Here is a 55,255-nt window from a genome sequence, read left to right on the forward strand (position 1 = left end):
GAGAAGCGGCTCGCCGTCCTGCGGATCGCCCAGGATCGTGAGCACGTCGCCTGCCATGCGGCCGTTTCCGTCGTAGCGGCGGAACACCTGCTTTCTGCCCGGCCAGGTCGCCTTGCCGGTCGAGCGCTTGCGCTTTGGCGTGCCGGCGTACTCGGTGAGTTTGTAGGCGCAGTCGAGAGCGGCCCAGTCGGTCGAGGTGGTGAGGCTGGTGCCGATGCCGAAGCCGTCGATCGGGGCCGGAGCGAGCGCCGCGAGGCTCGTCTCGTCGAGGCCGCCGCTCGCGAAGATGCGGACCTCCTTCAGGCCTGCCGCGTCGAGCAGCCCGCGCACGAGCCGGGCCTGGGCCGCGAGATCGCCGCTGTCGAGGCGCACGCCGCGTAAATTTATCCCCTCGCCTGCCAGGACGGGCGCGATCTCGATCGCCGTGCGCACCGCCGCCTCGACGTCGTAGGTATCCAGCAGAAGCACCACCTGCGCCGGTCGGGCGCGGGCGAAGGCCAGAAACGCCTCGCGCTCGCTCTCGTGCGCCTGGACGAACGAGTGCGCCATGGTGCCGACTGCGGGTACGCCGAAGCGTGCCTCGGCGAGCACGGTGGCACTGCCGGAAAAACCCGCGAGATAGGCTGCACGCGCGGCAAGCAGCCCGGCCTCGGCCCCGTGCGCGCGCCTGAGGCCGAAATCGAGCAGGATCTTCTCGGGTGCGGTCAGCACCATGCGCGCCGCCTTGGACGCGATCAGAGTCTGGAAATGGAGGAGGTTGATGAGCCGGCTCTCGAGAAGCTGCGCCTGCGGCAAAGGAGCGGTGACGCGCAGGATCGGCTCGTCCGCGAAGAAGACCGTGCCTTCCGGCATGGCATCGAGATCGCCCTCGAACCGGAACCCGGCCAGTGCCTCGATCACCTGGTCGGAAAAGCGACCTGTCCCGCGCAGCCAGTCGAGCTCGGCCGCGGAGAAGCGGGCCTCTTCCAGGAACTCCACGACCTGCTCGAGGCCGGCAGCGAGAAGGAAGCCGCGGCACGGCGGCAGCTTGCGGACGAAGAAGTCGAACACGGCCGTGGCCGTCATGCCTTCGGCGAGATAGGCCGCGTACATGTTGAGCTCGTAGAGGTCGGTGAGCAGCAGGCTCGCTGCCGGATCGACCTGCCGCAGCGCCGGCGCTTCGCTCATGCGGACTCCGGTCCCTGGTGCCGCGCCGCCTCCTCGAGCATCGCCACCACCTCCTCGTCCTCGACCTGACGGAAGTCCCGGTAATACTGGCCCACCGCCATCAGATCGGGGTCCGGATGCAGGCAGACGATGCGGTCGGCGTCGGCAGCGAGCCGGTCCAGCACCTCGGGCGAGGCGACCGGCACCGCGAGCACGAGCTCTCTCGGACCCGCACGGCGGACGGCATGGAGCGCTGCCCGCACCGTAGCGCCGGTAGCGATGCCGTCGTCGACCACGATCGCGGTCCTGCCGGTGATCCTCGGCCGCTGGCGGCCGCCGAGATAGAGCCGGCGGCGGCGCTCGATCTCCTCGAGCTGACGCGCCATCTCGTCTTCGAGATAGCTCTCGTCGATGCCGTAGCCACGTACCACGTCGTTGTTCAGCACGAGCTCGGGCTGATCGCCGTCGACCACCGCCCCGGCCGCGAGTTCCTTGTGCCAGGGCGCCCCGATCTTGCGCACGAGCACGACGTCGAGTGGCGCTCCCAGCGCTTTTGCCACCTCCAGCCCGACCGCGACCCCGCCGCGGGGAAGCGCCAGGACCAGAGGATCGGCGAGACCGAGCTCCTGAAGATGCTGACCGAGCCGCTGGCCAGCATCGCGTCGGTCGGCGAACATCATGGCTGCTCTCCCTTCGGCCCTGGAGTGTAAGGCACGCCAGGGAGAGCGCCCCTGTCAAGCGTTCCGAAGCGCTCTCGGGTCTCAGCCGTGGCTGCGCAGGACGGTGCCGGCGAGGTAGAGCGAGCCGCAGATCAGGACGTCGTAGGGCGGGCGTTCCTCGGCGGCGATGGCCCGGACCGCATCCAGCGGCGAGGCCGCGACGCCGGCGCGAGCACCGAGCGCCTTCGCCGTCCCGGCCGAGGCCGAAGGATCGCGGCCGAGCGGTTCGTCCGGGATCGGCACGAAGCGCATGCTGGCCGCGATCGGCGCGAGCGGAGCCAGGAACTGCTCGAGATCCTTGGTCGAGAGCATGCCGACGACGAGATGGAGCGGCCGATGGCGCGCTTCTCCGCTCAGGGTCTCGGCCAGGACCCGGCCGGCCGCGGGGTTGTGTCCGCCGTCGAGCCAGAGCCGCGTGCCGGCGGGCAGGAGGTCCACCATCGGCCCGTGCTGGAGCCGCTGCAGCCGGGCCGGCCATTGCGCCCGGCGCAGACCCTCGGCGATCGCCGCCTCGTCGATCCCGGCTTCCGCGAGCTCGAGCGCCGCCACGGTGGCGAGCCCCGCGTTCTCGATCTGGTGCACGCCGGCGAGCGCCGGCCGGGGCAGGTCGAGCCGGCGGCCCCGGACCTCGACGACGAGGCGGCCATCCTCCTCGCGCGCGTTCCAGTCGCGGCCATGGACGAGAAGCGGTGCGCCGATCTCGGCCGCGCGCGCCGCGATCACCGCCATCGCCTCGGGCTGCTGCCGGCCGATCACGGCCATTACCCCCGGCTTCAGGATGCCCGCCTTCTCGAAGGCGATCTTCCCGAGTGTGTCGCCGAGATAGCTCTCGTGGTCCATCGAGACCGGCGAGATCAGCGTGAGCCGCGGCCGGGCCACGACGTTGGTGGCATCCAGCCGGCCGCCCAAGCCCGTCTCGAGCAGGACCCAGTCGGCCGGGTCCTCGACGAAGGCGAGGAACGCCGCCGCCGTCGTGATCTCGAAGAAGGTGATGGGCGCACCGGCGTTGGCGGCCTCGCAGCGCTCGAGGCAGGCGGCGAGCCGGGCTTCGTCGAGGGGCGCGCCGCGCTTCAGGATACGCTCGTTGAAGCGGACTAGATGCGGGGAGATGTAGCGGTCGACCCGCCACCCGGCCGCCTGCAGCATCGCCGCCAGCATGGCGAGCGTGCTGCCCTTGCCGTTGGTGCCGGCGATGTGCACCACGGGCGGCAGGCGCTGCTCCGGGTTGCCGAGCGCCTTCAGCAGCCGCTCGACCCGGCCGAGCGAGAGATCGATGCTCTTGGGGTGGAGCTGGTGCAGCCGGGCGAGGATCAGATCACTTGCGAAGCTGGTCATGCTCCGCGTCCGCCGCTGCCGCCGGCTTGCCGTCGACGGATAGGGTCGTAGGCGCCGCCACCCGCTCCGGGGGCACGTCCGTGATCACCCGCGCATCCGTCGCCCGGTCGGGCCGCAAGAGGAGGTCGAGGATGCGGGCCAGCGTGGCGCGGAGCTCGAAGCGGTGCACGACCTGATCGATCATGCCGTGCGCCAGGAGATACTCCGCCCGCTGGAAGCCTTCGGGCAGCTTCTCGCGGATGGTCTGCTCGATGACGCGCCGGCCGGCGAAGCCGATCATCGCACCGGGCTCGGCGAGATGGATGTCGCCCAGCATGGCGAAGGAGGCCGTGACCCCGCCCGTGGTCGGGTCGGTCAGGATCACGATGTAAGGCAGGCCCGCCTCCTTGACCTCCTCGACCGCGACCGTGGTGCGCGCCATCTGCATGAGCGAGAGCGCGCCCTCCTGCATCCGCGCCCCGCCCGAGGAGGTCACGGCGATGAAGGCGGCGTCGTTCTTGATGGCGCAGCGCGCGGCGGCGATGAAGCCTTCGCCGAGGCTGGTGCCCATCGAGCCGCCCATGAACTCGAAGTTCATGACGGCGATCACGGCGGGAAGGCCGTCGATCCGGCCGAGCGCGGCTTCGAGCGCGTCGTTCGCCTTGGTCTTGGCCTGCGCCTCCTTGAGCCGGTCGGCGTACTTCTTCTGGTCGCGGAACTTCAGGGGATCGGCTGGCGCCTTCGGCAGCTCGATCCGCTGCCAGCTTCCCTCGTCGAACAGGGAGCCGAAGCGGTAGTCGGGCCCGACCCGCATGTGGTGGTCGCAGTGCGGGCAGACGCGTTGGTTGGCATCGAGATCGCGGTGGAAGATCATCCGCTCGCACGACGGGCACTGATGCCAGAGATTCTCCGGCACCTCGGGCTTCTCGCGCGTGTAGAGCGCCCGGATCTTCGGGCGGACGTAATCGGTGAGCCAGCTCATCGCTTCACCCCGTGCACGGCCTCCGCCAGCGCTTTCACCTTGGCATGGACCGTCGGAACCAGCCCTCCCGTCGCCCGGCCGTCCGCATCCAGGTTCTTCGCCACGATGTCGACGAGCGCCGAGCCCACCACGGCGGCATCGGCGACGGCCGCGATCTCGGCCGCCTGCTGCGGCTCGCGGATGCCGAAGCCCACCGCTACCGGCAGGCTGGTATGGCGCTTGATCCGCGCCACCTCCGGCCCGACCCGGCTCGCCACCGCCGCCTTCTGCCCGGTGATGCCGGCGACCGAGACATAGTAGATGAAGCCTGAGGTGTTCCTCAGCACCGCGGGCAGCCGCCTGTCGTCGGTCGTAGGCGTGGCGAGGCGGATGAAGTCGATCCCGGCCGCCCGCGCCGGCAGGCACAGCTCCTCGTCCTCCTCGGGCGGAAGATCGACCACGATCAGCCCGTCCACGCCGGCCGCCTTGGCGTCCTTCAGGAAACGCTCGTTGCCGTAGGCGTAGATCGGGTTGTAGTAGCCCATGAGCACGACCGGCGTTTCCCGGTCGCGCTCCCGGAAGCGGCGCACGAGCTCGAGCACCTTGGTCGTCCGCATTCCCGCCGAGAGCGCTCTTAAGCCCGCCGCCTGGATCGAGGGGCCGTCGGCCATGGGGTCGGTGAACGGCATGCCGATCTCGATCACGTCCGCGCCCGCCGCCGGCAGGCCGGCGATCAGCTCGAACGAGGTTTCAAGGTCGGGATCGCCCGCGGTCAGGAAGGTGACGAGGCCGGCGCGACGCTCTTCCCTGAGCTGCGCGAAGCGTGCCGTGATGCGCCCGCTCACAGATTCACTCCCATGACCTTGCCGACCGTGAACACGTCCTTGTCGCCGCGCCCGGAGAGATTCATGACGACGATTCGGTCCTTCCCGAGCGTGGGCGCCAGCTTCATCACCTGGGCCAGCGCATGGCTCGGCTCGAGCGCAGGCAGGATGCCCTCGAGCCTGGCGCAGAGCTGGAAGGCTTCCAGCGCCTCGTCGTCGGTGATGCCCGCGACCTCGATCCGTCCCTGATCCTTGAGCCAGGACAGCTCGGGGCCGATGCCGGGATAGTCGAGCCCGGCCGAGATCGAGTGCGGCTCGATCACCTGCCCGTCCTCGTCCTGAAGGAGATAGGAGCGCTGGCCGTGCAACACGCCGGGCCTGCCGGCCAGCATCGCCGCCGCATGCGCACCGGTCTCGATCCCGTGGCCCGCCGCCTCGACGGCAACGATGCGCACGTCGCGGTCGTCGAGGAAGGGATGGAACAGGCCGATCGCGTTCGAGCCGCCACCCACGGCCGCGACCAGCGCATCGGGCAGCCGGCCCTCCTTCTCCAGGATCTGCTCCCTGGTCTCCCGGCCGATGACGCACTGGAAGTCGCGCACCATCGCCGGATAGGGATGCGGCCCCGCCACCGTGCCGATGACGTAGAACGTGTCGTGCGGGTTGCTGACCCAGTCGCGCAGGGCCTCGTTCAGAGCATCCTTCAGCGTCTTCGAGCCCGAGCTCACCGGCCGGACCTCGGCACCCAGAAGGCGCATCCGGAACACGTTGGGCTGCTGCCGCTCGATGTCGCGCTCGCCCATGTAGACGATGCACTCCAGCCCGAAGCGCGCCGCCACGGTCGCGGTCGCGACTCCGTGCTGGCCGGCGCCCGTCTCGGCGATGATCCGCTTCTTGCCCATGCGGCGGGCGAGCATCATCTGGCCGATGACGTTGTTGATCTTGTGGGCACCGGTGTGGTTGAGCTCCTCGCGCTTGAAGTAGACCCGAGCACCGCCGAGATGCTCGCTCAATCGCTCGGCGAGATAGAGCGGCGAGGGCCGGCCGACATAGTCCTTGAGCCAGAAGTCCATCTCGGCCTGGAAGGCCGGGTCGCGTTTCGCCGCCTCGTAGGCCTCCTCGAGCTCGAGGATCAGAGGCATCAGGGTCTCGGCGACGAAGCGGCCGCCATGGATCCCGAACCGGCCACGCTCGTCGGGCCCGGTGCGCAGGCTGTTCGGAAAGGTCATCGGCTCAGGTCCTCTAGGGGGCCGCGCGATCGGCGATGCGCCGGACGGCGGCGAAGAACGCTTCCAGCTTCTCCGGGTCCTTGACGCCGGGCTTCGCCTCGACCCCGGACGACACGTCGATGATGGGCGCACCCGTGAGAGTCACCGCCGTCTCGAGATTGCCGGCATGGAGCCCGCCCGCGAGCGCCCAGGGCTTCCCGAGGCCGAGGCCCCGGAGCAGCCGCCAGTCGAACGGCAGACCGTGCCCGCCCGGCCAGCCCGCATCCCGCGGTGGCTTCGCATCGAACAGAATCATGTCCGCGGCCTCGATATAGGCAGGAACCTGCTCGAGATCGGCGGCCTCCTCGACCCGGATCGCCTTCATCACCCGGCAGCCGGAGCGCAGGGCGATCGCCTCGACGCGCTCGGGCGTCTCGTAGCCGTGTAGCTGTAGGATGTCGAGCGGCACGGTCTGCAGGATGGCATCGATCTCGGCATCGGTCGCATCGACCAGCACACCCACCGTCTCGACCCCTGCCGGCACGTGCAGGACGAGCTCGCGGGCGCGCGCCGGGTCGACGTAGCGCGGAGACGGCGGGTAGAACACGAGGCCCACGTACGCCGCGCCCAGTGCTGCCGCCTGCTCGATCCGGGCCGGCTCCTTGAGCCCGCACACCTTCACCTTCAGCGCCATCTCAGGAAGCCTCCGCCGCCAGCTCGCGCGCGATCGCGGCTGCGGCCTCGGCCGGAGAGGAAGCTCCCGTGATCGGCCGGCCGATGACGAGAGCATCCGCACCGAGCGCGAGCGCTCGGGCCGGCCCCAGCGTGCGCTTCTGATCGTCGCCGGCACCCGCCGGCCGGATGCCGGGCACCACCAGCTTCGGCGCGCCGCCGAAGGCCGCACGCAGCGGCTCGATCTCCTGCGGCGAGCAGACCAGCCCGTCGAGCCCGGCCGCGAGCGCGAGCCGCCCGAGCCGGACCGCCTGCTCGGCGGGCGGGGCGGCGATGCCGGTCGCGGCGAGATCGTGCGCATCGAGGCTGGTCAGCACGGTGACGGCGAGAAGCTGCGGCCGCGCGCGCACGGCACCCGCCGCCTCGACGGCAGCCTCCAGCATCGCCCGGCCGCCCGCCGCGTGCAGCGTCAGCATGGCGACCCCCAGCCGCGCCGCCTCGCGCACCGCACCCGCCGCGGTGTTCGGGATGTCGTGGAACTTGAGGTCGAGGAAGATCGGCAGGCCCAGGCTCTGCATCGCCTCCACACCGCGAGGGCCTTGCGCGGTGAAGAACTCGAGCCCGAGCTTGATGCCGCCCACGTGAGGCGCCACGGTGCGCGCGAGCGACAACGCCCCTTCGAGATCGGGGCGGTCGACGGCGCAGAAGATGGGGTTCTTGAGCAAGGAAATCCGGCGCGATTGGAGGGCAGGGGGCGAATCGGGGGCGCTTATAGCAGAGCCGCGCCCGCTTGCCAAAGGCATGGCAAGGAGCCGCCCCTGTCCAGAGAATCGCGAGGCCGCTTCAGGTGGTGGCGCCGCCGAAGAAGTCGCGCGCCACGAGGACGGCCTGGGTGCGGCTGTAGACGCCGAGCTTCCTCAGGATCACCGTGATGTGCGCCTTCACCGTGGTCTCGGCGATGTCGAGCTCGTAGGCTATGATCTTGTTGGGCTTGCCCTGCGCCACGAGCTGCAGGACCTTGAGCTGCTGCGGCGTGAGCGAGCCGATCCGCTCGGCCCGGCTCCTGGCCTCGTCTTCGGGCGGCCCCGCCTCGTCCGCGAAGCCGGAAGGAAGATAGCTCTCGCCCCTGAGGATCCGCCCGAGCGCGTCCTCGATCTCGTCGCGCGGCAGAGTCTTCGGGATGAAGCCGGAAGCGCCCAGCGCCATCGCCTCGCGGATCACCTTCCGCTCGTCGCTCGCCGAGACGATCGCCACCGGCAGATGCGGGAACTCGCGGCGCAGTGCCAGCAGGCCGGCGAGGCCGTCCATGCCCGGCATGCGCAGGTCGAGCAGCACGAGGTCGATGTCGTGCTCGGCGCTGGCAAGGCGGCGCACCTCCTCGATCGAGCTCGCCTCGAGCACCACGGGCTCGTCGTGCGCGGAGCCCAGCCCGGCGATCGCAAGCTGCATGGCCTGACGGAACAGCGGATGATCGTCGGCCACCACGACCTTGCACATCCCAGGAAGCGCCTCCCTTCGTCGCCACCGTCTCGTTGCGACGAAACATAGCGGTGCTTCCTGCCGTGGCAACAAGCAGAAAGGGCCGGGGGCGACGTTCGGTCGCTCCCGGCCCGATGCCGCAGCGCCTGAAGGCCCTACTTGGCCAGCCTGAAGGCCCAGACCGAGCCGCCCTGGTTGAAGTTCTTCACGATCTGGGCGACGTCGCCGCCCCAGAGCGGCACCGCCCCGCCCCAGCCCGAGACCACGGCGACGTACTGCTCACCGTCCTGCTCCCAGGTGATCGGCGATCCGACCACGCCCGAGCCCGTGTTGTACTTCCACAGGATCTCGCCGGTCGTGTCGTCCACGGCCTGCAGATAGCCCTCGGGCGTGCCGTAGAACACGAGCCCGCCACCCGTGGTCATCACCCCGCCCCACAACGGCGCGCGGTTCTTGACCTCGAACTTGAGCTCGCCCGTGGCCGGGTCGATGGCGCGAAGCACGCCGATATGATCGTCGTAGAGCGGCTTGATGTTGAAGCCTGCACCCAGATAGGCCGCACCCTTCTTGTAGGTGATCGCCTCGTTCCAGATGTCCATGCCCCACTCGTTCGAGGGCACGTAGAACAGCCCGGTCTTCTGGCTGTAGGCCATCGGCATCCAGTTCTTGCCGCCGAGGAAGCTGGGGGCGGCGAACACCGGCTCGCGGTCCTTGCCCGACTTCGCGACCTCCTCGGGGTTGCGTGGCCGGTTCTCGGCCACGTACTGCGGCCGACCGTTCTCGTCGAAGCCTTTGGCCCAGGTGATCTTCGAGACGAAGGGTTTGGCGCTGATGAACTTGCCGTTGGTCCGATCCAGGACGAAGAAGAAGCCGTTGCGGTCGGCCTTGGCCCCGGCCTTGATCGTCCGGCCGTCCTTCTTCAGCTCGAACGGAACGAACTCGTTGACACCGTCATAGTCCCAGCCGTCGTGCGGCGTGGTCTGGAAGTGCCACTTGATCTCGCCGTTGTCGGGATCGATCGCGAGCGTGGAGGAGGTATAGAGATTGTCGCCCGGACGGAGCCAGCTGTTCCACGGCGCCGGGTTGCCGGTGCCGAAGAAGAGCAGGTTCAGCTCGGGGTCGTAGGTGCCGCCCAGCCAGGTGGCGCCGCCGCCGTTCTTCCACATGTCGCCGGGCCAGCTCGCGTTCTGCTTGCCGGTCACCGTGCTGTCCTTGCCGTTGAGGCGGCCCATGTTGCCTTCGATCGTGGGCCGGTACCAGACCTCCTCGCCGGTTTCGGCGTCGTAGGCCTTGACGGCGCCGACGATGCCGAACTCGCCGCCCGAGTTGCCGACGATCACCTTGCCCTTGACGACGATGGGGGCGGCCGTGTTCGAGTAGCCGGCTTGGAAGTCCTCCATCTTCTTGCGCCAGACGACCTTGCCCGTGTCCTTGTTGAGCGCCACGAGCTGCGCGTCGAGGGTCGTGAAGTAGACCTTGTCGCCGTAGATCGCGGCGCCGCGGTTGATCACGTCGCAGCAGGGCAGGATGCCCTCGGGCAGGCGCGCGTCGTACTGCCACTTCTCCTCGCCGGTGCGTGCGTCGACTGCCCAGATCCGGGAGTAGGAACCCGTCACGTACATGGTGCCGTCGACGACGATCGGCTGGCTCTCCTGGCCGCGCTGCTTCTCGCCGCCGAACGAGAGCGTCCAGGCCGGGACGAGCTTCTTGACGTTCTCCTTGTTGATCTTGTCGAGCGGGCTGTAGCGCTGGGCCTTGTAGCCCATGCCGTTCATCAGCACGTTGTCCGTGGTCTGGTCGTCCTTGACCAGATCGGCATCGGTGACCGCAAGGGCCGGCAAGGAAGCGGTGGCCAGCAGCACAAACATGCTGCCGGCGAGGCCGAGCCTCGTTTTCTGCGCCATGAAGGACCTCCCAGAGCGTCGCCGACGAAGCAGCCGACACGCGTGATCTAGCCCGGCGACGAAAGCCCGAGCGGACGGAAGCCGACAACTGGCCTTAGGTCGTAAGGAGGCGCGCGCAGGCGCGCCTTGCGGTGCTACTTTGGTCGCAGATCAGGCGTCTCCGGGAGACGGTGGGTTCAGCGCGGCCGCTCGGCGCGCATCACCGTGAGGATACGGGCGGCGAGCGGCGATCCCGTCACCGCATCGACCGCAAGCGGGCAGCGCCGGCGCCAGTTGGGATGCCCGGCGATGGTGCCGGGCAGGTTCGGCTGCTCGAGCTCGCCCGCGAGATCGTCGAGCTGCACGGCCGCGAGCTCCGATGCCGAGCGGCCGAGATGGCGATGCAGCGCCAGCGTGCGCGCCTCCTCGTCCGCCTCGTCGCCGAGAAGGCCGCTGGCACGCAGCCGTTCCAGAAGCAGCGCCGCCTCGTGGAGTCGCGCCCTCCGATCCGCCTCCGCCTGCTCCTGGTCCCGATAAAGGCCCAGGCGCTCGCGCCAGAGAACGTCCTGGGCCAGAAACCAGCCGCGCACGGTCGGGAGGTCGTGGGTCGAGACGGTCGCCATGGCCTGGGCCGGAAACCGTTCGGGCGGCAGAAAGCTCTGGTCGCCGTGCCAGTCGCGCTCGAACCAGACTACCCGGTATCCGAGAAGCCCGGCCCCGAGCATGGGTTCGCGGAACCCTTCGGGGACCGTGCCCAGATCCTCGCCGATCACGATGCAGCCCGAAGCCCGCGCCTCCTCGGCCACCGCACGGAGCAGCCGGGCATAAGGATAGCGCACGTAGGCCCCATCCGCGGCCGTGCCGCCGGGCGGGATCAGGAACAGCCGCATCAGCCCCAGCGCATGGTCGATCCTGAGCGCGCCCGCATGGCGCATCGTCGCCCGCAGCGTGGCGCGCAACGAGGCGGCATCGGTGGATGCCAGCACCAGCGGCGAGGGTGCGACCACGTTCCAGTTCTGGCCGAACGGCCCGAGCGGATCGGGCGGTGCCCCCATGGTGGCGCCTGTGACGAGGGCTTCCGGATCGGCCCAGGCTTCCGCACCGTCCGGGACGACTCCGGTCGCGAGATCGGCATAGAGCCCGATGCGCATGCCGGCAGCACGCGCCCGCGCCTGCGCACCCGCGAGCTGCCGGTCGGCCAGCCACTGGAGGAAGGCACGGCCGTCGACGGCCACCCGCTCCCGGACGGCCACGGCCTCCACCTCGGGATGATCGGGCCGGCGCCACACCGCCGGCCAGTCCTGGAACGGCACCGGCCTGCCCCGCTCCCGCGCCACGAGCCCGGCCAGCACCTGGAACCGGCAGAACCGCTCGAGATCCTCGCCCTGTGCCGCCTGCCAGGCCCTGAAGTCGCGGCCGAGCGCCGTCTTCGCGCCTTCGGCCAGATGTGTCGCCCGGAACGCCCGCCACAGCCGCTCGAGCGCCGCCCCTTTGGCTGTGGCGACCGCCCCGTAGTCGATCAGCGCGGCCGCCCGCAGCTCCGCCGCACCCTCGACCTCGATCGGGGTCAGGCCCAGATCGCGGCAGGCCGCGTCCACGGCGATGAGCAGCTCGTTCAGCCAGCGGCGGCTCGATGGCGCATAGGGGCTGTAGCGCGCCGGATCCTCGGGGAAGAGCGCGTGCAGAGGACTCAGGCCGAGAAAATCCGCCCCCTCGGCCGCGAGCTGCTCGGCCAGGACCGCCACGTCCTCGAAATCGCCGATGCCGGCGTTGCGGTCCGAGCGCAGCCCGTAAGCCTGGCAGGTGACGCCCCAGCTACGCCCGATGCCGAGATCGCCAGGACGCGGGCAGCTCGGGAGCGCCGATCCGGCCGGCGGCTCGGACCCGTGCTCGCGCAGGCGCCGCGCGGCTGCGGCATCCTCGGGGTCGAGGCGCAGCGCTCGGAGCAGGGCGCGCTTGGTCTCCGCCGGGGTGGTGTGCCAATGGCCGGCAATGTCCCAATAGCCGGGCTCGATGCCGACGAGGCTGGCGAGCTCTTCCAGGATGTCGCTCATGCCGCAGGACCGGTCGCCTCGTGAGAGTCCACGCTTCTTAGCCGCGAAGGCTCTCGCGGGTAAACGCGACAACGGAAGAGATGCGACGACGGGGCGGCCGGACGAAAGGGCACGCGGGCGCCACGGGCGAGCCCGTCATGTGTGCGGGCACGTTCTAGGATAATATTCCAGATCGGATCCGGAACGACCCGCAGGCGGGAAACGGCGATCCCGTGTGGCAAATTGCACGAACGAATTCGAGAAAGCCATCTCTTTCAAGAGGTAAGCCATCAAGTATCGGTTCGAGGTCAGGCCCGCGCCTGCTTCCGCCGCAGCCTCGAAACCCGGTTCGGAGCTTGCGTGGTCGGCTCGGTGCTATAAGATATATAGCTAATACACCTTTATGGAGCCGTTCATGTCCACACCCGAGCAGCAGGAGCGGCGGGCCGCGTTGGCGCCCGGCGCGGCCGTGGCGATCGACGAGGTGCTGATCGGGCGCGTGGTTCGCGAGTTCTATCGCCGGGTGCGGCGGGACCCGGTGCTCGGGCCGATCTTCGAGGATGCCATCGGCGACGGCTGGGACGCGCATCTCGCGAAGCTCGTCGATTTCTGGTCGTCCGTCCTCCTCATGACCGGGCGCTACAGCGGCCGGCCGATGCAGGTCCATGCCCGGATCGATGCCATCGAGGATGATCTGTTCCGGAGCTGGCTCGGCCTGTTCGAGGCGACCGTGGTCGATCTGTGCACGCCAGCACAAGCGGCGCTCTTCAGGGAGAAGGCGCAGCGCATCGCCGAGAGCCTGCGCCTCGGCATCGCCTTCCACCGCAAGTTGATGCTGCCGCGGACACCGCTCGCCGCCGGCTGAGCCTCAGCGCCGGCCGAGGAGGGCCGCAGCGATCGCCTGGCCCTCGGCCGTGGTGTCGCCATGGCCCATGGACCTGCCGGCCCGGCGATACCAGTAGCCGGCATTGCCGGGATCGCCCTCGATCCGGTGCAGCCAGCCGTGCACCCAGGCCGCATCGGCGCCCTCGAGCTCCTGCACGATCGCGTGCGCTCTCTCCCACTCGCCACGCAGCCCGTGCCAGACCGCATGCAGCAGCGGTGCCGCATCTATGGGCGGGGAGGGGGTGCTCAGCGAGCCGAGAAACGTCTCGATGGGGCTCTTCGCGTCGGACATGGCTCCGGATCTCTTGCGGGCAGCGGCCGGTCGATCACCATATGAAATCGGAGTTGACGTGGAAGTGGTGGGTCTCGGACTCCCAAGCGGCCTCGCCCGCGCCGCTGCCCGGCGGGTCACCGTCGACGAACCTGGCGGAGGCGGTGGTCTGGCGGAGCTCGAAGGAGCCGATGTCGGGGTCGGAACCGGCGGGCGCCGGACGGATGAAACCACGCTGATCGATGGTAGCCGAGCCTGCCGGGTCGGCGCCGCCGAGCGCCGGATTGTCCGGCGCGTCGCGCAGGGCCACGGTGGGCGTCGGGCCGCCGTTCGCAGCCAGCCGGCCACCGCCGGTTCCGGGATCGATGGCGGCGAACAGGAGGGACGCGGCGACGCCCTCGCGGTCGCCCGCCACGTTGCCGCTCACCGCGGTGCCGAAGATGTTGTGGCCGTTGCTCGACGCGATCGTGCCGGCGATGTCGTTCGCGACCCGCTCCCCCTCGTAGCCGCCGAAATTGCCCGCGACGATGCTGTTGACGAGGCTGAGCCGGCCCGAGGCCCGGATGCCGCCGCCGTCGGCGCCGTAGGCGTTGGCAGCGTAGTTGCCGGTGATGGTGGAGCTCATGATCGTCGTCGATCCGCCGTCGGCGAAGATGCCGCCGCCCGCGTGGCTGACGAACTCCTGGGCCGCGTTGCCGGCCACCGTGCTGTTCCGCAGCACGAGCGTGCTGTCGCTCGCCCAGATCCCGCCGCCGTCGTGGCCGGAATGATTGCCGGCGATCGTGCTCCGCGCCATCGTCAGCATGGCGCCGGCGAGATAGATGCCGCCACCTTTGCTGGCGTCGCCCGAGAAATTGTCGGGCTCGTTGGCGGCGTTGCCCCGGATGATGCTGTCGGTGATGGCGGTACGGCTGCCTGCCAGCAGCGCCAGGCCGCCACCGGCGCCGTAGCCGAAGCAGTCGCTCACCGTGCACCGGTTCATGGCCAGAGACTGACCGTGATCGAGCAGGATGCCGCCGCCCGGTCCGCCCGTCTCCGAATCGTGGCTGCCGCCGCGGGTGAGCGTGAGATCCGTCAGGGCGACGGCGTTGTCGTCTCCGCCGCCGGTGATCGCCAGGATGCGCGAATGATGGTTGGCGTCGATCGTCACCCGCGAGCCGTTGTTGTCCCGGTCGCCGTCGACCGACACGTCGTCGCTGACCGTGAGCTGACCGTGGGTGAGAGCCAGCCTGCCGCCCTCGAGGCGGGCGGCGAACAGGATCCTGTCCGCACCGGCCGAGGCATTGGCGCTCGCGACCGCCTCGCGCAGGCTGAGCCTGCCGTCACGCGCGTCGACCACGTCGGCCAGCGTCGTCACCGTGAACGTCGTCATCGCCGTTCCCTCCCGGGCGCTCGATTGCCGGACCAGGCGGAAGGGACGATCATACCCCCAAGACGCCGCGCCGGCGAAGGGCCGAACGAGGCTACCTGCGGTCCACGGGAAGAAACCTGAAGGACGGGCGGAGACGGACCCGCCCCCGCCCGCGGCGGTAGCCTACATGACGGCGCCGATCTGCCAGGGCACGAACTCGTTGTCGCCCATGCCGAGCTCCTCCGATTTCGACTTCTCGCCGCTCGCGACCCTGACCACGAGATCGAAGATCCTCTTTCCCACCTCCTCGATCGTTTCCTCGCCGTCGAGGATCGTGCCGGCGTTGAGGTCCATGTCGTCCTCCATGCGCCGGTACATGGCGGTGTTGGTGGCGATCTTGATCGACGGCGTGGGCTTGAAGCCGAAGCACGAGCCGCGGCCGGTCGTGAACGCGATCATGTTGGCCCCCGAGGCGACCTGGCCCGTGGCCGAAGCCGGATCGTAGCCGGGGCTGTCCATGTAGACGAAGCCCTTCTCGGTGATCGGTTCCGCGTACTTGTAGACGCCCATCAGGTTGGTGGTGCCGCCCTTGGCCGCAGCACCCAGGGACTTCTCGAGGATGGTGGTGAGCCCGCCCGCCTTGTTGCCCGGCGAGGGATTGTTGTTCATCTCGCCACCGTTGATCGCGGTGTACTCCTCCCACCACTTGATCCGCTCGATCAGCTTCGCGGCCACCTCCTCGCTCACCGCGCGCCGGGTGAGGAGGTGCTCTGCGCCGTAGATCTCGGGCGTCTCCGAGAGGATCGCCGTGCCGCCGTTCCGGACCAGAAGATCGGCGCAGTATCCCAGCGCCGGGTTGGCGGTGATGCCGGAATAGCCGTCCGAGCCGCCGCACTGGAGTGCTAGGCTGATCTCGCTCACCGAGACCGGCTGCCGCCGCGCCCGGCCGGCATCGGGCAGCATCTCCTTGATCATGGCGTGCGCACGCTCGATGGTCTTCCGGGTGCCGCCCTCGCCCTGCATGGTCATGGTGCGAAACCGCGGTCCCGGCTGGATGCCGTAGATCTCCTGCAGGAAGCTGATCTGCGCCACCTCGCAGCCTAAGCCCACCATCAGGATCGAGGCGAAGTTGGGGTGGCTCGCGAAGCCCCAGAGCGTCCGCTGCAGGGTCGCGAAGCCCTCGCCGCGATCGGCCATGCCGCAGCCGGTGCCGTGCGTGATGGCGACGATGCCGTCCACCTCGGGATACTGCTCGAGGATCTCTCTCGGGAAGCGCTCGGCGATGAACTTCGACACCGAGGCCGAGCAGTTCACGGTGGAGAGGATGCCGATATAGTTCCGCGTCCCCACCTTGCCGTTGTCGCGCACGAAGCCCATGAACGAGGGCCGCTCGCTCTCCGGCACCATCCGGGTCGGCTTGACGTCCTGGCCGACGGCGTAATCGCGCGCGAAGTCGCGCATGACGCAGTTGTGGACGTGGACGTGCTCGCCGGGGGCAATGGGCCGGCTCGCGAAGCCGATGATCTGGTCGAACTTGCGGATCGGCTCGCCCTCGGCAATGGGGCGGGTCGCCACCTTGTGGCCGGCCGGAATGCGCTGCGTGACGCCGACGCCTTCGTTGCCGAGCTCGGTGCCGGGCAGGATGTCCACCCGCGCCACGACCACGTTGTCGTTCGGATTGAGACGGACGGTGAGCGGAGCCGTCGCCATGTCGATCTGTCTCCCTGGTGTGGCGTGCATCATAGTGGGATCGCAGGCCAATGCTACAGGCGCTTTATTAAGTTTTTGTGCTGGAAAAATGGATAAGCTTTGCGCTATGCAGCTATGACTGAATAGTGGGGAGCCTCAATGGCCCGGCAGGGGCAGTATCGTATCACGTCGGTAGCAGGGGAACCGGTCCGTGCCTTCGTGCCGCCACCTCTGCCGCCCGACCCGCCCGTCGATGCCCGCCGCTTCGGGCGCAAGCTCGACCGCGCCAACCAAGCGCTCGGCCGCCTCGACGGGCTCGCCACGATGCTTCCGGACCCGCACCTCTTTATCTACTTCTATATTCGCAAGGAGGCCGTGCTTTCCTCACAGATCGAGGGCACCCAGTCCTCGCTCTCCGATCTGCTGCTGTTCGAGATCGACGAGGCCCCGGGCGTGCCGACCGATGATGTTGTGGAGGTATCGAGTTACGTCGCAGCCATGGATCACGGCCTGAAGCGGCTGCGGGAGGGCCTGCCGCTATCCTTGCGGCTGATCCGCGAGATCCATGCCATCCTGCTGCAGCACGGGCGGGGCGCCGACAAGGCGCCCGGCGAGTTCCGCCGCTCGCAGAACTGGATCGGCGGGTCGCGACCCGGCAACGCGATCTTCGTCCCGCCGCCGCATGAGCTCGTCCTCGATCTCATGAGCCAGCTCGAGCTCTTCCTTCATGACGAGCGGCATGATCTGCCGATCCTCATCAAGGCGGGGCTCGCGCATGTGCAGTTCGAGACCATCCACCCGTTCCTGGACGGCAATGGCCGGCTCGGCCGGCTGCTCATCACCTTCCTGCTCTGTGCCGACGGCGTGCTCTCCGAGCCGCTGCTCTATCTGAGCCTGTATCTCAAAGCCCGCCGCAGTGACTACTATCGCCTGCTGCAGAGTGTTCGTGCCGAAGGCGCTTGGGAGGAATGGATCGATTTTTTCCTCGACGGCATCACGGAGACGGCGACCCAGGCTGCCCAGACCGCCACGAAGGCGCTGGCACTGTTCGAGCAGGACCGCCGCCGGCTGCAGGGCTTGGCGAAGTCCGCCGGCACCGCGTTGCGCGTGCATGACCATCTGCGCCGCCACCCACTCACGACGATACGCCGGGCGCAGGCTGATCTCGGCCTGTCCAATCCTGCGGTGACGAGCGCCATCGAGAACCTTATCGAGCTGGGGATGGTCCGTGAGGTGACCGGCAGGCGACGGGGACGCGTGTTCGCTTATGATCGCTATCTGACGCTTCTCAGCGCCGGGACCGAGCCTTATTCAGTTATGGGCGCCCAAGACTGAATAAGGTTCGGCCTTATCCAGCGATCGCTGGATAAGGCTGCATCCTCTCACGCCGCCCGGCGGCCCCGGCCGCCGCGGCCGCTCTTGGGCTCGAACAGGGCCGAGAGCTGGCCCAGCATGACGCCGCCGAGCTGCTCGGGGTCCGAGATCGTGACCGCGCGACGATAGTAGCGGGTCACGTCGTGGCCGATGCCGATCGCCAAGAGCTCGACGTCCGAGCGGGTCTCGACCCACTCGATCACCTCGCGCAGGTGCCGCTCGAGATAGTTGCCGGGATTGGCCGAGAGCGTGCTGTCGTCGACGGGGGCACCATCCGAGATCACCATGAGGATGCGCCGCTGCTCCGGCCGGCCGCAGAGGCGATGGTGCGCCCACAAGATCGCCTCGCCGTCGATGTTCTCTTTCAAGAGCCCTTCGCGCAGCATGAGGCCCAAGGAGCGCCGCGCCCGCCGCCAGGGCGCGTCGGCCGGCTTGTAGATGATATGCCTAAGATCGTTGAGGCGGCCCGGATTGGCGGGCTTGCCGGCACGCAACCAGGCCTCGCGCGACTGGCCGCCCTTCCAGGCGCGGGTGGTGAAGCCCAGGATCTCGACCTTGACCCCGCAGCGCTCGAGGGTGCGGGCGAGGATGTCCGCGCTCATCGCGGCGACCGCGATCGGTCGGCCGCGCATCGAGCCCGAATTGTCGATGAGCAGGGTCACCACCGTGTCGCGGAAGTCGGTCTCCTTCTCCTGCTTGAAGGAGAGGGGTGTGGTCGGGTTGACCACGACGCGCGGCAGGCGGGCGGTGTCGAGGATGCCCTCGTCGAGATCGAACGACCAGGAGCGCTGCTGCTGCGCCATCAGCTTGCGCTGCAGGCGGTTGGCCATCCGGCCGATCATGCCCTGGAAGCGGATCAGGGACTGGTCGAGCTGGGCGCGCAGGCGCGTGAGCTCGCCGGGGCCGCACAGCTCCTCGACCGTTACCACCTCGTCGTACTGGGTCGTGAAGACCTTGTAGGCCAGGGCCTCGCCGCCGGGCGGCAGGAAGTTCGGGCGGTTGTTGCGGTCGTCGGCGCTCTCGTCCTCGCCGCCCTCCTTGCTGTCGCTGGCCTCGGCGGTCTCGCTCTGCACCGCCTCGGCCTCGCTCATCTCCTCGCCGCTGCTGTCGCGCTCCGCGCGCGCGGCGCTCTGCTGCTGGTCCTGCTCGCCCTGGCCCTCGCCCTCGGCGTTCTCGTCGCTGCCCGCGGGCGGCTCCTCGCTGTCCTCGGAATGCTCGTCCTCGTCGCCTTCTTCGGGCGGCTCGACCAGATCCTCGGCGAGGCCGAGATGGGCCAGAAGCTCGCGCACCCGGCGCGCGAAGGCCTCCTGATCGCCGAGCGAGCGGGCGAGCGCCGGCAGGTCGGCGGCCACGCTCTTCTCGAGCCAGTCGCTCCAGCTCGCCATCAGCCGCTTCTGCGGCTCGGAAAGCTCGAAGCCCAGGAGCCGCTCGCGCGCGAACAGGTCGACGATCTCGGCGATGGTCGCGTCCTGGCTGCGTTCGCCCGGCACGGGCTGGCTGATCCGAGCCTTGAACGCGCTCTCGAGGTTCGCCTTCACACCGGGCATGTGCTCGGCACCGATGCCCTCGATCCTGAGCTCCTCGAGCCGGTCGTAGAGCAGGGTCGCGATCTCGCCCGTAGGGGCGAGGCGCCGGTGCAGGCTCGGGTCGTGATAGCGGATGCGGAGCGCTGCCCTGTCCGCCTCGCCACGCACCCGCCCCAGCTCGTGCTGGATCATGTCGGGGCGCGGCAGGGCCAGACGCACGGTCGACGCCGCGGCGGGCTGGCTCGCGCGCTCGCGAGCGCCGCCCCGGCCACCGTCGCGGCCGCGGAACGCCACCTCGACCGCGCCGCTGCCCGCCATGGCGCGGACCGTGGCAGCCAGGGCCCGCTGCAGCTCGTCGATGTTCTGCTTGATGTCGTCGGACAAGGTCGCTGGTCGCCTTCCGCTAGAACCGGTCCCTGCTCAGGCGTAGGCGAGGTTCGCCGCCGATTCCGGCAGCTCCGTGCCGAAGCAGCGCTGATAATACTCCGCCACGATGTGCCGCTCGGCCTCGTCGCACTTGTTGAGGAACGTCACCCGGAACGCGAAGCCGATATCGCCGAAGATCTCGGCATTCTCGGCCCAGGTGATCACGGTGCGCGGCGACATGACGGTCGAGATGTCGCCGGCCATGAATCCCTTGCGGGTGAGATCGGCGAGCATGACCATGCTCGAGATCTTCTTGCGCCCCTCGGCCGTGTCGTAGCCAGGGCACTTCGCGAGCACGATCCGACACTCGTCGCCGTGCGCCAGATAGTTGAGCTGGGTCACGATGCTCCAGCGGTCCATCTGGCCCTGGTTGATCTGCTGCGTGCCGTGATAGAGGCCCGACGTGTCGCCCAGGCCCACCGTGTTCGCGGTCGCGAACAGGCGGAACGCGCGGTGCGGCCTGATGACGCGGTTCTGGTCGAGCAGCGTCATGCGCCCCTGCGCCTCCAGCACGCGCTGGATGACGAACATGACGTCGGGCCGGCCGGCATCGTACTCGTCGAACACGAGCGCCACGGGCCGCTGTAGCGACCAGGGCAGGATACCCTCGCGGTATTCGGTGATCTGCTTGCCTTCCTTGAGGACGATCGCGTCCTTGCCGATCAGGTCGATCCGGCTGATGTGGCTGTCGAGGTTGATGCGGATGCAGGGCCAGTTCAGCCGGGCCGCCACCTGCTCGATGTGGGTCGACTTGCCGGTGCCGTGATAGCCCTGGATCATCACCCGCCGATTGTGGGTGAAGCCGGCGAGGATCGCCAGCGTCGTGGCACGGTCGAACTGGTAGGTCGGGTCGATGTCGGGGACGTACTCGGTCCGCCGGCTGAAGCCCCGGACATACTGGTCGGACGGAAAGCCGAACGTCTCGGCGACGCTCAGGCGAATGTCTGGCTCCTCGGGCAGATCGAGCAGATCGGTCGTCCCGAGATGCGATTCCTCCGGATGCAAGGCACAGATCTCCAGCCTACGCGAGCGCCACGCGATGTTATGCCCGTACCCGCCGCGAGCGGGCAAGACGGACCCGGGAAGGTAACAGCTTCGACGGGCTGCCAGTGCCAAGCTGCGACAGATCCCTGCCGGCACGCGAAGCGCCCCGAGGCTCATGCATAGAGCCGCTGTTCCCTCAAATAGGTATAAGCCTCGTTGATCAGCTTCAACCTCTCCTCGGCAGCTTTATCGCCGCCGTGCAGATCGGGATGGTGCTGCTTGGCGAGGTGCTTGTAGCGGCGCTTGAGCTCGCCGAGCGTGAAGCCCGCATCCAGATCGAGCCGGGCCATCATCTCCTCGGCCTTGCTGCGCGGGCGGCCGGGCGGCAGCCGGCGCGACCGCTCCTGCCGCGCACCGTCCGTGAACAGGCCGAAGAGGTCGTTCCAGTTGTCGGCGAAGCCGGTGTTCGTGCCGAAGCGCCAGGTCGGCCGGTGCCAGGTGGTGTCGGCCCGACGATGGGCCTCGATCTGCTCGGGACTCATCCCGGCGAAATAGTTCCAGCTACGGTTGAATTCCCGGATGTGCTCGAGGCAGAACCACTGGAAGTCGCGTAAAGACTCGCGCGATTTGGGCGCTCGATAAAGGGCCTCGGCAGCGCAGCCGGGCCAGGCGCATGGCCGGTGGTGCGGCATGCTGTCGTCGTGGCCCTTGAGCCGCAGCGCCGCGCGCAGCGCCTCGTGTCGCTCCTGCTCCCGATTGCGTTTCTGATGCATGGCCTCTGGAGACTATGTCCGATGCCTGTCCGCCTGCAAGCTCACCTGCATGCGGAGGAGAGTGGCAGAAAAAGAAGGATGTCAGCCGACCCGTCCGAGGACGACGGCCTCCGCGGCCGACGCCTCCTCGCCGATGACATAGGCAGCGAGGAGGCGTTTTTCCGCAGCCGCGAGCCCGCTTTCGTCGCGTGCATGGACGTATGCCAGAGGTGCCTCGGGGCCCGTCCTCTCGCCGACGGCCCTGATGTCGGTGAGGCCCACGGCATGGTCGATGCCGTCGCCCGCCCGCCGCCGCCCGCCGCCGAGTTCGACCACGGCAAGACCCAGGGCGCGCGCGTCGATCGCCTGCACCCAGCCGGGCGTGCGCGGATGCACGGGGTGGACCAGAGGGGCGCGCGGCAGGTGGCGCTCCCAGGCTTCGAGCAGATCGGAAGGACCGCCCAGCTCCTGCACCATGCGCGCGAACCGCTCGGCCGCGGCACCGGAGGCGAGCGCCGCCTCGGCACGGGCGATGCCTTCCTCCGCGTCGCTCGCGAGGCCGGCCAGCGCCAGCGCCTCGCCGCACAAAGCGAGCGTCACCTCCCTAAGCCGCCGGTCGCCATGCTCGCCGCGCAGCATGGCGATCGCCTCCGCCACCTCGAGCGCGTTGCCGGCGGCACGTCCCAGACACTGGCTCATGCCGGTGAGGAGCGCCCGACAGGAAAGGCCCGCACCGTTCGCGACCTCGACCAGGCTCTCGGCCAGGGCGCGGGCCTCCTCCGACGTCGACATGAAGGCGCCCGTGCCCACCTTCACGTCCATGACGAGGGTGCCAAGCCCGGCTGCGAGTTTCTTCGAGAGAATCGAGGCGGTGATGAGCGGGATGCTCTCGACCGTGGCCGTGACGTCGCGGATGGCGTAGAGCCGCCGGTCGGCCGGGGCCAGATCGTCGGTCTGGCCGATCACGGCGCAGCCCACCGATCGCACCGTACGCTGCAGCCGTCCGATGTCCGGCCGTGTCGTGTAGCCCGGGATGCTCTCGAGCTTGTCGAGCGTGCCGCCGGTATGACCGAGCCCGCGGCCGGAGAGCATCGGCACGAAGGCGCCACAGGCGGCGAGCACGGGGGCGAGCACCAGGCTCACCTTGTCGCCCACGCCGCCCGTGGAGTGCTTGTCGACCACCGGGCCGGGCAGCCCCTCCCAGCGGAGGGTGCGGCCCGAGTCGCGCATGGCGAGCGTCAGCGCCACCGTCTCGTGCTTCGCCATGCCGCGGAAATAGACCGCCATGGCGAAGGCCGCGGCCTGGCCCTCGCCGATGGAGCCGTCGGTGATTCCGCGCACGAAGGCGGCGATCTCGTCGGCATCGAGCGCGATCCCGTCGCGCTTCTTCCGGATCACCTCCTGCGGCAGGAAGGTCATCAGTAGCTTCCGCCCGTTCCGATCGCCTCCTCCCGGCCGGCGACCCGGAGCAGGTCGTCGAGCAGCGACGAGGCGCCGAAGCGGAAGGTGCGCGGGCTCGCCCAGTCCGGTCCCATGATCGCATCGGCGAGGGCCAGATAGGCGGCGGCATCGGCCGCGGTCCGGATCCCGCCCGCAGCCTTGAAGCCGACGCGTCCGCCGGCCTCCTCGATGACGGCGAGAAGGAGCGCCGCGGCCTCGAGCGTGGCCCCCACCGCGGCCTTGCCGGTCGAAGTCTTGAGGAAGTCGATCCCCGCCATCACCGCCGTTCTGGCCGCGGCCGTGATCAGGTCGGGCTCGCGTAAGCTCCCGGTCTCGAGGATGAGCTTCAGCGTCGTGCGAGCGCCCGCCGCCTCGCGGCAGGCCTCGACCAGCTCGCCCACGAGGCCGATGTCGCCGTCCCGGATCGCCTGGATGGGTGCCACCACGTCGACCTCGTCGGCACCGGCCGCAACCGCGGCCGCGGTCTCCTCGGCGGCGCGGGCGAGATCGTCGCTCCCGTCCGGGAAGTTGGCGACGGTGGCGAGCCGCACCGTGCCGCCGGCGAGCCGCTTCCTGGCCAGCGCCAGATGCGCGCGGTAGATGCAGACGGCCGCGGTCCCGTGGCGCTCGGCGCGGTCGCACAAGGCCTCGATCTCGGTCGAGCTCTCGTCGCCGCGCAGGCTCGTAAGGTCGAGCAGCGGAACGGCGCGCGTGGCGAGGTCGGCATCGGCGGTGGCGGTACGGGCGCGGGCGATCAGGGCCGGCAGGTCAGGCGAGGGCAAGGGCGATCTCCGGGAGCGCCGCCTCGAGCAGCCGGCCGACCCGGTCGGCAGCGGCGGCGGCATGGGCCAGGGTCTCGGCGTGGGTGAGGGCGGCGGGCCCGAGTCCCGCCGCGAGGTTGGTGACGATCGAAAGCCCCGCGACCTCGAGCCCGGCGTGGCGGGCGCTGATCGCCTCGGGCACGGTCGACATGCCGACGAGGTCGGCACCCAGCGCCTTGAAGGCGCGGATCTCGGCCGGCGTCTCGAAGGCGGGGCCCAGCGTCGCGAGATAGACCCCGCGCGGCAGCCGTATGCCGAGCCGCTCGGCGGCAGCCGCGAGCAGGCCGCGCAGCCTTCTGGAATAGACCTCGGACAGGTCGACGAAGCGCGGTCCCACCCGCTCGTCGTTCGGGCCGACCAGGGGGTTCAGCCCTTGCAGGTTGATGTGGTCTTCGATCAGGACGATCGAGCCCGGATCGAGGTCCGGCCGGAGCGAGCCCGCGGCGTTGGTGAGGAGCACGGCCTTGCAGCCGATGGCGCGCAGCGTGCGCACCATCGTGTTGATGGGTCCGGCTCCGCCGCCTTCGTAGAAATGGGCCCGCCCGGCGAGGCAGACGACCGGCACGCTCGCGAGCGTGCCCAGCACCAGCCGCCCGGCATGGCCTTCCACGCTCGGCCGCGGGAAGCCCGGCAGGTCGCGGTAGTCGATCACGAGCGGGCTCGCGAGTTGCTCCGCGATCCCGCTAAGGCCCGAGCCCAGCACGATGCCGATCATGGGCAAGGGGCGCCCGGCGACGCGCGCCCGGATCACCGCCGCCGCATCGGCACCGGCAGCTCCGGCCTTGCCGAGATTGTGGCCGCCGAAAGCGTAGGGCAGAAGCTCGCCCAGCGTCACGGTGAGCCGGATACCCTCGGGCCCGCCGAGATGCACGGGCGTGTCGGGCCGGCCGAACTCGACCAGGCGCTGGCGGCAGCCGCCGCACGGGCTGCACAAGGCCTCGCCGCTGCCGGCGACCGCGACCTCGGCGATCACCCGCTCGCCCGCTGCCGCCATGGCGCCGACCGCCGTCGCCTCGGCGCACTGGCCTTGCGGATAGGCGGCGTTCTCGACGTTGCAGCCGGTGAAGATGCGCCCGCTCGCGGTACGGATGGCGGCACCCACGGCGAAGCGCGAGTAGGGCGCATAAGCGTGCTCGCGCGCGGCACGCGCCGCCTGGAACAGCTCGTCGGGACTCACGGATGGTCGGGCTCCGGCCAGAAATCCAAATCGAGAAGCTGGTCGAGGGGGTAGGGGCAGATACGCGGCAGGTCCGGCCAGAGCCCGAGCTCGGGATCGGGGATGGCGCGTTCGACGATGCCCGACGCCTCCTCGTAGGCCTCCCGAACATAGCTTTCGGCGAACCGGCGCAGGCTCGGGCTGCTCTTGAGCAGCCGCGCGAGATCGCCCCGCTGGTTCAGGACCGAGATCCGCCACGAGCGCCGCGGCTCGGCGGACGGACAGAACTGCAGCTTCAGCAGATGCTCGATGACCCGGACGAGCCGGCTGTAGAACTCGCGCCGATCCCGCTCCCCCAAGCTTTCGATCTCCTCGGCGAGGTGGAGCCAGTCGAGCGGCAGGTTGGAGCCGGCCTCGGCTGCGCGGCGCAGTTCAGCCGCCTGGCGCTGCGTCCACAGGTGGAAATCGCGCTCGTAGAGCTCGGGATCGTTCAGGGTCGTCGCCATGAAGGAAGCCTAGCACGGTCGCCGGTGTCGATCATCTTTCCTTCACATAAGGAATGCCGATCGCCTTCGGTGCCACCGCCTTGCCGACGAAGCCGGCGAGGAGAAAGATCGTGAGCAGATAGGGCAGGGCCTGGATGAGCTGCACCGGCACCACGCCGATGCCCGGCAGTGCTGCGCCCTGGAGGCGCGCCTGGGCCGCATCGGTGAAGGCGAACAGCAGGCAGGCGAGGAGCGTCGGCACCGGCCGCCACTTGCCGAAGATGAGGGCGGCGAGCGCCAGATAGCCCCGGCCCGCGGTCATGTCGCGGATGAAGCCCGCGTTCTGGGCGATCGAGAGATAGGCCCCGGCGACACCGCACAAGGCCCCGGTCACCATCAGCGCCCGGTAACGCATCCCCTCGACCGAGATGCCGGCCGTATCCACCGCGGCCGGGTTCTCGCCGACGGCGCGCAGGCGCAGGCCGAAGCGGGTGCGGTAGACCACCCAGGCCACGAGCGGCACGGCAAGGGCGGTGGCATAGACCAGGACGTTGTGGCCGCTCACGATCTCGGCGTAGATCGTGCCGATCACGGGCACGCTGCGTGCGGCCTCCGCGAACGGCAGCTCGATCGGCGTGAAGCGGGCGCCGTCGGCGACCGAGATGCGGCCGGCCTGGTGGAACCAGGCATCGGCGAGCGTCGGCCCCAGGCCCGCCGCGATCACGTTGAGCGCCATGCCCGAAACCACCTGATCGCCCTTGTGGGTGATCGAGGCGAAGCCGTGGACCACGGCGAGGCACCAGCCGAAGGCGATGCCGGCCAGAAGTCCCGCCCAGGCCGAGCCCGTGGTCTGCGCCACCGCGGCCGCGGCAAAGGCCGCTCCCAGCATCTTGCCCTCGAGGGCGATGTCGGTGACCCCGCTGCGCTCGCAGAACAGGCCGGCAAGCGCCGCCAGCACCAAGGGTGTGGCGAGCCGGATCGTGCTGTCGAGGAGGAGCAGGCTCTGCAGGAAGAAATCGGCCGCGGTCATGCGAGGGCGGGCTCCGGGGCCCGGCGGGCGAACAGCGCTTCGAGCTGCGGGCGGAACATGTTCTCGAGCGCGCCCGCGAACAGGATGACGAGCCCCTGGATCACCACGACGAGGTCGCGGTTGATCGCCGGCATGTCGAAGGAGAGCTCGGAGCCGCCCTGGTAAAGAGCGCCGAACAGGATCGAGGCCAGCACGATGCCGACCGGGTGGTTGCGGCCCATCAGCGCCACGGCGATGCCGACGAAGCCGTAGCCGCCGGTGAAGCCCAGGAGCAGACGGTGCTGTGCGCCCAGGATCTCGTTGGTCGCCATGAGGCCGGCGAGCGCTCCCGAGATCGTCATGGCGAGCATGATCCGCCGTGCCGGCGAGATGCCGCCGTAGACGGCCGCGGCCTCGCTCTGCCCGACGACGCGCAGCTCGTAGCCGAGCCGGCTGCGCCAGACGAACAGCCACACGCCGACACAGCACAGGAGTGCCAGCGGCAGGGCGAGGTTCAAGGGTGCATAGCCGAGATCGATGCCCAAAAGCTCGAGCGCCGGCTTCAGGGACGGCATCCAGGCACTCTCGGGGAAGACGACGGTCTCGGGCGAGCTCTGGCCCGGCTTGATCAGCACGTTGACCAGAAGATAGGTCATGATCGCCGAGGCCACGAAGTTCAGCATGATCGTGGTGATGACGACGTGGCTGCCGCGCCTCGCCTGCAGCCAGCCCGGCACGAATCCCCAGACGGCGCCGAAGGCGGCCGCGGCCAGGACAGCCAGCGGCACGGCGAGGATGCCGGGCAGCCAGCCCAGATGGATCGCGACCAGGGTGAGGCCGAGCCCACCGACATAGGCCTGCCCCTCGCCGCCGATGTTGAACAGCCCCGTGTGGAAGGCCACGGCTACGGCGAGGCCGGTGAAGATGAAGTTGGTGGCGTAGTAGAGCGTATAGCCCGCGGCCTCGCCATAGCCGAAGGCGCCGTAGAGCATGAGCCGCACCGCCTCGAGCGGGTTCTCGCCCAGGAGTACCACCACGAGCCCCGAGACGGCGAAGGCGAGCAGGAGGTTGAGCAAGGGCAGGAGCCCGTACTCGGCCCAGGCCGGCAGCTTGCGCGCGATGGCCATTAGGCAGCCCACCCCCATTGCGAGCCGCTTTCCTTAACGGAATAGGTTGTACGCTGTACGTACAAGGCGTGATCAGGAGCTTCGCCGGCAAGCGGACGGCCCTGCTGTTCCAGGGTGGGCCGGTTCGCCACGTGCATCCCGACCTCGCTCGTCAAGCGCGGAAGAAGCTGCTGCTCTTGCATCGTGCGCGGAGCCTCGCCGACCTCGCCGCCCGCCGCGGCAACCATCTCGAGAAGTTGAGCGGGGACCGGGACGGCCAGTGGTCGATCCGGATCAGCGATTAGAGGCGGATCTGCTTCCGCTGGGAGGCCGGCAATGCACATGAGGTCTGGTTCGGCGACTATCACGGCTGAGGAGAGCCAGCGATGGTGATCACGATCGACGACCTGCGGGCCGGGCGCGTCGACTTCTCGGAAGTCGTCGACTCGGAAGGAGTGCCGGTCGGTCCCATCCACCCGGCGAGATCCTGCGGGACTGGATGGCCGAAGAAGGGCTCAGTGCCAATGCGCTCGCCAAGGCGTTGAGGGTGCCGCACAACCGGATCACGGCGATCCTGGCGGGCAAGCGCGCCATCACGGTGGAGACGGCGCTGCGCCTCGCGCGCTATTTCGGCACGAGCGCCGAGCTTTGGATCAACTTGCAGGCCGGCTACGATCTCGAGGTCGCCGAGCGCGAGCTCGGCAGTCGCATCGACGAGGAGGTGGCGCCGCGGCCCGGTCTGCGCGCCGCGGCCTGAGCGACTGAGCACGGAGGCGCTCATCACGCCGCCTCCTGCGTGATCCCGGCCATCAGGCAGCCGATGCGGCGCTCGTCGGCCTCGGCGGGGCCGAGCTCGCCCGTGATCGTGCCGTCGAACATGACGAGGATGCGGTCGGCGAGCGAGAGGATCTCGTCGAGCTCGACCGAGACCAGGAGCACGGCCTTGCCGGCATCGCGCAATCCGACGAGGCGCTTGTGGATGAACTCGATGGCGCCGATGTCGACCCCGCGCGTCGGCTGGCCCACGAGCAGAAGATCGGGGTCGTGCTCCATCTCGCGCGCGAGCACCAGCTTCTGCTGGTTGCCGCCCGAGAAGGACTGCGCCGGCAGCAGCGGGGCCACCGGCCGCACGTCGTAGCCCCGCATCCAGCGCCGGCACAGCTCCACGATCCGGCCGAGCCGCAGGAAGCCGCGCTCGTCGGTATAGTCGGAGGCCGTCTGATAGCCCAGGATCGCGTTCTCGAAGGCCGGAAAGCGCCTGACCAGCCCCATCCGCAGCCGGTCCTCGGGCACGTGCCCGAGCCGCCGCGCACGCGCCTGGGCCGGGTCCGAGACCGGGACACCGCGTAAGAGCACCTCGCCACGCGAAGGCTGCCTGATGCCGGCCAGAGCTTCCATGAGCTCCGACTGGCCGTTGCCGGCGACCCCGGCGATGCCGACGATCTCGCCGGCCCGGACGTCGAAGCTGACACCCTTGACCCGCTTGACGCCCTGCTCGTCCACGACCTCGAGGTTTCTCACCTCGAGCACGGGCTCGCGCGGGCGGGCCGGAGCTTTCTCGACCCGGAGCAGGACCTTCCGGCCCACCATGAGCTCGGCCAGCTCCTCGCGCGAGGTCTCGGCCGTGCGGCGGTGCGCCACCATCTCGCCGCCGCGCATGACGCTCACGTTGTCGGTCACCGCCATGATCTCGCGCAGCTTGTGCGTGATCAGGAGGATCGTCCGGCCCTGGCTCCTGAGGTTGCGCAAGATCCGGAACAGGTGATCCGCTTCTTGCGGCGTCAGCACGCCCGTGGGCTCGTCCAGGATCAGGATATGGGCGCCGCGGAACAGCGCCTTCAGGATCTCGACCCGCTGCTGCACGCCCACCGGCAGATCGGCCACCTTCGCATCGAGATCGACCTCGAGGCCGTAGTCGCGCTCGAGCGCCTCCACCTCGGTCCTGGCCTTGGCGATGCCGGCTCCCAGCATGAAGCCGCCCTCGGCCCCGAGCAGCAGGTTCTCGAGCACGGTGAACGGCTCGACCAGCATGAAATGCTGGTGGACCATGCCGATCCCGGCCCGGATCGCATCCTGCGGTCCCTTGATCGTGCGCTCCCGGCCGTCGACCAGGATCTTCCCGCTATCGGCATGGTAGTAGCCGTAGAGGATGTTCATCAGGGTCGACTTGCCCGCACCGTTCTCGCCGACGATGCCGTGGATGGTGCCCGCCGGCACCACGAGATCGACCGCCTTGTTGGCATGGACGGCACCGAAGCGCTTGTCGATGCCGCGCAGCTCCACGGCCGGCGGCACGGCACCCTGGAGCGGGGTGACGGTTGCGGCCTCCTTCATCCTCGCCGCTCCCGGGCCGGTGCTACTGCTGCGTGGACTGGTAGTCCTTCACCTGCAGCCTGCCCTCGATGATCGCCTGCCTCGCTTCCTCGAGCTTCGCCTGGATATCGGGGGTCAGGATGTCGCGGTTGTACTCGTCGACGGCATAGCCGACGCCCTCCTCCTTGAGGCCGAGGCTGAGCGCACCCGGCTTCCAGGTGCCTTCCTTCGCATCCTTGAAGGCGTTGTAGACCGCGACGTCCACCCGCTTGACCATCGAGGTCAGGACGCTACCCGGATGGAGATAGTTCTGGTTGCTGTCGACGCCGATCGAGTACTTCTTCTTGTCGGCCGCGGCTTCGAGCGCACCCAAACCCGCCTGGCCGGCAGCGGCGTAGATCACGTCCGCCCCCTGGTCGATCTGCGAGATCGCGAGCTCCTTCGCCCGCGACACGTCGGTCCAGGCCGCAGGCGTGGTGCCGGTATAGTTCTGGATCACCTGGCCGTTCGGGTTGACGTGCTTTACACCCTGCTCGTAGCCGAACGCGAAGTTCCGGATCAGCGGGATGTCCATCCCGCCTACGAATCCGACCTTGCCGGTCCGGCTCTTGAGCGCTGCCGCCATGCCGACGAGGAAGCTGCCCTCGTGCTCCTTGAACACGACGGACTGGATGTTGGGCTTGTTCTCCATCGTGTAGTCGATGATGACGAACTTCTTGTCGGGGAACTCGGCCGCTACCTTCTCGAGCGGGGTCGCGAAGGCGAAGCCCACCGCCACCACGATGTCGGAGCGCTGCGCCATGCGCCGCAGCGCCTGGTCGCGCTGGCCCTCGTTCGTCACCTCGAACTCGGCATAAGGGATGCCGGTCTCGGCCTTGAACTTCTCGGCCCCGCGATAGGCGGCCTCGTTGAACGACTTGTCGAACTTGCCGCCCATGTCGAAGATGACGGCCGGCTTGAACTCGGCCGATTCGGCCGTAGCCGCCGCCGTCCCGGCGCCGATGACGCCCAGGATCGCCAGTGCCTTGAGGATCGCACGCATCGTTGCCCCGCCTCTCCCGTGTGCCTCGGCACGAACGGTAAGGGGCGGCTGCGGAATTGCAAGGGAAAGCCGGTGCGCTACCGGAGCGCTCCGGCCAGCGCCTCGGCGATGTGGAGCGTCTTGCGATCGCTACCCTGCTCGATCTGCTCGCGGCAACTGAAGCCGTCGGCGAGGACGAGCGTGGCACCGTCGGCTTGTCGTACTGCGGGCAGCAGCACGCGCTCGGCGAGCATCCTGGAAGCCTCGTACTTCTCGGCCTCGAAGCCGAACGAGCCCGCCATCCCGCAGCAGCCGGACGGCAGGACGCGGTAGTCGAGCCCGAGCCGCTCCAGAAGACGCCGCTCGGCGCCGACATCGAGCACCGCATGATGGTGGCAGTGGACCTGCACCAGCGCCGTCTTGCCGTCGAGCCTCGGCAGCTTCGCGTCGCCGGCCTCGCGCTCCAGGAGCTCGCTGAAGAACAGGCTCTGCCGGCCGAGCTTCTGCGCGAGGCGGTCGTGCGGGAACAGGCCCGGCAGCTCGTCGCGGAACGAGGCGAGGCAGGCGGGCTCGAGCCCGACCAGCGGCACCCCGGCCTCGATCTCCGTGCGCAGAGACTCGAGCGTCCGGCGCCAGAGCTGCTTCGCCGTGTCCAGCATTCCCCAGTCGTAGAGCGGCCGGCCGCAGCACAGGGGCTGCTCGGGGATCGTGACCTCGAAGCCCGCGACCTCGAGCACCCTGGTCGCCGCGATCGCGGTCTCGGGGCGGAAATGGTTGTTGAACGTGTCGGGCCACAAGATCACGCGCCGGCCCCGCTTGCGCCGCTCCGGCCGGTGCTCCTCGAACCAGCCCCGGAAGGTCTGGCTGGCATAGCGCGGCAGGCGCCTCTCTTGCGCGATCCCGCCCGCCCATTTCACCACGGCCGAGAGGCCGGGCGTCTGGGTGAAGGCGTTGGCGAGCCAGGGCACGGCGCCTGCCACCCGCGACCAGCGGTGGATCAGCCCCATGGAGTAGGCCGCGCGCGGCCGCAGCCTGCCGGCATAATGGTGCGCGCGGAACTCGGCCTTGTAGGTCGCCATGTCGACGTTGACCGGGCAGTCGCTTTTGCAGCCCTTGCAGCCGAGGCACCAGTCGAGCGCATCCTCGATCGCATCGCTCTTCCAGCCTTCCCGTAAAGGATCGCCCCGCATCATCTCGAACAGGAGATGTCCCCGGCCGCGGGTGGAGTAGCGCTCCTCGCGCGTCGCCATGTAGCTCGGGCACATGACGCCGTGCTCGGTCGTGTGCCGGCGGCACTCGCCCACGCCGACGCAGCGCATCGCCGCGTGCGCGAAGCTGCCGTGATCGTCCTTGTAGGCGAAGTAGGTCTCGAGCTTCGGCGGCTGGTACTCGGGTCCGAGCCTGAGGTTCGAGGTGATGGGATAGGGATCCACCACCTTGCCCGGATTCATCTTGCCCTCCGGATCCCAGATGGCCTTGAATTCCCGGAAGGCTGCGATCAGTTCCGGTCCGTACATCTTCTCGAGGAGAGCCGCCTTCGACTGTCCGTCACCGTGCTCGCCCGAGATCGACCCGCCGTAGCGCACGACGAGATCGGCCCCTTCGTCCAGGAACTGCCGCCACTTCCTGATCCCGTCCTCGGTGCGCAGGCCGAAATTGATCCGGCAGTGGATGCAGCCGTCGCCGAAATGGCCGTAGAGGACCGAGTCGTAGCCGTATTTGTGGAACAGCGCCTCGAGGTCGCGTAGATAGTCCCCGACTTTGTCCGGCGGGACGGCGGTATCCTCCCAGCCCTCCCAGGCCTCGGGGTGCTTCGGCACGAAGGCGGTGGCACCCAGTCCCGAGCGGCGCACGAGCCAGATCCGCTCCTGCTGCGCCTTGTCCCTGAGGAGTTTCATCGACGGCGCATCGGGGAGCCCCTTCAGCTCCGCCATGAGCTCTTGCGCCTTCTCGGCTGCCTCGTCCTCGCTCTCGCCGCCGAACTCGGCCAGAAGCCAGCCCTTGCCCTCGGGGAGATCCTTGATGTCCTCCTCGTGCAGATGCTTGATGTGCATGAAGTCGAGCAGCATCTGGTCCATGCCCTCGAGCCCCAGGGGCTCATGGGAGAGGACCTGCGGGACGTGATCGCCCGCCTCGTAGACCGAGGGATAGCCCAGGACCAGGAGCATGCGCACGGGTGGGCTCGGCACGAGGTCGAGCTCGGCTTCCAGGATGGCGACACAGGTGCCCTCGCTGCCGACGAGTGCTCGCGCCACGTGGCAGCCGTTCTCGGGCAGAAGGTCGTCGAGGTTGTAGCCCGAGACGCGCCGCGGGATCTTGGGATAGCGTTCGCGGACGAGGTTGGCGTAGCGCTGCCGCAGCTCGTCCAGGCGGCGGTAGATCTCGCCCCGCCTGCCGCCCGCGGCGACGATCGCGCGCAGCTCCTCCTCGCTCGTAGGACCCACCCGCATCCGCAGCCCGTCATAGGTCAGGATCTCGAGCGAGCGTACATTGTCGGCGGTCCGCCCGGCATAGACGGAGTGGACGCCGCACGAGTTGTTGCCGAGCATCCCGCCCAGCGTGTTGTGATCGTGGGTCGAGGGGTCGGGACCGAAGGTGAGATGGTGCTTCTCGGCGGCGTTCCTGAGATCGTCCAGCACGCAGCCCGGCTCGACCCGCGCCCGCCGCCCCTTCGGGTCGAGCTCGAGGACGCGGTTCAGGTATTTCGACCAGTCCACCACCACGGCGACGTTGCAGCACTGCCCGCACAGGCTGGTGCCGCCGCCGCGCGAGAGGAACGGCACCTGGTGCTCGCGGCAGATCCGCATGGTCTTGACCACGTCGTCGATCGTCTTCGGGATCACCACCCCGATCGGCACCTGGCGGTAGTTCGAGGAATCGGTGGCGTAGAGCGCCCGGCTGCCGGCATCGAACCGCACCTCGCCCTGGATCGCGGCACGAAGCGCCGCCACGAGCCCCGGATGGCCCTTCACCGCATCGGCATCGGCCTCGGCGGCGATGCGGCCCGTGGACGAGCGGCGGAGCACGCGTATCCAGCGCTGCCGCCCGCCGTTCACGATCTCGCTGGACCAGCCGCTCGGAATGCCACGCGCCATGGATGTTCTCCCCCTTGCTCAGGCGGCGAAGCGCTCCGCGTCCGCTCGCTTGAAGGCGAGCCCGTTGCCGGGACGGCCGAGATCGGGGCGGATCAGGCCGCCCTTCGGCTCGGGCGCGCCGTCGAACAGCATGGCCTCGATCCGGGCGTGGTCGTGGAACCACTCGATGTGGCGCAAGCGTGGTGCTGTGCAGCAGACCGCGAGATGGAATGCCGGTGCGGTATGCGCCGAGAGCGGCAGACCATGCGCATCCGCCAGGGCCGCCGCCTTGAGGAAGCCCGTGATCCCGCCGCAGCGCGTCGCATCCGCCTGCAGCACGTCGACCGCACCCGCCTCCAGCATCCGCCGGAAATAGAACGGATCGTAGCCATATTCCCCGGCCGCGATCTCGAGCCCGGCCGGCCCCTGGTCGCGTAAGAGCCGCAGGCCTTCGAGATCGTCGCTCGAAACCGGCTCCTCGAACCAGGTGACACCCATCCCGGCGAACCGTTCGGCGAACCAGAGCGCCTGCTTCCTGGTGAGCGCACCGTTCGCGTCTACCATGAGCTCCGCACCGGTGCCCGCGATCGCCGCGAGCGCCACCTGCGCCCGGTCGAGATCGCGCGAAGGTTCGCTGCCGATCTTCATCTTCACCCAGCGGCAGCCGAGATCCCTCGCCCAGCCGCCGAGCTGTTCCTCGAGCCGCTCGTCGGAATAGGTCGTGAACCCGCCGCTGCCGTAGATCGGCACCGCGTCCCTGGCCTTGCCCAGGAGCGAGGCGAGCGGCACGTCCAGAAGCCGCGCCTTCAGGTCCCAGAGTGCCCCGTCCACGGCCGAGATCGCGGTGGCGGCGAGCCCGCGCCAGCCGATGTTGCGCACGACCCTCACCATCGCCTCCCAGTGCCGCGGCACGGCGAAGGCATCGCCGCCGCTGACGATCGGCACGAGCACGCGCTCGATCAGGCCGGCGGCCGTGGCGTGGGTGTAGCTGTAGCCTAGCCCGGTCCGTCCGCCGGCCACGGCCTCGACCAGAACGAGCGTGGTCTCGCTCCAGGCGATGGTGCCGTCCGCTTCGGGCGCGTCGGTCGGGACGGTGTAGGCGCGTGCCCCGACGCGCTCGATCGCTGCCGCGTCAGCCGCCATGACACGTCCGCCCTCACACCAGCTCGCGCACCTTGTCGGCCGCCACGGTGAGCGCGATCTTGCCGCGGTTGGGCGTGCCGCGGGCGAGCGCCTCCGCGAAGTGCGCCGCCTGCTTTACGTCGATCCGCGGCGGCATCGGCGGCTCGTGCGGGTCGACCACGGCCTCGATCACGCCCGGCCCCGGTGTCATGAGCGCCTCACGCAGGATCTCGCCGCACCGGGCCGGGTCCTCGATCCGCCAGCCGTTCACCCCCATGCCGCGCGCCACGGTCACGAAGTCGATCGGCTGCAGCTCGCAGACATATTCCGGGTTGCCCAGGAACACCATCTGTTCCCACTTGATCTGGCCCAGCACGTTGTTCTTGATGACGATCACCTTCACGTCGAGCCCGTACTTGGCGCAGGTCGCGAGCTCGCCGATCAGCATGGTGAGGCCGCCGTCGCCCACGAACGCCACCACCTGCCGCTGCGGATAGGCCGTGGCCGCCGCGATGGCATAAGGCAGGCCGCAGGCCATGGTGGCTAGGTTGCCCGAACACGAGAACTGCATCGAGCCGCGCATCGTGACGTGCCGCGCCACCCAGGTCGTGATGGTGCCGGAATCGGTGGCGAGGATGGCATCGTCGCGCAAAAGCTTGTTCAGCTCGTGTGCCACCACCTGCGGCTTCATCGGCACGTCGGTGCGCGTGCCGCGCTCCTCCATCAGCGCCCGCCACTCCTTCATCCCGGCCTGCGCCGTCTCGAGGAAGGAGCGGTCGGTGTGGTGCTCGAGCCGCGGCAGCAGCATCTGCAACGAGCGCGCCGCATCGCCCACGAGCGCCGCCTCGACCGGATAGCGCAAGCCCACCCGCTTGGGATCGAGCTCGATCTGGATACCGCGCGCCTGGCCGGGCTTGGGGTAGTATTCGATATAAGGGAAGCTGCTGCCGACGATGAGAAGGGCGTCGCAGTTCTCCATCGCGTCCTGCGAGGGCCGGGTGCCGAGAAGGCCGATGCCGCCCGTGGCATAAGGGCTGTCGTCGGGGATCGCACCCTTGCCGAGGAGAGGGGTCACCACCGGCGCTCCGAGGCGCTCCGCCACCGCCAGAAGCTCGCTCCTGGCCCCCAGAGCTCCGCGTCCGGCGAGGATGCAGGGCTTCCTGCTCGCGTTCAGGATCGCCGCCGCGCGTGCCACCTGGTCCTCGCCCGGTACATGGGCGCCCAGCGCGAACAGATCGGCGACATGGCCCGGCAGGTTGCGCTTGGCGCGCAGATCCTTGCCCACGGGCTCGGACTGGATGTCGACCGGGATCGTGACGTGCGCCACGCCGCGACAGGCGAGCGCCGTGCGGCAGGCGAGCTCGACCACGTTCTCGACGTGTGCCGCCCCCATGATCCGGGTGTTGTAGACCGCGACGTCCATGAACAGCTTGTCGAGCTCGACGTCCTGCTGGGTGAAGGTGCTCAAGAGGTCGTGAAACTGGAGTCCGGTGATCGCGAGCACCGGTGCGCCGTCGAGCTTCGCGTCATAGAGCCCGTTCAGGAGATGGATGCCGCCCGGCCCCGAGGTGGCGAGGCAGACGCCGAGCCGGCCGGTCCATTTCGCGTAGCCGGTGGCCATGAAGGCGGCAGCCTCCTCGTGGCGCACCTGGACGAAGCGGATCCGGTCCTGGCGCGTGCGCAAGGATTCGATGACGCCGTTGATGCCGTCGCCGGGAATGCCGAAGATCGTGTCCACCCCCCAGTCGATCAGCGTCTCGACCAGGATGTCGCCGGCGGTCGTGGCCATGGTCGCTTCTCCTCGCCAAAAAACGGGCTCCTGAAGGTCGCGGCAGGAAGCTTTGCGGAAGTCGCGGTGGAGCTTGGAGCGCTATTGTCCGGTTAACCCAGGCGGCGTTCGGCCCGTTCCTGGGGCGGAGGTTAAATCGACGTCAGCTTCGGGGAACGCGGCCGGCAGTTGAGCGATAGGAGATGACGATGAAGTGCAGGCTGCTCGACACGAGCCCGTCCGGCCTCAGAACCCTCGTCGCGGTGTTCGATACCGGCGACGAGGTCATGGCGGGCCTGAAGGAGCTCGCCACGAAAGAGAAGCTGACCGCAGCGCAGCTTTCCGCCATCGGTGCGTTCGTGAAGGCCGAGCTCGCCTATTTCGACTGGGACAAGAAGCAGTACCAGCCGATCCGGGTCGACGAGCAGGTCGAGGTCGCCTCGATGCTGGGCGACATCGGCGTCGACGACGGCGGCGCGCCGGCGCTGCACGTCCATCTCGTCCTCGGCCGCCGCGACGGCAGCGCGGTTGCCGGTCACCTCGTCGAGGCCACGGTGCGCCCGACTCTCGAGGTCGTGATCACCGAGACCCCGGCCCACCTCCACCGCCGGCAGGACCCCGCGACCGGCCTCGCCCTGATCCGGTTCTAGGTCGTGCCGCTGGAGGGGTGCCGGCCGAGCGCCCGGCGTGGCTCGCGCGCGGGCTCGGGCGCAACTCCCGTCTTCAGCACCTGTTACAGGCGATCCACCCTGGGAGATCAGCCTTGGCCCTCGAGCTCCACGTCATTCTCAGCAGCACCCGTCCGGGTCGGGTCGGCGCCACCGTCGCGCATTGGTTCCATGGCCTCGCCGTCGAGCACGGGAAGTTCGACGTCGAGCTGGTCGATCTCGCCGCGTTCGACCTGCCCGTCTACGACGAGCCCCGGCATCCCGTGCTCCAGCAGTACGAGCACGAGCACACCAAGCGCTGGGCGGCCAGCGTGGCGGCCGCGGATGCCTTCGTGTTCGTCACCCCGGAATACAATTACGGCCCCACACCCGCCCTCCTGAACGCGCTCGACTACGTCTACAAGGAGTGGAACTACAAGCCGGCCGCTTTCGTCAGCTACGGCGGCATCTCGGGCGGCATCAGGGCGGTGCAGATCACCAAGCACACCCTGACCACGCTCAAGATGGTACCGCTGGTCGAGGCGGTAGCGATCCCGATGGTCGCGCAGCACCTGGACGAGAACAGGCAGTTCAAGCCCGGCGATGTGCACATCAGTTCCGCCAGGACCATGCTCGACGAGCTCCTGCGTTGGGCGGAGGCGCTGAAGCCCATGCGGAACCCGGCCTAGGCGTTCGTTCCCGCGGTGACGAGCCGCGATTTCGCCGCCTCCACCTCCAGCCAGGCGAGGAACGCCGCCACGCGCGGGTTGGCGGCGTGTCCCTCGGGTGTCACCACGTAATAGGCGTAATCCGCCGGCCGGCTCTCGGTGAACGGCCGCACCAGCCTTCCGGCCGCGAGATCGTCGGCGCAGAGTCCGCTCCGGCCCAGCGCCACACCGAGGCCGCGCAGCGCCGCTTCCATCAGCATGGTGGCGTCCGTGAAGCCGGGGCCGCGGTCGGCATCGATCCTGCTCACCCCGGCGTCGCGCAGCCAGTGGCGCCAGTAGAGCGAAGGCTCCTCGCCCGTGAGCGCACGGTCGTGGAGGAGCGTGTGATGGCGCAGGTCGTCGAGCCGGCGCAAGGGATGACGGCCGGCGAGAAGGCTGGGCGCGCAGACCGGAAACACCTCCTCGGTGAGCAACAATCGGGTGTCCAGCCCCGGATAGATCCCCTTACCGTAGCGGATGCCGAGATCGACGTCCTCGCGGGCGAAGTCGACGCTTCTGAGCTCGCTCCTGACCGTCACCTCGATCTCGGGATAGGTCTCGATGAATCCGCCCAGGCGCGGCATCAGCCAGCGGGCGGCGAAGGAAGGGATCACGGAGATGACCAGCGGACCGGCGCGCTCACCGCCGCGCATGTCTTCGACCGCACGCGCGAGATGCGCGAACGCCTTCTCGAGCTCGGGCAGCGCCCGCCGTGCCGCCTCGCTCACCACGAGCCCGCGCGGCAGCCGCCGGAACAGCGCGACCCCGAGATCGGCCTCGAGCTGCCGGATCTGCTGGCTGACCGCGGCCGGGGTCACGGCGAGCTCGTCGGCGGCCTTGGCGAAGCTGCCATGGCGTGCCGCGGCCTCGAAAACGCGCAAGGCATGGAGCGGCGGCAGACGGCGCTGCATCGGATGACCAAGTACCGCTAATCCTTAGCCTCAGATTTTATCGTTTGAGGCCGAGCAAGTCTAATCCTACCTTCTGCTCGTTCCCCCGAACATCCCCGAAGGGAGCCGGACGATGATCGCTCTCCCCCGTCTCGCCCACCCGACCGCGACCCGGAGCAGGCGCCCGGCGGCCACACGGGGCCGTGGCCTCGGTATCATCACGGTTCTGGACGCCTGGATCGAGCGCTACCGGCAGCGCCGGGCGCTGCTCGAGCTGAACGACCACATGCTCAAGGACATCGGCCTCAGCGCCGCCGATGCCTGGCGGGAGGGAAGAAAGCCGTTCTGGCGGGCCTGAGCCGCCCGTGGTGGCTCAGGCGCTCCGGATCCTCGGGGCCGCCGCCCGGCGCAGCCGGTCGCGGACGGCCTCGCCCAGGCCATGGGCCGGGATCGGCATCACGGCGATGGCGCGCGCCCCGCTCCGGTCGAGCTCGCGCAGCATGGCGAACAGATTGCGCGCCGCCTCGGCCGGATCGCCGCTCGGGCTCAGGTTGCGCACGGTCAGCGCCCCTTCGAGCGGCCTCGGCCCGAAGGCGAGGAGCGCTTCGTCGGGGGCGACGCTCGTCGCATCGAGCCGCACCGGCAGGCGCGGCGCATAGTGGCTCGCGAGCTGGCCCGGTGAGCGCGGCGCTTTCGCGTCGCCTCCCTCCGCGAGCGGTCCCACCAGCCGCTCGAGCGTCTCGCGGTCGAGCCCGCCCGGCCGCAGGATGCACGGTGTCGGACCGCTCAGATCGAGCACGGTGCTCTCCACGCCCACGGGGCAGGGGCCGCCGTCGAGCACGATGTCGACGGCCTCGCCCAGATCCGCGGCCACGTGCTGCGCCGTGGTTGGGCTCACGAGGCCCGAAGGGTTGGCGCTGGGCGCCGCCACCGGCAGGTCCGTCGCCCGCAGCAGCGCTCGCGCCACCGGATGCGCCGGCACGCGCACGGCCAGCGTGTCGTGCCCGGCGGTGGCATTGGCCGCGATGGCGCAGCCCGTCCGTCGCGGCAGGACGAGCGTGAGCGGACCCGGCCAGAAAGCCTCGGCCACGGCGCGAGCGCGTGCGTCGAGTGCTGTCAGGGCCGCAGCCGCGGCGAGATCCGCGACGTGGACGATGAGAGGATTGTGCGCCGGCCGGTTCTTCGCCCGGTAGATGCGGGCGATGGCTTCCGGATCGGTCGCGATGCCGCCGAGCCCGTAGACGGTCTCGGTCGGGAAAGCGACGAGGCGGCCCTGGCGCAAGGCCAGGGCCGCCTCCCGAATCGCGGCCGGTGTGGGCTCGAGGATGCGGCTCAAGCGGCCTCCGGAAGCCCGCTCAGGTCGCGAGCCCGCGGCGCAGCCGGCTGAGGCCGGCCTCGGCCAGGGCCGTGACCAGCGCCAGCTTCAGCGAATCGCCGAGGAGGAAGGGCAGCACGCCGAGCGTGAAAGCCTTCTCGATGCCCACGAAGGTGGCGAGCCACGCCACGCCCAGCGTGTAGTTGACGACGATCGCGGCGAGCACGCCGAGGCCCGTCACCAGCCAGTGGCGCGAGCGCTCGGCGACCCAGCCGGTGATCGCGGCCGCGGGCAGCCAGCTCACGATGTAGCCGCCGGTCGGGCCCAGGATGTAGGGCAGACCGATGCCGCGCTCGGGCGTGCCGGCGAAGACGGGAAGGCCCACGGCACCTTCCAGGATGTAGAGGGCGACGGTCGCGACCGCGAGACGTGGCCCGTAGGCGATGCCCAGGAAGAACACGACCGCGGTCTGCATCGTGATCGGCACCGGGTAGAACGGCACCTGGATCTTGGCCGAGGCCCAGAGCAGCAGGCTGCCGAGCACGGCCAGGACCACGGCGCGCAGCATCCGCTGCTCGCTGCGGGTGGCCGGCCAGAGCCGGTCGACGAGGGTGGGGGTCAAGGAGGCGGAAGCAGCCATGGCCTGTCCCTGCGCAAGGGTTTCGTCGTCGAGCGCCGGATCATAGGGACCGACTCCGCGACGGCAAGCCTTTCGCCTCGCGACCGCCGCTCGTCAGCGACCGAGCGCCCGCCAGCCGATGTCGCGCCGGCAGAAGCCCTCGGGCCAGTCGATCCGGTCCACGGCGGCATAGGCGCGGTCCCTGGCCTCGGCCAGCGTCGAGCCGAGCGCTGTCACGTTCAACACGCGCCCGCCCTCGGCGAGGAGCCGGCCGTCTGGCGCCCGCTTCGTGCCGGCATGGAACACGAGAAGATCGGGCTCGTCCTTCAGCATCTCCAGGCCCCGGATCGCCGTGCCCTTCCGGTAGCTGCCAGGATAGCCGCGGCTCGCCAGCACCACCGTGATCGCATGCCGGGGCAGCCAGCGCACGCTCATGTGGTCGAGCACGCCGTCCACGGCCCCCAGGAAGAGCTGGCCGATATCGGTCATCAGCCGCGGCAGGATCACCTGGCACTCGGGATCGCCGAAGCGGACATTGTACTCGATCAGCTTCGGGCCGTCCGCGGTCAGCATGAGGCCGGCATAGAGGATGCCGGTGAAAGGAGCGCCTTCCGCCGCCATGCCGGCGAGGGTCGGACGGACGATCTCGGTCATGACCCGCTCGACCGTGGCGGGATCGAGCCTGGGTGCCGGCGAGTAGGCGCCCATTCCGCCCGTGTTCGGCCCCTGGTCGCCGTCGAAGGCGCGTTTATGGTCCTGGGCCGTGCCGATTTCGAGCGCGTGGCGGCCGTCGCAGAGCGCGAACAGGCTCGCCTCCTCGCCTTCCAGGAACTCCTCGATCACGACCGTCTCGCCGGCGGCCCCGAAGCTGCCGGCGAAGGCGGCATCGACCGCCGCGAGCCCTTCCTCGACGCTCATCGCGACCACCACACCCTTGCCGGCCGCGAGCCCGTCGGCCTTGACGACGACGGGCGCACCCTTCGCCTCGACATGGGCGCGTGCCGCTGCGTGCTCCTCCTTGCCGAAGGTGCGGAAGGCGGCGGTCGGGATGCCGTGGCGGGCGCAGAAAGCCTTCGTGAACGCCTTCGAGCCCTCGAGCCGGGCCGCGGCCGCGCTGGGTCCCAGCGCTTTGATCCCGGTCGCGCGCAGACGATCGACCAGGCCCAGCACCAAGGGCTGCTCCGGGCCGACCACGACGAGCCCGACCCGCTCGGTTTCCGCCAGCGCCACGAGTCCGGCGACATCGTCGGCCGCCACGGGGATGCAGCGCGCTTCTTCCGCGATCCCGGCGTTGCCCGGCGCGCACAGGACCTCGCTCACGAGCGGCGACGCGGCGAGCGCCCAGCACAAGGCATGCTCGCGCCCGCCCGAGCCCACGACCAGCACCTTCATCGAAAAGGGCTCCTCATCGGGAACAGCCACCAGCGACGCGCGTCACCTACCGGCTCACCGCCCTGCGGTCCATGGGGCAGATGCGCGGGAAGCCCCGGAAAGCTCGCTCGCGGGCGGGACGCAGGCGCACCGTTCACCATGCCCGAGTATGTCCACGAGCGCGGAACGGCTCACGATGAACAGCTTGGTGGTCGAGCCGATCGCATGGTAGACATGTTTGATAAAAGACGAATCATGGCCGGTCGAATGCCAAACGCTCCGTCTGAGGATCTCGTGGCGGAGAGCAAGGGGAAGCAGGGCATGCAAGCACGGCAACGGGAGGCGCCATGCGGCCCGGTCGCCCCGTCTCGTGCCGTTGATGCGTGCGAGGCGATGCTGCCGCTGCGGGCCGTACCGGCGATGCGTGCCATCAGCTTCGAAGCGGCGGAGCGGGCGCTGCACCAGGGGTTCCCCCATTCCTCCCTGCGGCCGGCGCCTGTGCCAGGCAGGGCCGGCTGCCACCGTGACCCGGCATCGCGCTGGAATGCGGCTTCGGTCATTTCGGCGACTTCGCCCGCGACTACGAGCGCCGCTTCGGCGAGAGCCCGAGCGCCACCCTGCGGCGGCACCGATCCCGGCCGTCAAAGGCCCCTTGCGCGCCGATGGTTCTGCTTGCGTCTGGCCGATAGCGCACCGGGGACCGTCCAGTATCGTATGCTCCACCGGAAGCCGGCCGCCGGGCCTGCGTCCGGGAAGCAGGGGGAAGTCCATGAACTCCAGGAAATGCGCCGCCGAGGCGATCGGCACGTTCTGGTTGACCTTTGCCGGCTGCGGCAGTGCCGTGCTGGCGGCCGCCTTCCCGCAGGTCGGGATCGGGCTCCTGGGCGTTTCGCTCGCCTTCGGCCTCAGCGTGGTCACGATGGCCTATGCCATCGGCCACATCTCGGGCTGCCACCTCAACCCGGCCGTCACCGTGGGCCTCACCGCCGGCGGCCGCTTCCCGGCCGCGGACGTGGTGTCCTACATCGCGGCGCAGGTGATCGGTGCGATCGTCGCCGGAGCGGTGCTCTACGTGATCGCGAGCGGTGCCCCCGGCTTCGATCCCGGCAAGGGCTTCGCCGCCAACGGCTACGGCGTCCACTCGCCCGGACAGTACGGCCTCCTGGCCGGCCTCCTCGTGGAAGTGGTGATGACCGGGATGTTCCTGTTCATCATCATGGGATCGACCCACGGCAAGGCGCCGGCGGGCTTCGCACCGCTCGCGATCGGGCTCGGGCTCACACTCGTCCACTTGGTCTCGATCCCGGTGACCAACACCTCGGTCAACCCGGCGCGCAGCACCGGCGTCGCCCTGTTCGCGGGCGGCTGGGCCTTGGGCCAGCTCTGGCTGTTCTGGATCGCCCCGCTCCTGGGCGGTGCTGCCGGCGGCGTGCTCTATCGCTGGCTCAGCGGCGAGCAGGAGGCCATGGTAACGGGCACGAAGCCCGAGCGCGTGGAAGCCGCCTGACGCACGGGGGAAAGCCTGCGGCCCGCGCCGCTCCATCGGGAGAACGCGGGTTTCGCCCGATGGAGCGGCTGAAGCCGGCCGCCCTAGCTGTTCTGCCGCCGCTGGCGCAGGGCCTCGTCCTGGGGGAGGGTGAAGCCGAACAGCACCTGGTAGCCCGCGGCCCCCTGCTTCTGGCCGACGAAGCGCTGGCTGAAGGTCTCCGTGACCCCGCCGCGGCGAGCACCTGGCGCGAGGTCGATCTTCGCCACGTAGTCCTGACGGTCGAGCACGTCGCCGTTGGGAGCACTGACGGCGACGAAGTAGGGTACCTCGATGCGCCCGCCGTTCCTGAGCGCAGGGCCGGGCTGCACCGTCACGTCGACCGCGATGTCGACCGCGAGATCGTTCCCGTCGGGCCGGCAGCTCCCGTCGATGTTCTCGAGCGCGGCGCGATAGGCGGGCTCGCCCGAGCCGTCGGCCGCCGGCTGCTCGAGGCTGCCGAGGCCGTTGATGATGGCGACCCGCGGGCAAAGCGAGGCTGCCGGCGCCGCTGCGCTGCGGGTGCTCGTGCAGCCGGCGAGTGCTCCTGCCGCGAGCAGGAGGACGAGAGGGGCACGGGCCTTCACGCCGGGAGCACCTTGTGCGTGCCGTCGCACAGCGGCTGCTTTCGGGTGTGCTTGCAGCCGCAGAACCAGACCGGGCCGGCCTTCTCGGCGATCCACCTCACGGGGGAGAAGCCCGTCCCTTTGTGCGAGCCGTCGCAGAACGGCTGCTTCGCGCTGCGGCCGCAGGCGCACCACCAATAGGCCTTGCCGGCTTCGACCTCGACCTTGAACGGTGCTCTCTGCGCGATCACCCGCTCGTCCATTCTCGCTCCGCTCCGCTGGTCCGAAATCGGCTCCCTCGGCCCGATCACGGGCTTGGCGTAGCCACCGGCCGGCGCCCTGACAAGGGGGAACGAACGGGGGCGGAAGCTGCGGAGACCCCTTTGCCGAAGGGGCATCTGCCCTTACACTTCGTTCCCTTGAGGGTGGTGAGCGGATGCTGGCGCCGGATCGGTTGGGAGCGATACTGAGGGGGAGCGAGGTCCCGCGGCCGCGTGGCCGGCTGGCTGCGCTCGATCTCGGCACCAACAACTGCCGTCTCCTGGTGGCCGAGCCGACCGCGCAGGGCTTCAAGGTCGTCGACAGCTTCTCGCGCATCGTGCGGCTGGGCGAGGGACTCGCCAGCACCAACCGGCTGAGCGAGCGCGCCATGATCCGTACCATCGCCGCCCTCAAGGTCTGCCGCCGCATCATGGACCGTCACCGCGTCACGCGGATGCGCTGTGTCGCCACCGAGGCCTGCCGGCGCGCGCGCAACGGCCTGGACTTCATCCGCCGTGTCTGGCGAGTCACCGGGATCGAGCTCGAGCTTCTGGACCAGGACGAGGAGGCGCGGCTCGCCATGCTGGGCTGCCTGCCTTTGGTCGATCCCGAGGCCGACCAGCTTCTGATGCTCGACATCGGCGGCGGCAGCACCGAGCTCCTGTGGCTCGACCGGCACGAGCCGCTCGGTGCCCGCGAGCCCGGCTACATCCTCTCGATGCCCCTGGGTGTCGTGACGCTCTCCGAGAGCTTCGGCAGCCGCACGAGCCCCGAGGTCTATGCCGGCATGGTGACGGCCGTGCTCGACCATCTCGCCCGCGTGCAGCCGCCGCCGGTCGCGCGGGCCTCGGGCGTGCGCCGCTTCCAGATGCTCGGCACCTCGGGCACGGTCACCACGCTGGCCGCCGTGCATCTGGGCCTGAGACGCTACGACCGGCGCAAGGTCGACGGGCTCTCGCTGCCATTCGCGGTGATCGAGGCCATCTCGCGCCATCTGCGCGCTCTCGACGACGCCGAGCGCGCCGCTCATCCCTGCATCGGCAGCGGCCGGGCCGATCTCGTGGTCGCCGGCTGCGCCATCCTCGAAGGGGTCCACCGCTTCTGGCCGTTCGAGCAGCTCCGGGTCGCCGATCGGGGCCTGCGCGAGGGCATCCTGAGCGCGCTCGTGGGCCAGAGCCTGCGCCAGGCCCTCATTCCGGTCGATGCCTGCGCATGACCACGGGCCGCAACGTCAAGACACGGCTCAAGACCGCGAAGGGCCGGACCGTCTCCTCGCAGCGCTGGCTCGAGCGCCAGCTCAACGATCCTTACGTCCACGAGGCCAAGAGGCAGGGCTGGCGTGCCCGCTCCGTGTTCAAGCTGAAGGAGCTCGACGAGCGCTTCGGCCTCCTGAAGCGCGGCGCCCGTGTGCTCGACCTCGGTGCGGCGCCCGGAAGCTGGTCCCAGTACGCCGTCAAGCGTGGCTGTCGCGTCGTCGCGGTCGATCTCCAGCCCGTCACGCCCGTTCCGGGTGCCCTGATCATCGAGGGCGACTTCCTCGATTCCGCCGTGCAGGAGCGCTTGCGCGAGCTTCTGAACGGTCCGGCCGACGTGCTCCTGAGCGACATGGCGGCGGCCGCGACCGGCCAGCGCGCGGTCGACCGGCTGCGTGCCGAGGCGCTGGGCGAGACCGTGCTCGACTTCGCGTGCGAGGTTCTGACTGCGGGCGGCTCTTGCGTCGTCAAGCTGGTCAAGGGTGCGGAGGCCGCGCTGATGCCGAAGGCGCTCGAGCTGTTCCAGACCGCGAAGGTGGTGCGGCCCAAGGCGACGCGCGCCGATTCTTCGGAAGTGTTCCTCGTGGCGCGCGGCCGCAAAGGTGCTCCACCCGCGAGCGGCGCCGGCGAGGGGAGCTAGCGCATCCCGCATCCCGCCAGCGCCTGCTCCGGCCGAAGCCGTGGAGCGTGGCGAGCTGTCGCCGCGCTCTATGGCATGCCTACCGCGCCAGGCCGATCGCGTAGATGGTGAGGTTCGCCGGATCGGACACCTCGTGATCCTTCCCGGCCGCCGTCCACGTGCTGGGACTCGAAGGATAGATGGCGGTCAGGAGATTGCCGGCGCCGGTCCAGTTGTCGATCGCGCCACCACCGCTGATCTGGAAAGGAAACCCGACCGATACCGTCCCGCTCGGGTGGGCGGCGACACCCGTGGTCGCGGAGGCGATGATCATCCGCGGCCCGCGCGCGCCGTTGCGCGCCCTGATGCCGATCACGTAGGCGGTGATGCTCGCCGGATCGGGATGGATGTGGTCCTTCGAGCGCGCCTCCCAGGTCCGGCGCGACGACGGGAAACTCGCCGTCAGCAGGTTGCCGTTCCCGGCATAGTCGACCCTGGCGCCGCCGCCGGTCATCACGTAGCCGAACGGCACGCTGACCGAGGCCGTCGGGTGCGGCGCCACGGCGCTGGTGGACTGGCGCACCTGAACGTCCCACCGATTGAACGGATCGAAGAGCCCGATCGCGTAAGCCGTGATGATCGCCGGATCGGAGATGTCGTGATCCTTGCTGTCGGCGATCCAGCGCCTCCCCATGGGATAAGACGCCGTCAGGATGTTGCCGGCGCCGTTGTAGTCGACCCTGGCGCCACCGCCGATGAGCTTGTACCCGAAGGGAACCCTGGCTTCGGCGTGCGGATGGGCCGCCACGCCGGAGGTCGCGGAGAAGATCTGGATGACCAGCGGCGGCAGCCGCGGCCTTTCCGCTGCCTCGGCGACCGGCACGATCCCGTCCGGCACGATGCTCGGCAAAGGCAGCTCGCCGAGCGCGACCCGGATCGCCTTGCCTTCCTGCACGCCGCAGCCCGCGTCGCTCGCGACGGCCGGCACGCCGCCCAGCAGCTCCTCGCCCGACGCGGGCGGGCAGGTCGCCGCACGACTCGACGGGCCGGCGAGCAGGAGGATGCCCGCCAACCCGGCGAGGGCGACGAGACCGTTCCTGCCAAGTTTCCGAAGCCTTTCGATACGATGGATCATAGGCTTGCCCTCCTCGGCCGGCCCGAGCTTCTGCCGGCGATGATCGATCCTTGCTGACGATCCGGGGCTGAGCCAGAGAAGTGACTCTGTCGATATCTTCCCCTTATGAGGCGCTCGAAAAGGAGTCGTCAAGGCATTATTTCGATGAAACCATTCCGCTTCATGGCAACCGGCGGAATGCAATAGGCTGACGACCGTGCGAAATTTCGGCCGGATAAATATTCGCTGAGACCTGCCCGCCTCGTCGGGTATGACGCCGGATCGTGGGCATCGCCATCGAACGCTGCGAGAGGCCAGCCGCCTGTCCGATGGCGAAGCGCTGCCCCGATGGCCATGGCCGGAGCAGCGCGGGCGACCACGCTCGTCCCGTGAGGACGGCGAGCGGAGAGCCAGTCGGCATCACGGGCAGCGCGCGTGCAGCTTGCCGTTCAAGGACTGGGTCTTGAAGATGAGCTGGACGTCGAGCTCGCGCGCGTCCTGGCAGAAACGGTCCATCTTGCGCCGGATGTTCGTGTACTCGACCACGAACACTGGCTTGTCGGCCTCGCGGAAGGCTTTCAGGGGCTCGCACGCGTTCTTGCTGAAGCAGGATTCGGCGACCAGGAAATCGAAGTCCTGGACCAGCTCGGGCACGAGCTCGAAGCTGTTCCTGAGCGCCACGGCGAGGCCGTAGCGCCTGGCCTCGTCCGCGAGCCAGCGGTTGTAGGCGATCTGGTCCTTGGCGTTCAGGGGAAAGCCGGTCTGGTTGGCGTAGCCGTCGACATTGTCGAAGTCGACCGCATCGAAGCCCTTGCGCTGACAGAGCTCGAGCCGCTTGTCCAGGATCCGGCCGAGCGCGTCGCGCTCGCGAATGTCGACCCAGCGCTCGTTGGGCCAGCCCGAGAAGGCGCGCCCGATCAGCTTCTTCGGGTAGGCATCGGCATCGGGCCGCCAGCTCTCCCACGCCCCCGCATTGATGTAGCAGGCCGTACGAGCACCTTTGGCTTTCAGCGTCTTGATCTGCTCGGGCGAGGTGTCGAACAGGTCGAGCTCGATCAGGCCTACCGGACGGACCAGGTTGAACGGCGTGGTGAGCTGGATGTCGAAAAGTTGGCGCTGGTCGGGCTTCCAGGACGAGGCCGCCAGCACCTGGCCAGCCGTCAGGAGGAGAAGGCCGATCAGGACAGCCGCAAGACCCACACGCTTCGACATCGTTCACCCGCTGCTCGGCACGGAGCGCAAGATCCGCCACAGCCTGTCGCCAGCTTCGAAGCTACGACCTCGGTCACGGGCATTCAAGGACGCGGCCCGCCCCTCACAGGACCGTGCTCATGCGCTCCGTTACGACTAACCTTCGATCGGCGTCCCGTTGCTCCTGGCTCCATGGCCCGTGTCGCTGCCACTGAAGCCTGCGGCTGCATCCGAGCCGATCGGGAGCAGATCCCGCCCTTGATCGAGATGCCCGGCTTCCGCCGTGCGATGCGTGCTCGAGGGGCTCCGAAGCTCCTCGAGCAGCACGGCCATGAGGGCGAGCTTGTGGTGGATGCGACGTTGGCGCGGCGTCATCGGACCTCCTGGTGCTCGTGAGCGAACGGCCACATCGGCGATCGTAGCCGGTACCACTCCGTGCGAGCCTGCGCGCTTGGTCGCCGCGACGAGATGGCTCAGCGGCGGCCGTAGCGGTCCTCGAGCCGGACGATGTCGTTCTCGTCGAGCTGGTCGCCGATCTGGACCTCGATGAGCTCGAGCATCTCCTCACCCGGATTCTCGATCCGGTGCGCGGTCCCGACCGGAATGAACACGGACTGGCTGCGGTCGAGCTCGAGCACCTCCTCGCCTCTCGTCACGCGCGCGCGGCCGCGCGCCACGATCCAATGCTCCTCGCGATGATGATGAAGCTGCAGGGAAAGGATGGCGCCAGGATCGACCGAGATCCGCTTCACGGCGAAGCCGTCGCCGGTGTCGAGCACTTCCCATCGTCCCCAAGGACGATCGTCGCGGTCACCACGCCGATAGGTCACCTCGGCCATCTCTCGTCTCGCATCAAGTCGTTGCCGCTGGCGCCGGATGCGCCGCCATAGCGAGTCGGTCCTAGCCCGAAACGCACAACCCCGCTAGCGATCTCTCGCCGCGGGGTTGTAGAGGACGCATCCCGGCGTCCAAGGACCTGACGTCCAAGACTACGGATCGCTGAAGCGATCCTCGATGAACTTCAAGTTGTCTGAAAGATGATCCCACGGTGACCAGAACGCCACCTGTGCCGATGGATCACGGCCCCAAAAGGCCTTCAAGCTGACCAGGTGGTTCCATGTCGTCGCCGACCTCCCCTGCGAGGATTGGACCTGACAAACCACCGAGCAACGGTTATTCCGGCCCCACGCCGGAACATTCATATCGGCTGATCTGAACCACCGTTACTCTACGATCCATACATGCGCCTCGCTGGGATCCTTGTCAACACCCCCTTCCGGCAGGTCACTTCGGGGTGGAGCCTTCGGGCATGATGCTGCGCGGCGCGTAGCCGAAGATCTCGAAGGTGCCGTTCAGCGTCGGATTCTCGTCGGCCATGCCGGCCTCGGACCGGCTCGCTAGATCCATGCTGCGCACGACGAGCACAGGGTTTCTGGTCTCGACCGCGTAGAGGAAGTCGCGCATGGTGGCGATGTCGCCGCTCATCGTGAGTCGCAGCCCTATCCGGACGAAAGGAGCCGCCTCTTCGGGATCGAGGATCTGCACGGTCGCGATCTCGCCGCCCATCGCCGCGGCCAGTCCCGAGAGGTCGCCCTGGAGCTGCGCCGCGGCGACCGCGGGCGTGCTGCCGGGGAGCAGCGCCTCCTTGAGATCGCCGGATTCCTTGAGCCGGCGCTCCTGCGCCAGGAGCTCCTCGCGCAAGGGTACCCGCGCCCGGAGCTCGGCGATCCGCCGCTGCCCGGCCGCGAGCGCCGCCTCCTGCCGCTGCAGATAGGCGAACGGCAGATAGAGGATTCCGCACAGCACGATGACGGCGGCGACGAGAATCAGCAGCGCCAGATAGCGCCGCTGACGCGGCGGCAGACGCTCGATCACAGCTTCGCCTCCACCCTGGGCTCGACCGTAGCGCTGATCGCGAACCGCTCCACCTCGCGCTCCGTGCCGTCCGGACCGGTGATCCGCACCCGCGTGCTCGGCGTCTGGAAGCGGGTGCTCGAGAATCCCGGGGTCCTCTCGATCAAGGGGATCAGTGCCGAGGCGTCCTCGGCCATGCCGGAGATCATGAGCTCCCGATCCTCGAGCCGCACCTCGGAGAGCCAGACCGTGTCGGGCAGAAGCCGGCTCAGGACCTCGAGCACCACGAGCGGCGAGGGCCGGCCGCGCCGGTCGTTGTTGAGGAAATCGGCCTCGGCCTGCATCGCCGAGATCCGAGCCCGCAGCTCGGGCAGATCGGCCAGACGCTGCTCGAGCCCGCGCACGAGCTGGTTCTGCATGGCGATCCGGTCCTGGCGCTCGTAGATCTGCCAGCCCGCCCAGCCGGCGCCGGCAAGCAGCGCCAGCGCGACGAGACCCATGATCGTCCGGGCGAGCCAGCCGCCGCGCCGCTCGCCACCTTCCGCCTGCAGGAGATCCACACCCGCCGTCCGGCCCTCGTCGAGCGCCACGTCGATCCCGGTGGGCGCGATGCCGCACGCCGCGAGCCGGCGTCGCAGCGCATCGACGGTGGCGCGCGGGGCTGCGGCGAGGAGGACCTCCAGCATCCCGTCGCTCCGGCGCCTCACCACCCGCTGGGCGGCATAGACCTGCTCGGCCGGCCAGGGGGTCAGAAGGTCGATCTTGTGGGCCATGATCCGGCCGAGATCGTCCTCGGCCGAGGCCGGCAGGAGGTCGGTCGTGGTGAGCGCCTCGTGCTGGCTCAGGACCAGGACCAGCGATTCCTTGGTGCGCTCGATCGCCCGGCGCAGCTTCGGATCGACCAGCATCGCCGCATCGCGCGGCGAAGCGCCCTCCATGTCCTCGGGCAGAAGAAAGCTGCCGAGCGGGGTCAGGCGCTGGCCGCGCCGGGCCACCACGCGAACGAACGGACGCTCGAGCCACAAGAGCAGCGCCGCCCGCCGGCCGCTTCGCTCGCGCCAGCGGCGGGGCAGCATGTCCTGCAGCTCGCCCAGCCACCAGGCGAGAAAGCCCTCCGGCTGCTCGGCCGCAACGGTCGATCGGGTGAGCGCCATCACGGCTTGCCGCCCTGATCGGGGATGAAGGGGGTCCAGTCCAGCATCACGAAAGGCTCGCTGCCACCCGACGAGTCGGGATTGAGGCTGATCACGGCTCGGGCCGCAGCCTCGTAGCCGTTGGGAAAGCGCACGTCCAGCATGACCGTCTGCACCCCGCTGGCATCGTGCCCGTCGCCGTTCCGGCGGCCTCGGGCATCCTCGCCGTCGGTCCGATCCCTGCTCGCGAAGCTGCTTCGCCCGGCATCGGGCGAGAGGCCGCTCTCGCGTGTGCCGCTGACCGCAGGTGCGAGCCGGCCACCGCCGCTGGCCATGCCCGAGCCGCCGGGCGAGACGTCGACCTGGAGGCCCGCGCTCGCCCCCGATGCGTCCCGGCCGAGACCCTGGCCCTGATCCTGCCCCTCGTTGTCGCTCGGGTCGTGGCTGGGCGCCAGGCCGCGTGCGATCGTCAGCGCCCGTCGCACCTGCGCCGGCGCCTTGGTCGCTTCCGGTGTGGGCGCGCCGGAATAGATCGTGATCAAGGGGGCGAGGCGCGCCCAGACGCCGGCGTCCACCGGCGGCAGGTAGCGCAGCTCGGCCGGATGCGCGAACGGGCGGTTGGCAGCGCCCGACGTGCCGCGCTGGGCCCCGGCATAGTCACGGTCCTCCGCCCCGTTCTTGCGCTTGAGCTTGTTCTCGTCGCGCCAGTCCAGAATCGTGTCGGCCAGCGCCGCCGCCTGCATGTCCCGCAGGCCCACGGCGAGTGGAAGGGCGCGCAGGAGCGGCTCCTCGGCCTTGTTGATGTCGACCTTGCCGGCCTCGTTCTCCAGCGTCACCCGCACCTGCACGCCGTCGAACGTCCAGCTAAGCTGCGGCGGCACGATCTGCCGGCTGGTCTTGTTGGCGATCAGCGCCACCGTCTGCTGCAGGGCAGCGTGCAGCGCGGCCTGGGCCTGGACCGCCTCGGCCTGGGCGCGCATGGTCACGGCATCGCTCTGCCGCGCGCCGATGAAGGCCACCGCCGCCGCCGCCATGGCGGCCGCGAACACGAGCGTCACCACGAGCGCGGCGCCCCGCTCGCTCTCGCGCCCCGTCACGAGCCGCCTCCGCTACCGAACCGCGGCGATCCGCCGGAGCCGAAGGACGAGCTGCCCGATCCGAAGGACGACCCGCTGGAGCCGAACGACGAGCCGCCGGTTCCTGAAGACCGGCTGCCGAACCCCGACGAGGTGGTGCCGCCCGTGCCGTCGCCCGCGGCCTCGCCTCCCGTCCCGCCGGGCCCTTTCTCCTTGGGGCTCAGCGAGCAGCCGGCCGTGCTCGGCGCATCCTGCGTGCCGCAATACCAGGGCACGCGGATCATCAGCGGCACCACGAGCTCTGGCCAGCCCGGCTTCTCGTCGGCGGCCAGCCGCACCGCCTGCGGGAGCTGCGGCATCCGCGGCCACTCCTCGTGCCACTGCGGCGCCTCGCGCTCCTTGAGTCGGCCGAAATAGGTGAAGTGCAGATCGCGCGTGAGGCGCACGATCACGCGCGGCTCGCTGTTCTCGACGACGGCGAGATCGGGCCTGGCCGGGTCGAGCGGAGCGCGCCGGAGCTCCAGGCGGTGGCCGTTGCCGTCGGTGACGACGGCGTACTCGTAGGCGAAGTAGGGCAGGCCGGCGAGGAAGGGTGGTGCCACGTTCGCGAACCGCACCCGGTCCGGCCCGCCCTCGAACAGCACGACGTCCTTGTTGTCCACCTTGTGCATCAGAGGCTCGGCGCGCTCGAGCTCGCCGCGCAGCACGTTGAAGCCGAGTGTCAGCTCCTCCAGCGCCTCGCGACGCGTGTCGGTATGGTCGAAGGCCCGGAACACGAAGCGGAAGCCCGCCATCATGGTGATGGCGATGAGCGAGAGCACCACCATGCTGACCAGGAGCTCGACCAGCGTGAAGCCGGCGGCACCGACCGGGTGGCGACGCTCAGCGCACCGCGGCGCGACCACGGCGTGGCTCCATGACGAGGCTCGTGAGCTCGAAATGCTCCTCACCCTTCTGCACGCTGACCCGGACGAGACGGAGCCGGATCTTTTCCCGCGGCTGCGTGCCTTGCGGACCGCCGCGCGTCTCGTCCCCGCCGGGGGCGGCATCCGGCCCGCCGCTCTCGGCGCGATCCCCGAACCCGCCGCCACCCGATCGATCCCCGAAGCTGCTCCCGCCCGACTGATCGCCGAAACCGCTGCCGCTGGAGCGATCGCCGAACGCGCTGTCGCCGGCACTGCCGAACCCACTTCCCGAATCGTAGCTGCCGGAGCGATCGCCGAAGCCGCCGTTCTCGCTGCCGCCGAGGCTGCCGCCGCCGTCGTCGCGCCGGGCGAGCTGGCTGGTCGATGGCGGCGCCCGCCGCTCCGGCAGCAGATCTTGCGGCGGCTCGTAGGGCTCGCTCGTGATCGCCCAGCGCAGCCCGCCCTCGATGTCGCCGTGGAGATCGCCTCCTATCGGATTGTAGTCGAGCCGGGTGCGCGCCATCAGATTCTGTGCCACGAGGGCCAGCAGCAGCCGGTCCTCGTCGCGATGCGCGGCGCGCAGGCCCTTGCCGAAGATGTCGAACACGGTGGTGAGCACCACGCCCAGGATCGCCAGCGCCACCAGGGTCTCGAGCAGGGTGAACCCGGCCGTGCCGGAACGTTGCCGTCGTGTCGTCATGGCGCCGGTCCGACCGTGACGCGGCCCGTGAGCCAGTCGATGCTGATTGCACGCCGGCCGTCGCTCGCCTCCAGCACGATCCGGCCCCCGGTCGAGGCACCGGTAGGAAAGAAGGTGAGTCCCTGCTCCCCCAACGCCGCCTCCGCCACGACCGTGCCCGGCGGCAGGATCGGGGTCACGCTCTGTGCGTTGATCGTCAATACCCGCCCGCTGCGCATGGCGATCGAGCGCTGGTCACGGATCGCCAGCGCTACCCGCTGCGCGGTCCGGTCGATGTCGGGGCGCAGGAGCGCGTTCAGGCGCGGCATGGCGATCGCCGCGACGAGGGCGACGATCGTGAGCGTCACCAGGAGCTCGATCAGGGTGAAGCCGCGCTCACCTGCCCCAGCTCGTGACATCGGCCGCCTCGCCGGTGCCGCCCGGGGCCTTGTCGGCGCCGAGGGAATAGAGATCGTAGGCGCCGTGCTCGCCGGGCATACGGTAGACATAAGCGTTGCCCCACGGATCGGTCGGGAGCTGCGGGCTGTCGATGTAGGGGCCCTTCCAGCCAGGGACGTTGCCGGGGTTGCGGACCAGAGCGGCGAGCCCCTGCTGCGTGGTGGGGTAGCTGCCCGTATCGAGCCGGTAGAGGTCGAGCGCCGACTTGAAGTTCTCGACCTGCAGCCGTGCCGTATCCGATTTGGCCCCGCCAAGATAA

At 69.5% G+C, this 55,255-nt stretch carries 55 protein-coding genes (2 of these 55 only partly in view); 10 read left to right on the forward strand and 45 right to left on the reverse strand.

What is annotated here, in order from left to right:
* From U1T56_RS09105 to malQ, 11 genes are all read right to left on the reverse strand, one after another.
* Nucleotides 1-1,167, reverse strand: the 5' portion of a protein-coding gene (locus U1T56_RS09105) for a nicotinate phosphoribosyltransferase (protein ID WP_418159142.1). It extends 198 nt beyond the left edge of the window; only the first 1,167 of its 1,365 coding nucleotides appear in the window; its start codon is at nt 1,165-1,167; the stop codon falls past the left edge of the window.
* Nucleotides 1,164-1,826: a phosphoribosyltransferase gene (locus tag U1T56_RS09110; RefSeq protein ID WP_418159143.1), complete on the reverse strand. Its 663-nt coding sequence runs from the start codon at nt 1,824-1,826 to the stop codon at nt 1,164-1,166. Before U1T56_RS09110 ends, U1T56_RS09105 begins: the two co-directional genes overlap by 4 nt.
* A gap of 81 nt (nt 1,827-1,907) precedes the next feature.
* Nucleotides 1,908-3,200 carry a bifunctional folylpolyglutamate synthase/dihydrofolate synthase gene (locus tag U1T56_RS09115; RefSeq protein ID WP_418159144.1) on the reverse strand — a complete coding sequence of 431 codons (1,293 nt, stop codon included), beginning with the start codon at nt 3,198-3,200 and terminating at the stop codon, nt 1,908-1,910.
* The gene (accD, locus tag U1T56_RS09120) at nt 3,181-4,161 is read right to left on the reverse strand and encodes an acetyl-CoA carboxylase, carboxyltransferase subunit beta (protein ID WP_418159145.1); all 981 of its coding nucleotides are present in this window, start codon (nt 4,159-4,161) and stop codon (nt 3,181-3,183) included. The genes U1T56_RS09115 and accD overlap by 20 nt, the downstream gene beginning before the upstream one ends.
* On the reverse strand, nt 4,158-4,985 hold the full coding sequence (trpA, locus tag U1T56_RS09125; RefSeq protein WP_418159146.1) for a tryptophan synthase subunit alpha: 828 nt from the start codon (nt 4,983-4,985) through the stop codon (nt 4,158-4,160). The genes accD and trpA overlap by 4 nt, the downstream gene beginning before the upstream one ends.
* Entirely contained in the window at nt 4,982-6,193 is a 1,212-nt protein-coding gene (gene trpB, locus U1T56_RS09130; protein WP_418159147.1) for a tryptophan synthase subunit beta, read from the reverse strand. The genes trpA and trpB overlap by 4 nt, the downstream gene beginning before the upstream one ends.
* 13 nt (nt 6,194-6,206) lie before the next feature.
* Complete coding sequence (locus tag U1T56_RS09135; RefSeq protein ID WP_418159148.1) at nt 6,207-6,866, reverse strand: phosphoribosylanthranilate isomerase; 660 nt, start codon at nt 6,864-6,866, stop codon at nt 6,207-6,209.
* A 1-nt stretch (nt 6,867) separates the two neighbouring features.
* Nucleotides 6,868-7,569 (reverse strand): orotidine-5'-phosphate decarboxylase, encoded by a 702-nt coding sequence (gene pyrF, locus U1T56_RS09140; protein ID WP_418159149.1) that lies wholly within the window; start codon nt 7,567-7,569, stop codon nt 6,868-6,870.
* Between the two features lie 118 nt (nt 7,570-7,687).
* A complete protein-coding gene (locus U1T56_RS09145; RefSeq protein ID WP_418159150.1) occupies nt 7,688-8,341 on the reverse strand; it encodes a response regulator in 654 nt (217 codons plus the stop codon).
* A gap of 137 nt (nt 8,342-8,478) precedes the next feature.
* Nucleotides 8,479-10,227, reverse strand: a complete 1,749-nt coding sequence (locus U1T56_RS09150; RefSeq protein WP_418159151.1) for a PQQ-dependent methanol/ethanol family dehydrogenase — start codon at nt 10,225-10,227, stop codon at nt 8,479-8,481.
* A gap of 176 nt (nt 10,228-10,403) precedes the next feature.
* Nucleotides 10,404-12,260, reverse strand: coding sequence for a 4-alpha-glucanotransferase (gene malQ / locus U1T56_RS09155; protein ID WP_418159152.1), 1,857 nt, complete (start codon nt 12,258-12,260; stop codon nt 10,404-10,406).
* 394 nt (nt 12,261-12,654) lie between these two features.
* Here malQ and U1T56_RS09160 point away from each other — a divergent pair, with 394 nt between their 5' ends.
* Nucleotides 12,655-13,104 carry a group III truncated hemoglobin gene (locus U1T56_RS09160; protein ID WP_418159153.1) on the forward strand — a complete coding sequence of 150 codons (450 nt, stop codon included), beginning with the start codon at nt 12,655-12,657 and terminating at the stop codon, nt 13,102-13,104.
* A gap of 3 nt (nt 13,105-13,107) precedes the next feature.
* On the opposite strand, the gene U1T56_RS09165 is transcribed toward U1T56_RS09160, so the two are convergent.
* The 3 genes from U1T56_RS09165 to U1T56_RS09175 all read right to left on the reverse strand — a co-directional run bounded on the left by U1T56_RS09165 (nt 13,108) and on the right by U1T56_RS09175 (nt 16,456).
* The gene (locus tag U1T56_RS09165; protein WP_418159154.1) at nt 13,108-13,416 is read right to left on the reverse strand and encodes a hypothetical protein; all 309 of its coding nucleotides are present in this window, start codon (nt 13,414-13,416) and stop codon (nt 13,108-13,110) included.
* Nucleotides 13,417-13,450: 34 nt separating this feature from the next.
* Nucleotides 13,451-14,767, reverse strand: coding sequence for a choice-of-anchor Q domain-containing protein (locus tag U1T56_RS09170; RefSeq protein WP_418159155.1), 1,317 nt, complete (start codon nt 14,765-14,767; stop codon nt 13,451-13,453).
* A 162-nt stretch (nt 14,768-14,929) separates the two neighbouring features.
* Nucleotides 14,930-16,456 carry a UxaA family hydrolase gene (locus U1T56_RS09175; RefSeq protein WP_418159156.1) on the reverse strand — a complete coding sequence of 509 codons (1,527 nt, stop codon included), beginning with the start codon at nt 16,454-16,456 and terminating at the stop codon, nt 14,930-14,932.
* A 138-nt stretch (nt 16,457-16,594) separates the two neighbouring features.
* On the opposite strand from U1T56_RS09175, the gene U1T56_RS09180 reads away from it, so the two are divergent.
* Nucleotides 16,595-17,770 (forward strand): Fic family protein, encoded by a 1,176-nt coding sequence (locus U1T56_RS09180; RefSeq protein ID WP_418159157.1) that lies wholly within the window; start codon nt 16,595-16,597, stop codon nt 17,768-17,770.
* A gap of 47 nt (nt 17,771-17,817) precedes the next feature.
* Here U1T56_RS09180 and cobT read toward each other — a convergent pair whose 3' ends face one another.
* The 9 genes from cobT to U1T56_RS09225 all read right to left on the reverse strand — a co-directional run bounded on the left by cobT (nt 17,818) and on the right by U1T56_RS09225 (nt 27,535).
* Nucleotides 17,818-19,719, reverse strand: coding sequence for a cobaltochelatase subunit CobT (gene cobT, locus U1T56_RS09185; protein ID WP_418159158.1), 1,902 nt, complete (start codon nt 19,717-19,719; stop codon nt 17,818-17,820).
* Between the two features lie 36 nt (nt 19,720-19,755).
* Nucleotides 19,756-20,766: a cobaltochelatase subunit CobS gene (cobS, locus tag U1T56_RS09190; protein ID WP_418159159.1), complete on the reverse strand. Its 1,011-nt coding sequence runs from the start codon at nt 20,764-20,766 to the stop codon at nt 19,756-19,758.
* A 152-nt stretch (nt 20,767-20,918) separates the two neighbouring features.
* Nucleotides 20,919-21,518: a DnaJ domain-containing protein gene (locus U1T56_RS09195; RefSeq protein WP_418159160.1), complete on the reverse strand. Its 600-nt coding sequence runs from the start codon at nt 21,516-21,518 to the stop codon at nt 20,919-20,921.
* Between the two features lie 81 nt (nt 21,519-21,599).
* The gene (gene deoA / locus U1T56_RS09200) at nt 21,600-22,916 is read right to left on the reverse strand and encodes a thymidine phosphorylase (RefSeq protein WP_418159161.1); all 1,317 of its coding nucleotides are present in this window, start codon (nt 22,914-22,916) and stop codon (nt 21,600-21,602) included.
* The gene (gene deoC / locus U1T56_RS09205) at nt 22,916-23,719 is read right to left on the reverse strand and encodes a deoxyribose-phosphate aldolase (RefSeq protein ID WP_418159162.1); all 804 of its coding nucleotides are present in this window, start codon (nt 23,717-23,719) and stop codon (nt 22,916-22,918) included. The genes deoA and deoC overlap by 1 nt, the downstream gene beginning before the upstream one ends.
* Nucleotides 23,706-24,935: a purine-nucleoside phosphorylase gene (locus tag U1T56_RS09210; protein ID WP_418159163.1), complete on the reverse strand. Its 1,230-nt coding sequence runs from the start codon at nt 24,933-24,935 to the stop codon at nt 23,706-23,708. The genes deoC and U1T56_RS09210 overlap by 14 nt, the downstream gene beginning before the upstream one ends.
* On the reverse strand, nt 24,932-25,420 hold the full coding sequence (locus U1T56_RS09215; protein ID WP_418159164.1) for a DUF29 domain-containing protein: 489 nt from the start codon (nt 25,418-25,420) through the stop codon (nt 24,932-24,934). Before U1T56_RS09215 ends, U1T56_RS09210 begins: the two co-directional genes overlap by 4 nt.
* 31 nt (nt 25,421-25,451) lie before the next feature.
* Entirely contained in the window at nt 25,452-26,429 is a 978-nt protein-coding gene (locus U1T56_RS09220) for an ABC transporter permease (RefSeq protein ID WP_418159165.1), read from the reverse strand.
* Nucleotides 26,426-27,535, reverse strand: a complete 1,110-nt coding sequence (locus U1T56_RS09225) for an ABC transporter permease (protein WP_418159166.1) — start codon at nt 27,533-27,535, stop codon at nt 26,426-26,428. Before U1T56_RS09225 ends, U1T56_RS09220 begins: the two co-directional genes overlap by 4 nt.
* Before the next feature lie 68 nt (nt 27,536-27,603).
* Between U1T56_RS09225 and U1T56_RS09230 the strand changes: the two genes are divergently transcribed.
* Entirely contained in the window at nt 27,604-27,819 is a 216-nt protein-coding gene (locus U1T56_RS09230) for a type II toxin-antitoxin system RelE/ParE family toxin (protein WP_418159167.1), read from the forward strand.
* Between the two features lie 194 nt (nt 27,820-28,013).
* A complete protein-coding gene (locus U1T56_RS09235) occupies nt 28,014-28,271 on the forward strand; it encodes a HigA family addiction module antitoxin (RefSeq protein ID WP_418159168.1) in 258 nt (85 codons plus the stop codon).
* 23 nt (nt 28,272-28,294) lie between these two features.
* On the opposite strand, the gene U1T56_RS09240 is transcribed toward U1T56_RS09235, so the two are convergent.
* The 5 genes from U1T56_RS09240 to U1T56_RS09260 form a co-directional block, all read right to left on the reverse strand.
* The gene (locus tag U1T56_RS09240) at nt 28,295-29,848 is read right to left on the reverse strand and encodes an ABC transporter ATP-binding protein (RefSeq protein WP_418159169.1); all 1,554 of its coding nucleotides are present in this window, start codon (nt 29,846-29,848) and stop codon (nt 28,295-28,297) included.
* A 22-nt stretch (nt 29,849-29,870) separates the two neighbouring features.
* Nucleotides 29,871-30,869: a BMP family lipoprotein gene (locus U1T56_RS09245; protein WP_418159170.1), complete on the reverse strand. Its 999-nt coding sequence runs from the start codon at nt 30,867-30,869 to the stop codon at nt 29,871-29,873.
* Nucleotides 30,870-30,946: 77 nt separating this feature from the next.
* Nucleotides 30,947-33,943, reverse strand: a complete 2,997-nt coding sequence (locus U1T56_RS09250) for an FAD-binding and (Fe-S)-binding domain-containing protein (protein ID WP_418159171.1) — start codon at nt 33,941-33,943, stop codon at nt 30,947-30,949.
* 18 nt (nt 33,944-33,961) lie between these two features.
* A complete protein-coding gene (locus U1T56_RS09255) occupies nt 33,962-35,065 on the reverse strand; it encodes an enolase C-terminal domain-like protein (protein ID WP_418159172.1) in 1,104 nt (367 codons plus the stop codon).
* A 13-nt stretch (nt 35,066-35,078) separates the two neighbouring features.
* Nucleotides 35,079-36,833 (reverse strand): thiamine pyrophosphate-dependent enzyme, encoded by a 1,755-nt coding sequence (locus tag U1T56_RS09260; RefSeq protein WP_418159173.1) that lies wholly within the window; start codon nt 36,831-36,833, stop codon nt 35,079-35,081.
* A 188-nt stretch (nt 36,834-37,021) separates the two neighbouring features.
* Between U1T56_RS09260 and U1T56_RS09265 the strand changes: the two genes are divergently transcribed.
* Entirely contained in the window at nt 37,022-37,462 is a 441-nt protein-coding gene (locus U1T56_RS09265) for a PPC domain-containing DNA-binding protein (RefSeq protein ID WP_418159174.1), read from the forward strand.
* A gap of 113 nt (nt 37,463-37,575) precedes the next feature.
* Nucleotides 37,576-38,148 carry an NADPH-dependent FMN reductase gene (locus tag U1T56_RS09270; protein ID WP_418159175.1) on the forward strand — a complete coding sequence of 191 codons (573 nt, stop codon included), beginning with the start codon at nt 37,576-37,578 and terminating at the stop codon, nt 38,146-38,148.
* Here the strand turns inward: U1T56_RS09270 and gcvA are convergent.
* Complete coding sequence (gene gcvA, locus U1T56_RS09275) at nt 38,145-39,077, reverse strand: transcriptional regulator GcvA (RefSeq protein ID WP_418159176.1); 933 nt, start codon at nt 39,075-39,077, stop codon at nt 38,145-38,147. The genes U1T56_RS09270 and gcvA overlap by 4 nt on opposite strands.
* A 112-nt stretch (nt 39,078-39,189) precedes the next feature.
* Between gcvA and U1T56_RS09280 the strand changes: the two genes are divergently transcribed.
* On the forward strand, nt 39,190-39,414 hold the full coding sequence (locus U1T56_RS09280) for a DUF1127 domain-containing protein (RefSeq protein WP_418159177.1): 225 nt from the start codon (nt 39,190-39,192) through the stop codon (nt 39,412-39,414).
* A 15-nt stretch (nt 39,415-39,429) separates the two neighbouring features.
* On the opposite strand, the gene U1T56_RS09285 is transcribed toward U1T56_RS09280, so the two are convergent.
* From U1T56_RS09285 to purD, 3 genes are all read right to left on the reverse strand, one after another.
* On the reverse strand, nt 39,430-40,392 hold the full coding sequence (locus U1T56_RS09285) for an L-threonylcarbamoyladenylate synthase (protein ID WP_418159178.1): 963 nt from the start codon (nt 40,390-40,392) through the stop codon (nt 39,430-39,432).
* 19 nt (nt 40,393-40,411) lie between these two features.
* On the reverse strand, nt 40,412-41,011 hold the full coding sequence (locus tag U1T56_RS09290; RefSeq protein WP_418159179.1) for a biotin transporter BioY: 600 nt from the start codon (nt 41,009-41,011) through the stop codon (nt 40,412-40,414).
* Between the two features lie 93 nt (nt 41,012-41,104).
* The gene (gene purD / locus U1T56_RS09295) at nt 41,105-42,382 is read right to left on the reverse strand and encodes a phosphoribosylamine--glycine ligase (protein WP_418159180.1); all 1,278 of its coding nucleotides are present in this window, start codon (nt 42,380-42,382) and stop codon (nt 41,105-41,107) included.
* 748 nt (nt 42,383-43,130) lie between these two features.
* On the opposite strand from purD, the gene aqpZ reads away from it, so the two are divergent.
* Entirely contained in the window at nt 43,131-43,868 is a 738-nt protein-coding gene (gene aqpZ / locus U1T56_RS09300; protein ID WP_418159181.1) for an aquaporin Z, read from the forward strand.
* An 83-nt stretch (nt 43,869-43,951) separates the two neighbouring features.
* Here aqpZ and U1T56_RS09305 read toward each other — a convergent pair whose 3' ends face one another.
* Both U1T56_RS09305 and U1T56_RS09310 read right to left on the reverse strand, forming a co-directional pair.
* Entirely contained in the window at nt 43,952-44,473 is a 522-nt protein-coding gene (locus U1T56_RS09305; RefSeq protein ID WP_418159182.1) for a hypothetical protein, read from the reverse strand.
* Nucleotides 44,470-44,715: a CDGSH iron-sulfur domain-containing protein gene (locus U1T56_RS09310; protein WP_418159183.1), complete on the reverse strand. Its 246-nt coding sequence runs from the start codon at nt 44,713-44,715 to the stop codon at nt 44,470-44,472. The genes U1T56_RS09305 and U1T56_RS09310 overlap by 4 nt, the downstream gene beginning before the upstream one ends.
* 173 nt (nt 44,716-44,888) lie before the next feature.
* Between U1T56_RS09310 and U1T56_RS09315 the strand changes: the two genes are divergently transcribed.
* Together U1T56_RS09315 and U1T56_RS09320 are read left to right on the forward strand one after the other, a co-directional pair.
* Nucleotides 44,889-45,929: a Ppx/GppA phosphatase family protein gene (locus tag U1T56_RS09315; protein WP_418159184.1), complete on the forward strand. Its 1,041-nt coding sequence runs from the start codon at nt 44,889-44,891 to the stop codon at nt 45,927-45,929.
* Nucleotides 45,926-46,606: an RlmE family RNA methyltransferase gene (locus U1T56_RS09320; RefSeq protein ID WP_418159185.1), complete on the forward strand. Its 681-nt coding sequence runs from the start codon at nt 45,926-45,928 to the stop codon at nt 46,604-46,606. Before U1T56_RS09315 ends, U1T56_RS09320 begins: the two co-directional genes overlap by 4 nt.
* Nucleotides 46,607-46,685: 79 nt before the next feature.
* On the opposite strand, the gene U1T56_RS09325 is transcribed toward U1T56_RS09320, so the two are convergent.
* The 11 genes from U1T56_RS09325 to gspG all read right to left on the reverse strand — a co-directional run.
* Nucleotides 46,686-47,720 (reverse strand): hypothetical protein, encoded by a 1,035-nt coding sequence (locus U1T56_RS09325; protein WP_418159186.1) that lies wholly within the window; start codon nt 47,718-47,720, stop codon nt 46,686-46,688.
* 399 nt (nt 47,721-48,119) lie between these two features.
* Nucleotides 48,120-48,911, reverse strand: coding sequence for an endo alpha-1,4 polygalactosaminidase (locus tag U1T56_RS09330; RefSeq protein ID WP_418159187.1), 792 nt, complete (start codon nt 48,909-48,911; stop codon nt 48,120-48,122).
* A 135-nt stretch (nt 48,912-49,046) separates the two neighbouring features.
* Nucleotides 49,047-49,265 (reverse strand): hypothetical protein, encoded by a 219-nt coding sequence (locus U1T56_RS09335; RefSeq protein ID WP_418159188.1) that lies wholly within the window; start codon nt 49,263-49,265, stop codon nt 49,047-49,049.
* A 98-nt stretch (nt 49,266-49,363) separates the two neighbouring features.
* Nucleotides 49,364-49,729, reverse strand: coding sequence for a phosphomannose isomerase type II C-terminal cupin domain (locus U1T56_RS09340; RefSeq protein WP_418159189.1), 366 nt, complete (start codon nt 49,727-49,729; stop codon nt 49,364-49,366).
* Nucleotides 49,730-50,174: 445 nt separating this feature from the next.
* Nucleotides 50,175-50,765, reverse strand: coding sequence for a type II secretion system protein GspM (gene gspM / locus U1T56_RS09345; RefSeq protein ID WP_418159190.1), 591 nt, complete (start codon nt 50,763-50,765; stop codon nt 50,175-50,177).
* Nucleotides 50,762-51,898, reverse strand: coding sequence for a PilN domain-containing protein (locus U1T56_RS09350; protein ID WP_418159191.1), 1,137 nt, complete (start codon nt 51,896-51,898; stop codon nt 50,762-50,764). Before U1T56_RS09350 ends, gspM begins: the two co-directional genes overlap by 4 nt.
* Nucleotides 51,898-52,974 carry a type II secretion system minor pseudopilin gene (locus tag U1T56_RS09355; protein ID WP_418159192.1) on the reverse strand — a complete coding sequence of 359 codons (1,077 nt, stop codon included), beginning with the start codon at nt 52,972-52,974 and terminating at the stop codon, nt 51,898-51,900. Before U1T56_RS09355 ends, U1T56_RS09350 begins: the two co-directional genes overlap by 1 nt.
* The gene (locus tag U1T56_RS09360) at nt 52,971-53,858 is read right to left on the reverse strand and encodes a PulJ/GspJ family protein (protein ID WP_418159193.1); all 888 of its coding nucleotides are present in this window, start codon (nt 53,856-53,858) and stop codon (nt 52,971-52,973) included. The genes U1T56_RS09355 and U1T56_RS09360 overlap by 4 nt, the downstream gene beginning before the upstream one ends.
* The gene (locus U1T56_RS09365) at nt 53,836-54,558 is read right to left on the reverse strand and encodes a prepilin-type N-terminal cleavage/methylation domain-containing protein (RefSeq protein ID WP_418159194.1); all 723 of its coding nucleotides are present in this window, start codon (nt 54,556-54,558) and stop codon (nt 53,836-53,838) included. Before U1T56_RS09365 ends, U1T56_RS09360 begins: the two co-directional genes overlap by 23 nt.
* Nucleotides 54,555-54,956 carry a pilus assembly FimT family protein gene (locus U1T56_RS09370; RefSeq protein ID WP_418159195.1) on the reverse strand — a complete coding sequence of 134 codons (402 nt, stop codon included), beginning with the start codon at nt 54,954-54,956 and terminating at the stop codon, nt 54,555-54,557. Before U1T56_RS09370 ends, U1T56_RS09365 begins: the two co-directional genes overlap by 4 nt.
* Nucleotides 54,934-55,255, reverse strand: partial view of a type II secretion system major pseudopilin GspG gene (gene gspG, locus U1T56_RS09375; RefSeq protein ID WP_418159196.1) — the 3' portion only. 131 nt of this gene lie beyond the right edge of the window; the window shows 322 of its 453 coding nt (coding positions 132-453); the start codon falls outside the window, past its right edge; it ends in the stop codon at nt 54,934-54,936. The genes U1T56_RS09370 and gspG overlap by 23 nt, the downstream gene beginning before the upstream one ends.

Source organism: Benzoatithermus flavus, from assembly GCF_037908215.1.
GTDB classification, from domain to species: domain Bacteria; phylum Pseudomonadota; class Alphaproteobacteria; order Geminicoccales; family Geminicoccaceae; genus Benzoatithermus; species Benzoatithermus flavus.

What these genes read in the sequence shown, in the direction of transcription:
- U1T56_RS09110 (WP_418159143.1), bottom strand. Translation starts at nt 1,826, where the DNA reads ATGATGTTCGCCGACCGACGCGATGCTGGCCAGCGGCTCGGTCAGCAT.
- U1T56_RS09115 (WP_418159144.1), bottom strand. Translation starts at nt 3,200, where the DNA reads ATGACCAGCTTCGCAAGTGATCTGATCCTCGCCCGGCTGCACCAGCTC.
- accD (WP_418159145.1), bottom strand. Translation starts at nt 4,161, where the DNA reads ATGAGCTGGCTCACCGATTACGTCCGCCCGAAGATCCGGGCGCTCTAC.
- trpB (WP_418159147.1), bottom strand. Translation starts at nt 6,193, where the DNA reads ATGACCTTTCCGAACAGCCTGCGCACCGGGCCCGACGAGCGTGGCCGG.
- U1T56_RS09135 (WP_418159148.1), bottom strand. Translation starts at nt 6,866, where the DNA reads ATGGCGCTGAAGGTGAAGGTGTGCGGGCTCAAGGAGCCGGCCCGGATC.
- U1T56_RS09145 (WP_418159150.1), bottom strand. Translation starts at nt 8,341, where the DNA reads ATGTGCAAGGTCGTGGTGGCCGACGATCATCCGCTGTTCCGTCAGGCC.
- U1T56_RS09150 (WP_418159151.1), bottom strand. Translation starts at nt 10,227, where the DNA reads ATGGCGCAGAAAACGAGGCTCGGCCTCGCCGGCAGCATGTTTGTGCTG.
- malQ (WP_418159152.1), bottom strand. Translation starts at nt 12,260, where the DNA reads ATGAGCGACATCCTGGAAGAGCTCGCCAGCCTCGTCGGCATCGAGCCC.
- U1T56_RS09160 (WP_418159153.1), top strand. Translation starts at nt 12,655, where the DNA reads ATGTCCACACCCGAGCAGCAGGAGCGGCGGGCCGCGTTGGCGCCCGGC.
- U1T56_RS09165 (WP_418159154.1), bottom strand. Translation starts at nt 13,416, where the DNA reads ATGTCCGACGCGAAGAGCCCCATCGAGACGTTTCTCGGCTCGCTGAGC.
- U1T56_RS09170 (WP_418159155.1), bottom strand. Translation starts at nt 14,767, where the DNA reads ATGACGACGTTCACGGTGACGACGCTGGCCGACGTGGTCGACGCGCGT.
- U1T56_RS09175 (WP_418159156.1), bottom strand. Translation starts at nt 16,456, where the DNA reads ATGGCGACGGCTCCGCTCACCGTCCGTCTCAATCCGAACGACAACGTG.
- U1T56_RS09180 (WP_418159157.1), top strand. Translation starts at nt 16,595, where the DNA reads ATGGCCCGGCAGGGGCAGTATCGTATCACGTCGGTAGCAGGGGAACCG.
- U1T56_RS09195 (WP_418159160.1), bottom strand. Translation starts at nt 21,518, where the DNA reads ATGCATCAGAAACGCAATCGGGAGCAGGAGCGACACGAGGCGCTGCGC.
- deoA (WP_418159161.1), bottom strand. Translation starts at nt 22,916, where the DNA reads ATGACCTTCCTGCCGCAGGAGGTGATCCGGAAGAAGCGCGACGGGATC.
- U1T56_RS09215 (WP_418159164.1), bottom strand. Translation starts at nt 25,420, where the DNA reads ATGGCGACGACCCTGAACGATCCCGAGCTCTACGAGCGCGATTTCCAC.
- U1T56_RS09220 (WP_418159165.1), bottom strand. Translation starts at nt 26,429, where the DNA reads ATGACCGCGGCCGATTTCTTCCTGCAGAGCCTGCTCCTCCTCGACAGC.
- U1T56_RS09225 (WP_418159166.1), bottom strand. Translation starts at nt 27,535, where the DNA reads ATGGCCATCGCGCGCAAGCTGCCGGCCTGGGCCGAGTACGGGCTCCTG.
- U1T56_RS09235 (WP_418159168.1), top strand. Translation starts at nt 28,014, where the DNA reads ATGGCCGAAGAAGGGCTCAGTGCCAATGCGCTCGCCAAGGCGTTGAGG.
- U1T56_RS09240 (WP_418159169.1), bottom strand. Translation starts at nt 29,848, where the DNA reads ATGAAGGAGGCCGCAACCGTCACCCCGCTCCAGGGTGCCGTGCCGCCG.
- U1T56_RS09245 (WP_418159170.1), bottom strand. Translation starts at nt 30,869, where the DNA reads ATGCGTGCGATCCTCAAGGCACTGGCGATCCTGGGCGTCATCGGCGCC.
- U1T56_RS09250 (WP_418159171.1), bottom strand. Translation starts at nt 33,943, where the DNA reads ATGGCGCGTGGCATTCCGAGCGGCTGGTCCAGCGAGATCGTGAACGGC.
- U1T56_RS09255 (WP_418159172.1), bottom strand. Translation starts at nt 35,065, where the DNA reads ATGGCGGCTGACGCGGCAGCGATCGAGCGCGTCGGGGCACGCGCCTAC.
- U1T56_RS09260 (WP_418159173.1), bottom strand. Translation starts at nt 36,833, where the DNA reads ATGGCCACGACCGCCGGCGACATCCTGGTCGAGACGCTGATCGACTGG.
- U1T56_RS09265 (WP_418159174.1), top strand. Translation starts at nt 37,022, where the DNA reads ATGAAGTGCAGGCTGCTCGACACGAGCCCGTCCGGCCTCAGAACCCTC.
- gcvA (WP_418159176.1), bottom strand. Translation starts at nt 39,077, where the DNA reads ATGCAGCGCCGTCTGCCGCCGCTCCATGCCTTGCGCGTTTTCGAGGCC.
- U1T56_RS09280 (WP_418159177.1), top strand. Translation starts at nt 39,190, where the DNA reads ATGATCGCTCTCCCCCGTCTCGCCCACCCGACCGCGACCCGGAGCAGG.
- U1T56_RS09290 (WP_418159179.1), bottom strand. Translation starts at nt 41,011, where the DNA reads ATGGCTGCTTCCGCCTCCTTGACCCCCACCCTCGTCGACCGGCTCTGG.
- purD (WP_418159180.1), bottom strand. Translation starts at nt 42,382, where the DNA reads ATGAAGGTGCTGGTCGTGGGCTCGGGCGGGCGCGAGCATGCCTTGTGC.
- aqpZ (WP_418159181.1), top strand. Translation starts at nt 43,131, where the DNA reads ATGAACTCCAGGAAATGCGCCGCCGAGGCGATCGGCACGTTCTGGTTG.
- U1T56_RS09310 (WP_418159183.1), bottom strand. Translation starts at nt 44,715, where the DNA reads ATGGACGAGCGGGTGATCGCGCAGAGAGCACCGTTCAAGGTCGAGGTC.
- U1T56_RS09315 (WP_418159184.1), top strand. Translation starts at nt 44,889, where the DNA reads ATGCTGGCGCCGGATCGGTTGGGAGCGATACTGAGGGGGAGCGAGGTC.
- U1T56_RS09320 (WP_418159185.1), top strand. Translation starts at nt 45,926, where the DNA reads ATGACCACGGGCCGCAACGTCAAGACACGGCTCAAGACCGCGAAGGGC.
- U1T56_RS09325 (WP_418159186.1), bottom strand. Translation starts at nt 47,720, where the DNA reads ATGATCCATCGTATCGAAAGGCTTCGGAAACTTGGCAGGAACGGTCTC.
- U1T56_RS09330 (WP_418159187.1), bottom strand. Translation starts at nt 48,911, where the DNA reads ATGTCGAAGCGTGTGGGTCTTGCGGCTGTCCTGATCGGCCTTCTCCTC.
- U1T56_RS09335 (WP_418159188.1), bottom strand. Translation starts at nt 49,265, where the DNA reads ATGACGCCGCGCCAACGTCGCATCCACCACAAGCTCGCCCTCATGGCC.
- U1T56_RS09340 (WP_418159189.1), bottom strand. Translation starts at nt 49,729, where the DNA reads ATGGCCGAGGTGACCTATCGGCGTGGTGACCGCGACGATCGTCCTTGG.
- U1T56_RS09350 (WP_418159191.1), bottom strand. Translation starts at nt 51,898, where the DNA reads ATGGCGCTCACCCGATCGACCGTTGCGGCCGAGCAGCCGGAGGGCTTT.
- U1T56_RS09365 (WP_418159194.1), bottom strand. Translation starts at nt 54,558, where the DNA reads ATGACGACACGACGGCAACGTTCCGGCACGGCCGGGTTCACCCTGCTC.
- U1T56_RS09370 (WP_418159195.1), bottom strand. Translation starts at nt 54,956, where the DNA reads ATGTCACGAGCTGGGGCAGGTGAGCGCGGCTTCACCCTGATCGAGCTC.